This is a genomic window from Streptomyces sp. NPDC025618 (assembly GCF_055558795.1).
The window spans coordinates 20738-78408 of record NZ_JBVHLW010000014.1 but is presented as its reverse complement, the minus strand read 5'-3'; the positions used below and the strand labels follow the sequence as shown (position 1 = coordinate 78408).

Annotated in this window: 42 protein-coding genes and 1 pseudogene (1 of these 43 cut by a window edge); 12 read left to right on the top strand and 31 right to left on the bottom strand. The window is 71.6% G+C overall.

The features are described 5' to 3' along the window. From ACZ4A5_RS15195 to ACZ4A5_RS15175, 5 genes are all read right to left on the bottom strand, one after another. Window positions 1–771, bottom strand: partial view of an ATP-binding cassette domain-containing protein gene (locus ACZ4A5_RS15195; protein ID WP_467582959.1) — the 5' portion only. It extends 42 nt beyond the left edge of the window; the window shows 771 of its 813 coding nt (coding positions 1–771); its start codon is at window positions 769–771; its stop codon lies beyond the left edge, outside the window. 34 nt (window positions 772–805) lie between these two features. Beyond that, entirely contained in the window at window positions 806–1909 is a 1104-nt protein-coding gene (locus ACZ4A5_RS15190) for a substrate-binding domain-containing protein (protein WP_467582847.1), read from the bottom strand. Between the two features lie 176 nt (window positions 1910–2085). Further along, a complete protein-coding gene (locus tag ACZ4A5_RS15185; RefSeq protein ID WP_467582844.1) occupies window positions 2086–3285 on the bottom strand; it encodes an ROK family transcriptional regulator in 1200 nt (399 codons plus the stop codon). A 139-nt stretch (window positions 3286–3424) separates the two neighbouring features. Continuing rightward, window positions 3425–3682 (bottom strand): DUF397 domain-containing protein, encoded by a 258-nt coding sequence (locus ACZ4A5_RS15180; protein WP_467582841.1) that lies wholly within the window; start codon window positions 3680–3682, stop codon window positions 3425–3427. Next, complete coding sequence (locus ACZ4A5_RS15175; RefSeq protein ID WP_467582839.1) at window positions 3679–4527, bottom strand: helix-turn-helix domain-containing protein; 849 nt, start codon at window positions 4525–4527, stop codon at window positions 3679–3681. The genes ACZ4A5_RS15180 and ACZ4A5_RS15175 overlap by 4 nt, the downstream gene beginning before the upstream one ends. Window positions 4528–4682: 155 nt before the next feature. Between ACZ4A5_RS15175 and ACZ4A5_RS15170 the strand changes: the two genes are divergently transcribed. After that, window positions 4683–5084 (top strand): ATP-binding protein, encoded by a 402-nt coding sequence (locus ACZ4A5_RS15170; RefSeq protein WP_467582837.1) that lies wholly within the window; start codon window positions 4683–4685, stop codon window positions 5082–5084. Window positions 5085–5117: 33 nt separating this feature from the next. On the opposite strand, the gene ACZ4A5_RS15165 is transcribed toward ACZ4A5_RS15170, so the two are convergent. From ACZ4A5_RS15165 to ngcE, 3 genes are read right to left on the bottom strand one after another with little or no spacing between them, the layout of a single operon-like run. Beyond that, on the bottom strand, window positions 5118–6038 hold the full coding sequence (locus ACZ4A5_RS15165) for a carbohydrate ABC transporter permease (RefSeq protein WP_467582834.1): 921 nt from the start codon (window positions 6036–6038) through the stop codon (window positions 5118–5120). A gap of 11 nt (window positions 6039–6049) precedes the next feature. Next, a complete protein-coding gene (locus tag ACZ4A5_RS15160) occupies window positions 6050–6973 on the bottom strand; it encodes a carbohydrate ABC transporter permease (protein WP_398870784.1) in 924 nt (307 codons plus the stop codon). Between the two features lie 38 nt (window positions 6974–7011). Beyond that, window positions 7012–8454: an N-acetylglucosamine/diacetylchitobiose ABC transporter substrate-binding protein gene (ngcE, locus tag ACZ4A5_RS15155; RefSeq protein ID WP_467582831.1), complete on the bottom strand. Its 1443-nt coding sequence runs from the start codon at window positions 8452–8454 to the stop codon at window positions 7012–7014. Window positions 8455–8872: 418 nt separating this feature from the next. Here ngcE and ACZ4A5_RS15150 point away from each other — a divergent pair, with 418 nt between their 5' ends. Both ACZ4A5_RS15150 and ACZ4A5_RS15145 read left to right on the top strand, forming a co-directional pair. Next, window positions 8873–12820: a GH92 family glycosyl hydrolase gene (locus tag ACZ4A5_RS15150; protein ID WP_467582829.1), complete on the top strand. Its 3948-nt coding sequence runs from the start codon at window positions 8873–8875 to the stop codon at window positions 12818–12820. A gap of 91 nt (window positions 12821–12911) precedes the next feature. After that, window positions 12912–13946 carry an FG-GAP repeat domain-containing protein gene (locus ACZ4A5_RS15145; protein ID WP_467582826.1) on the top strand — a complete coding sequence of 345 codons (1035 nt, stop codon included), beginning with the start codon at window positions 12912–12914 and terminating at the stop codon, window positions 13944–13946. 65 nt (window positions 13947–14011) lie between these two features. Here ACZ4A5_RS15145 and ACZ4A5_RS15140 read toward each other — a convergent pair whose 3' ends face one another. The 5 genes from ACZ4A5_RS15140 to ACZ4A5_RS15120 all read right to left on the bottom strand — a co-directional run bounded on the left by ACZ4A5_RS15140 (window position 14012) and on the right by ACZ4A5_RS15120 (window position 19319). Next, window positions 14012–15259 (bottom strand): hypothetical protein, encoded by a 1248-nt coding sequence (locus tag ACZ4A5_RS15140; protein WP_467582823.1) that lies wholly within the window; start codon window positions 15257–15259, stop codon window positions 14012–14014. A 108-nt stretch (window positions 15260–15367) separates the two neighbouring features. Beyond that, window positions 15368–15706 carry a hypothetical protein gene (locus tag ACZ4A5_RS15135; protein WP_467582820.1) on the bottom strand — a complete coding sequence of 113 codons (339 nt, stop codon included), beginning with the start codon at window positions 15704–15706 and terminating at the stop codon, window positions 15368–15370. Window positions 15707–15738: 32 nt separating this feature from the next. Continuing rightward, entirely contained in the window at window positions 15739–16008 is a 270-nt protein-coding gene (locus ACZ4A5_RS15130) for a hypothetical protein (RefSeq protein ID WP_467582817.1), read from the bottom strand. A 212-nt stretch (window positions 16009–16220) separates the two neighbouring features. Continuing rightward, on the bottom strand, window positions 16221–18935 hold the full coding sequence (gene acnA / locus ACZ4A5_RS15125) for an aconitate hydratase AcnA (RefSeq protein WP_467582814.1): 2715 nt from the start codon (window positions 18933–18935) through the stop codon (window positions 16221–16223). 210 nt (window positions 18936–19145) lie between these two features. After that, window positions 19146–19319, bottom strand: a complete 174-nt coding sequence (locus tag ACZ4A5_RS15120; protein ID WP_467582811.1) for a hypothetical protein — start codon at window positions 19317–19319, stop codon at window positions 19146–19148. A 319-nt stretch (window positions 19320–19638) separates the two neighbouring features. On the opposite strand from ACZ4A5_RS15120, the gene ACZ4A5_RS15115 reads away from it, so the two are divergent. Together ACZ4A5_RS15115 and ACZ4A5_RS15110 are read left to right on the top strand one after the other, a co-directional pair. Next, entirely contained in the window at window positions 19639–21168 is a 1530-nt protein-coding gene (locus ACZ4A5_RS15115) for a helix-turn-helix domain-containing protein (protein ID WP_366005277.1), read from the top strand. Between the two features lie 40 nt (window positions 21169–21208). Next, entirely contained in the window at window positions 21209–21382 is a 174-nt protein-coding gene (locus ACZ4A5_RS15110; RefSeq protein ID WP_467582807.1) for an Rmf/CrpP fold protein, read from the top strand. 8 nt (window positions 21383–21390) lie between these two features. Here the strand turns inward: ACZ4A5_RS15110 and ACZ4A5_RS15105 are convergent, their stop codons facing one another. Then, window positions 21391–21819: a RidA family protein gene (locus ACZ4A5_RS15105; RefSeq protein WP_467582804.1), complete on the bottom strand. Its 429-nt coding sequence runs from the start codon at window positions 21817–21819 to the stop codon at window positions 21391–21393. After that, on the bottom strand, window positions 21816–22940 hold the full coding sequence (locus tag ACZ4A5_RS15100) for an acyl-CoA dehydrogenase family protein (RefSeq protein ID WP_467582800.1): 1125 nt from the start codon (window positions 22938–22940) through the stop codon (window positions 21816–21818). The genes ACZ4A5_RS15105 and ACZ4A5_RS15100 overlap by 4 nt, the downstream gene beginning before the upstream one ends. 141 nt (window positions 22941–23081) lie before the next feature. Here ACZ4A5_RS15100 and ACZ4A5_RS15095 point away from each other — a divergent pair, with 141 nt between their 5' ends. Next, complete coding sequence (locus ACZ4A5_RS15095) at window positions 23082–24722, top strand: AMP-binding protein (RefSeq protein WP_467582797.1); 1641 nt, start codon at window positions 23082–23084, stop codon at window positions 24720–24722. After that, complete coding sequence (locus ACZ4A5_RS15090; protein ID WP_467582794.1) at window positions 24715–25554, top strand: PaaX family transcriptional regulator; 840 nt, start codon at window positions 24715–24717, stop codon at window positions 25552–25554. Before ACZ4A5_RS15095 ends, ACZ4A5_RS15090 begins: the two co-directional genes overlap by 8 nt. Window positions 25555–25570: 16 nt before the next feature. On the opposite strand, the gene ACZ4A5_RS15085 is transcribed toward ACZ4A5_RS15090, so the two are convergent. From ACZ4A5_RS15085 to ACZ4A5_RS15040, 10 genes and pseudogenes are all read right to left on the bottom strand, one after another. After that, the gene (locus ACZ4A5_RS15085; protein WP_467582956.1) at window positions 25571–27829 is read right to left on the bottom strand and encodes a bifunctional salicylyl-CoA 5-hydroxylase/oxidoreductase; all 2259 of its coding nucleotides are present in this window, start codon (window positions 27827–27829) and stop codon (window positions 25571–25573) included. 2 nt (window positions 27830–27831) lie between these two features. Beyond that, window positions 27832–28659 (bottom strand): enoyl-CoA hydratase family protein, encoded by an 828-nt coding sequence (locus ACZ4A5_RS15080; RefSeq protein ID WP_467582791.1) that lies wholly within the window; start codon window positions 28657–28659, stop codon window positions 27832–27834. Window positions 28660–28903: 244 nt separating this feature from the next. Then, on the bottom strand, window positions 28904–29905 hold the full coding sequence (gene argF, locus ACZ4A5_RS15075; RefSeq protein ID WP_398870766.1) for an ornithine carbamoyltransferase: 1002 nt from the start codon (window positions 29903–29905) through the stop codon (window positions 28904–28906). A gap of 75 nt (window positions 29906–29980) precedes the next feature. Next, window positions 29981–31237 (bottom strand): arginine deiminase, encoded by a 1257-nt coding sequence (locus tag ACZ4A5_RS15070; protein ID WP_467582788.1) that lies wholly within the window; start codon window positions 31235–31237, stop codon window positions 29981–29983. Window positions 31238–31500: 263 nt separating this feature from the next. Next, a pseudogene (locus tag ACZ4A5_RS15065) lies at window positions 31501–32834 on the bottom strand (AAA family ATPase); the annotation flags it as partial. Then, window positions 32831–33019 (bottom strand): hypothetical protein, encoded by a 189-nt coding sequence (locus ACZ4A5_RS15060; protein ID WP_467582785.1) that lies wholly within the window; start codon window positions 33017–33019, stop codon window positions 32831–32833. The gene ACZ4A5_RS15060 and the pseudogene ACZ4A5_RS15065, both read right to left, overlap by 4 nt. Before the next feature lie 66 nt (window positions 33020–33085). Then, window positions 33086–33766, bottom strand: a complete 681-nt coding sequence (locus ACZ4A5_RS15055) for an NUDIX hydrolase (RefSeq protein WP_467582782.1) — start codon at window positions 33764–33766, stop codon at window positions 33086–33088. 5 nt (window positions 33767–33771) lie between these two features. Then, window positions 33772–35286, bottom strand: coding sequence for a hypothetical protein (locus ACZ4A5_RS15050; protein ID WP_467582779.1), 1515 nt, complete (start codon window positions 35284–35286; stop codon window positions 33772–33774). 220 nt (window positions 35287–35506) lie between these two features. Beyond that, entirely contained in the window at window positions 35507–36424 is a 918-nt protein-coding gene (gene mmuM, locus ACZ4A5_RS15045; protein WP_467582776.1) for a homocysteine S-methyltransferase, read from the bottom strand. A gap of 37 nt (window positions 36425–36461) precedes the next feature. Beyond that, a complete protein-coding gene (locus ACZ4A5_RS15040) occupies window positions 36462–37385 on the bottom strand; it encodes an LLM class F420-dependent oxidoreductase (RefSeq protein ID WP_467582773.1) in 924 nt (307 codons plus the stop codon). Between the two features lie 236 nt (window positions 37386–37621). Here ACZ4A5_RS15040 and ACZ4A5_RS15035 point away from each other — a divergent pair, with 236 nt between their 5' ends. Next, a complete protein-coding gene (locus ACZ4A5_RS15035) occupies window positions 37622–37825 on the top strand; it encodes a hypothetical protein (protein WP_467582771.1) in 204 nt (67 codons plus the stop codon). Window positions 37826–37836: 11 nt separating this feature from the next. Here ACZ4A5_RS15035 and ACZ4A5_RS15030 read toward each other — a convergent pair whose 3' ends face one another. From ACZ4A5_RS15030 to ACZ4A5_RS15005, 6 genes are all read right to left on the bottom strand, one after another. Next, a complete protein-coding gene (locus tag ACZ4A5_RS15030) occupies window positions 37837–38295 on the bottom strand; it encodes a DUF6099 family protein (RefSeq protein WP_467582768.1) in 459 nt (152 codons plus the stop codon). Between the two features lie 141 nt (window positions 38296–38436). Then, window positions 38437–38883: a nucleotide pyrophosphohydrolase gene (locus ACZ4A5_RS15025; protein ID WP_467582766.1), complete on the bottom strand. Its 447-nt coding sequence runs from the start codon at window positions 38881–38883 to the stop codon at window positions 38437–38439. Further along, on the bottom strand, window positions 38880–40049 hold the full coding sequence (locus ACZ4A5_RS15020; RefSeq protein ID WP_467582763.1) for an AAA family ATPase: 1170 nt from the start codon (window positions 40047–40049) through the stop codon (window positions 38880–38882). The genes ACZ4A5_RS15025 and ACZ4A5_RS15020 overlap by 4 nt, the downstream gene beginning before the upstream one ends. Before the next feature lie 37 nt (window positions 40050–40086). Then, entirely contained in the window at window positions 40087–40494 is a 408-nt protein-coding gene (locus ACZ4A5_RS15015) for a cell division protein SepF (protein ID WP_116214386.1), read from the bottom strand. 272 nt (window positions 40495–40766) lie between these two features. Next, the gene (locus tag ACZ4A5_RS15010; RefSeq protein ID WP_467582759.1) at window positions 40767–41294 is read right to left on the bottom strand and encodes an RNA polymerase sigma factor; all 528 of its coding nucleotides are present in this window, start codon (window positions 41292–41294) and stop codon (window positions 40767–40769) included. A gap of 61 nt (window positions 41295–41355) precedes the next feature. Continuing rightward, window positions 41356–42636: a phthiocerol/phthiodiolone dimycocerosyl transferase family protein gene (locus ACZ4A5_RS15005; RefSeq protein WP_467582756.1), complete on the bottom strand. Its 1281-nt coding sequence runs from the start codon at window positions 42634–42636 to the stop codon at window positions 41356–41358. 795 nt (window positions 42637–43431) lie between these two features. Here ACZ4A5_RS15005 and ACZ4A5_RS15000 point away from each other — a divergent pair. Genes ACZ4A5_RS15000 through ccrA form a run of 4 tightly spaced genes read left to right on the top strand, consistent with a single transcriptional unit; the run spans window position 43432 to window position 57494 of the window. Then, window positions 43432–52188 carry an amino acid adenylation domain-containing protein gene (locus tag ACZ4A5_RS15000; protein WP_467582753.1) on the top strand — a complete coding sequence of 2919 codons (8757 nt, stop codon included), beginning with the start codon at window positions 43432–43434 and terminating at the stop codon, window positions 52186–52188. Further along, entirely contained in the window at window positions 52181–55969 is a 3789-nt protein-coding gene (locus ACZ4A5_RS14995) for a type I polyketide synthase (RefSeq protein ID WP_467582750.1), read from the top strand. The genes ACZ4A5_RS15000 and ACZ4A5_RS14995 overlap by 8 nt, the downstream gene beginning before the upstream one ends. 56 nt (window positions 55970–56025) lie before the next feature. After that, the gene (locus ACZ4A5_RS14990) at window positions 56026–56274 is read left to right on the top strand and encodes an MbtH family protein (protein WP_467582747.1); all 249 of its coding nucleotides are present in this window, start codon (window positions 56026–56028) and stop codon (window positions 56272–56274) included. A gap of 56 nt (window positions 56275–56330) precedes the next feature. Further along, window positions 56331–57494: a crotonyl-CoA carboxylase/reductase gene (ccrA, locus tag ACZ4A5_RS14985; RefSeq protein ID WP_467582953.1), complete on the top strand. Its 1164-nt coding sequence runs from the start codon at window positions 56331–56333 to the stop codon at window positions 57492–57494. Window positions 57495–57671 lie beyond the last annotated feature (177 nt).

The window sequence follows — 57671 nt, the reverse complement described above, 5'->3', positions numbered from 1 at the left end:
CCGACGGGCCACACGGCGGGTGACAGCGTTGTCGGTGGCCCCGGTGATGGCGGAGATGATCTCTTCCTGGGAGGTGGCGCGCACCTCGAAGGTGCCGTTGTTGCGGCCGAGCCTGAGCACGGCGACGCGGTCGGCCACGGCCTTCACGTCCGCCATGTTGTGGCTGACGAGGATCACCCCGAGGCCGCGCTCCCGCAGCCGCTCGACCAGGTCGAGGACCTGTGCGGTCTGCTCGACGCCCAGCGCCGCGGTGGGCTCGTCGAGGATGACGACCTTGGGCTCGCCGAGCAGCGAGCGGGCGATGGCGACGGTCTGCCGCTGCCCGCCCGAGAGCGCGGCGACGGGGATGCGGACACTGGGGATCCGGATGGACAGGGTGGCGAGCAGCTCGCGGGAGCGGCGCTCCATCTCGACCTCGTCGAGCACCCCGGCGCGGACGATCTCCCGGCCGAGGAAGAGGTTGCCGACCACATCGAGGTTGTCGCACAGCGCGAGGTCCTGGTAGACGGTCGCGATGCCCAGCTCCTGGGCGATGTGCGGCCGGTCGACGGTGACCTTCCGGCCCTCCCACTCGATCACCCCGTCGTCGGCGGGGCCGACTCCGGCGATGGTCTTGACCAGGGTGGACTTACCGGCGCCGTTGTCGCCGACCAGGGCGACCACCTCGCCGGGTGAGATCTCCAACTCCACGTCGGTGAGCGCCTGGACGGCACCGAACCGCTTGGAGATCCCGCGCAACGCCAGCACGGGCGCAGCGGACACGTTCATCAACTCCTCCACCGCCTGAAGGCGGCACGCTGGGGGCTCACTTCAGACCGGCCTTGTCGCACTGCGCCTTGTATTTGGCGGTGCAGATCTCGTCCAGGGTGAAGAAGCCCTCCTTGCCGACGTACTGGGCGATGTCGGGCTTGGTGAGGGCGAAGGGGGTGACGATGACGGAGGGGATCTTCTTCTCGGAGCCGCTGTCCACGGCGGACTTGGCGATGCCGTCGGTCTTCTCGCCCTGCGCGAGGGCGACGGCCAGCTCGGCCGCGGCGTCGGCCTCGGGCTTGTAGGGCTTGTAGACGCTCATGAACTGCTCGTCGGAGAGGATGCGCTGGACCGCGGAGAGCTCGGCGTCCTGGCCGGTGACCGGCGGCAGCTTGGTGAAGCCGGCGCTCTTGAGGGCCGTGATGATGCCGCCCGCCATGCCGTCGTTGGCGGAGTAGACGCCCACGATCCTGTCCTTGCCGAGCGAGGAGATGGCGCCCTTCATGTTCTCGTTGGCGTTCTCCGGCTTCCACTCCTTGGTGTCGTACTCCTTGCCGACGGTGACCTTCCCGTCGAGCACGGAGTGCGCGCCGTCCTTGTACATCTTGGCGTTGGGGTCGGTGACGGAACCGTTCATCATGACGATGTCGCCCTTTGCGGCATTGTCGCCCAGTTCCTTCAGCAGGGATTCGCCCTGGATCTTTCCCACGCGTTCGTTGTCGACGGAGGTGTACGCCTTGATAGGCCCTTCCGCCAGCCGGTCGTAGGCGACGACGGGAATTCCGTTGGCGTTGGCCTTCTTCACCGAGCTCGCTATCGACTTCGCGTCCACCGCGTCCACGATCAGCGCGTCGACCTTTTTGGTGATCATTGTGTCGACCTGCTGCTGCTGAACCGACGCGTCCTGTTTGGCGTTCTCGTAGAGGACCGTCGTCCGCGTCCCCGCGAGTTCCTTGATCTTCTTCTCGATCAGCGGTTTGTCGAATCGCTCATAACGGGCGGTCTGGTTTTCCGGCAGAAGGAGGCCGATGGTCAGCGAGCCCTTCTTTTCCTTCTTGTCCCCGCCACCGGCTTGTTTGGCACTGCCGCAGGCCGCCAGGCCCGCCGCCATCGAGACGGCCGCCACGAGCACCGCGGCACGCCGTATACGCGTGTTCACTTGCAGATACCTCCCTGACGAGGCCGCGTCGTCGCGACCGAGGTGGCTGGAAGTCAACTCGGCCCCCCAGGGGGCGTCAAGAAGTAAATCCTTAACGAGATGGCAACGATGCCATTCGTTATCTGCGTGAACTCAAGATACGGCCGTGGCGGTCAGCCGGAAAACGCTGGCGGCCGTCAGGAGGGCGCGGGAGCGCCCGCGGGACGGGATTCGTCAAGCAGCGTGGAATCGCCCATTTCACTCAGGACGAGCGCCAGCGCGCCCAGCACCTCCGCCCGGCCGCCCAGCGCGCCGGGGACGACCTCCAACTGGCGCGCGGCACTGGGAATGGCGTAGCGCGAGACGGATTCCCGGATCGGGCCGAGCACCAGCTCGCCGGAGTCCGCGAGATCGCCGCCGAGCACCACCCGGCTGGGGTTGAGGAGGTTGCAGAGATTGGCCACACCGCTGCCGATGTGCCGGCCGACGTCACCGATCACCCGGCGGCAGCCGGGGTCGCCCTCGCGCGCGAGCTCCACCATGCGGGCGACGGTCAGATCGGTGCCATGGGCCGAATGGAGGAGGGGCAGGACGTAGCGGGCCGCGGTGAAGGTCTCCAGGCAGCCGCGGTTGCCGCACCGGCAGACCGGCCCGGCCTCGTCGAGCGTGATGTGCCCGATCTCCCCCGCGGTGCCGCCCGGGCCCCGGTAGATCTGTCCGTTGATCACCAGGCCGGCGCCCACACCGCTGGCGACCTTGATGTACGCGAGGTCGCCCGCGCCCCGGCCCGCGCCCCAGACCAGCTCGCCCAGCGCGCCGAGGTTGGCATCGTTGTCGACGTGGACGGGGACGCCGATGCGGGCGGCGAGGTCGTCGCGGGGGTTGGTGCCCGCCCAGCCCGGCAGGATCGCGGTCGAGCCCAGCGTCCCGGAGGCGACGTCGATCGGGCCGGGCACGCCCAGGCCCACTCCGACGATCTTGGCGGGGTTGATGCCCGCCTCCTCGATCAGCCGCTTGACCAGGTGCTCGGCCCGGTCCAGGCCCTGCGCCGCGGAGGCGTCCACATCCAGCGGCTCGGCGTCCTCGGCCAGCACGCGGTGCGCGAGGTTGCCGATGGCCACCCGCAGGTGCGTGTGCCCGAAGTCGACGCCCACGACGATCCCGGCGTCACCGGAGAGGGAGACGCTGCGGGCGCGGCGGCCGCCGGAGGAGGTGGGAGTGACCTCGACGGTGCCGCCGTCCTTGAGCTCCCGGACGATGTTGGAGACCGTGGCAGCCGAGAGTCCCGTGGCGCGGGCGATCTCCGCCTGGGTGAGCGAGCCCGCCATGCGTACGGCCCGCACGACCCGCTCCAGGTTGGCCCGGTGCAGTGACGACTGCGACCCCGGAGTCTCCACGATTGTTCACTCCCGCCTCGCCGGGTACGGCACGACCGCCGCCCCGCGGCCGGGCCACAGCACTGGAGCCCAGCCATCCGTACAACATATGAACTCTAAGCTGAGCCGTCCGGGGTAACTCCCGTCAAGGCCCTGAACCCTATCGAGCTCGCGCGCTCGGTGGGCGGGCGGGCCGGGGGCCGTCCAGGACGCCGGATCTCACCGCCCGCAGCAGGGCCGCCCAGGCGTCCGGCGCGGGCGTCAGCACCGTGCGCGGGCGGTCGCTCTCGCGGAACCGCAGCCGCCCGCCGGAGCCCGGCGCGGCCTCCAGGCACTCCTGGCCGCCGCCGCTGCCGGAGAAGCGGGACCGCTGCCATCCGCCCGGAGCGCCGGGGTCCGCCGGGCGCGGGGCCCTCACGCCCGTACCGCCAGCTTCTTGATCATGACGAGCGAGGCGTCGGGCGTGAGCGCGAGGGACCGCAGGGAGCCGAAGAGCTCGCGGTAGCGCCGGACGTCCTCCTCCCGGTCCAGATAGGCGGCCGCGGCGAGGCTGTCCGTCATGACGACGTCCATGCCGGACGCGAGCAGTCCATAGACGACGAACGGTCCGTCCAGGCCGCCGTGCACCCCCGCGTCGAACGGCAGCACCTGGATCCGCGCCCGCCCGCTCTCCACGAGGCCGACGAGGTGCCCCAGCTGGCCGCGCATCACCTCCGGCCCGCCCACCCCGCAGCGCAGTGCCGCCTCGTAGACCACCGCGGTGAGCTCGGGGGCGTCCGGCTTGGCGAGCACGGCCTGCCGGGTGGTCCGGGCCGCCACGCAGCGCTCGGCCGCGGCGTCGTCGTAACCGTGCCGGCCGCCCTTGAACAGCGCGCGCATATAGCCGGGGGTCTGGAGCAGACCCGGCACGAGCACGGTCTGCCAGACCTGGACGGACACCGCCTTGGACTCCAGGTGCGCGAGATCGGCGATGCCGGGAAAAGCGCTCACGTAGCTGTTCCACCAGCCCTGGCGGCGGCCCTCGCGGGCGAGGTCGACGAGCGAATCGACCAGCGCCTGATCGGTCACCCCATATGCCTTCAGCAGGCCGCGTAGCTCGAATGGGCGAATCCCATTGGTGCCGGTCTCGATGCGGCTGATCTTGGCCTGTCCGCACTCCAGCGCCTCTGCGGCATCTTCACCTGACATACCCGCGGCCTCACGGAGCTTACGGAGCTCCGCACCGAGGCGCTTCTGTCGGATAGTTGGGGGCTTCTGCGGCATGACAATCCTCCCTTCCTTTGGGCAGAGAGTCTGCCTGCACACACCCGGTGAGCACAGTCACTCACAGGGACGAAAGCGCACCGAATTTATGCACTCGCGGTCGATCCCATCCCACTCTTGATGCCCCTCCTGTTTCCCCCCGAACGGAGCCCACAATGTGCGAGGACCCCCAACTGGCCACCGCGGACTGGTGGTACACACTCCGGATCCCTGCCCAGCCGTGGATGATCAGCGTCGTGCGCAGCTCCCTGCGGCTCGCGCTGCAGCGCCACGGCCGCCTCGATCTCGCCGATACCGCCTGCCTGTTGGTCACGGAGCTGGTCACCAATGGCGTGGTGCACACCAAATCCCCGGTGACCGTGGACCTCAGCTGCCGCGCCGGCGTCCTGCGGGTCGATGTGCACGACACCAGCCCCGAGATCCCGGTCCGCGTCACCGCGGGCCGGTACGACGAGTCCGGCCGCGGGCTCACCCTCATCGACAGCTGCGCGAGATCCTGGGGCGTCCGCCCGGCCGCGCAGGGCCCCGGCAAGGCGGTCTGGTTCACCCTCCACTGACGGCCGGCCGGGCGGCGGCACAGCCCCCGGCGGCTACTTCAGCGCACCCGCCGTCAGGCCCGCCTGGACCTGCCGCTGGAAGAGGAAATAGACGACGAGGACCGGCAGCATGGCGATCACCATGCCGGCCATCAGACCGCCCCAGTCCCCGTCGTAGCCCTGCTGGAGGGCGATCTGGGCGAGGCCCTGCGTCAGGACGTAGTGGTGCTCGTTCTGATTGAGGACCATGGGCAGGAGGTACTGGTTCCACTGGCCCAGGAAATTGAAGATGCCGATGCTGATCAGGCCCGGCTTGGCCATCGGGAGCATGACCTGGAAGAACGTCCGGGTGTGCGAGGCCCCGTCGATCATGGCGGCCTCGGCGACCGAGGTCGGCAGCGTACGGAAGAAGGCCGTCATGAAGAAGACGGTGAACGGCAGCGAGAAGGCGATGTAGACCAGGATCAGCCCGGGATACGTCGCCAGCAGGGACACGCCGGGGAAGTCCCGCAGCACGAAGAAGAGCGGGATGACCAGCATGAAGACCGGGAAGGACATCCCGGCCACGAAGAGGTAGTAGATGAAGCGGTTTCCGGGGAAGGTGAAGCGGGCCAGCACATAGCCCGCCATCGACCCGAGCACCATCGTGCCGACGACCGAACACCCCACGACGATGATGGTGTTGGCGAAATACCGGCCGATGCTCGCCCGCTCCCAGGCGTGCGCCCAGTTCTCGAAGTGGAACGAGCGCGGCAGCGACCACGGCGAGCTGAGGATGTCACCGCTGCTCTTGAAGGAACTCCACAGCACCCAGATCAGCGGCAGGCCGACCATGACCGCCCAGAGGACGAGAATGCCGTGCGAGAAGACATTCAGCACCGCGCCCTCGGGGCGGCGGCGCTCGGCGCCCCGCCCGCCCCGCCGCCCGGCCTCGGCCGTTTCCTTCGCGGGCACCGCGCCTGCTTCCGTCGTCATTCGGCGTACCCCTAGAACTCGATCCGCTCACGACGCGCGAAGCGCATGGTGAGCACGGCGAACAGCAGAGTCACGATGAGCATCGCGATGCCCATGGCCGACGCGTAGCCGAATTGGCTGTCGCGGAAAGCGGTTTGATAGAGCCGCAGCGGGACGACGTCCGTCGCGCCGTCCGGGCCGCCCATGTTCACCGACATGATCTGCACCAGCGCGAAGGCGTCCATCGCGATGATGCCCATGTAGACCCAGCCGGTCTGCACGGTGTCCCACAGCAGCGGCAGGGTGATCCGGAAGAAGGTGTGGGCGCGGCCGGCGCCGTCCAGCAGCGCCGCTTCGTAGATGTCCCGCGGGATGGAGGCCATGGCGGCCGAGAAGAGGACCACATAGAAGCCGACGTTCGCCCAGACCATCACGAGCATGATGCAGGCCAGCGCGATGCTCTTCTCCCCCAGCCAGGCGCTCTGCAAGGAGTCCAGGCCCACGGCCCCCAGCAGGGAGTTGAGCATGCCGTCCGAGGGATCTGGGTTGTAGATGTTGAACCAGATCACCGAAATGATGGTGATGGAGATGACCTGCGGGAAGAAGAAGACGAATTTGTAGAACTTCGAGCCCCGCACCCCGGTGACCACCGCGCCCCGCCGGGCCTTGCCGCCGACATTGAGCATGAAGGCGAAGAACAGGCCGAGCGCCAGCGTCACGATGGGCACGAGCACCAGCATGATGACGTTGTGCTTGAGCGCGTTCCAGAATTCGTCGCTGTGCACGAGCTTGTCGTAGTTGTCGAACCCGATATATTTCGCCGCGCCCTTGAGCCCGCTCCAGTCGGTCATCGCGATCTGGAACGCCTGGACGAACGGCGAGATCACAAAGATCGCGTAGACCGCCAGCGGCAGGGCCAGGAACCCCGCGATGAACCGGTACTTGCCGTGCTGCATGCTGCCTCCCGGCCCTTTCTCATCGGCCGCCGGACCCGTCAGGCCGACCGGTGGAACTTGGTGACGGAGCTGTCCTTGGCGAACTCGTCCGCGTACTGCTGCGTCTTCTTGATCCACTCGGCGGCCTTGAGGTCACCGGTGAGCAACTGGCTGGTCAGGCCGCCCATCTTCTCGTCCGTCAGCTTGGGGTACCACTCCTGCAGCTGGATCATCAGCAGGTTCTGGTTGCCGCCCGCGGCCTTGACGGCCTGCGCCGCCGAGGCCAGGCCCGGGGAGAGCGAGGCCCCCTCGGCACCCTGCATGTTGCTCGTCAGGGAATGGACCTTCTGCGCGAAGTTCTGCGCGTGCTTCTTGGAGAGCATGATGCGCAGCAATTCCATGCCGCCCGTGGGGTTCTTGCCTCCCTTGGCGACGATGAAGGGCTCGCTGGGCTCGGCGCGCACCGCGCCGTGCGGCATCTTGTCGCCGGAGCCGCCGTCGAAGAGCGGGCCGACGGCCATGCCGAAGTCCTTGGGGGTGGTCGGGGTCGCCTCGTTCTCCACCCAGGAGCCGTTGGGGATGAAGACGGCCTTGCCCTTGGTCCAGGCGGTCTGGGCCTGGATATGGGTCAGGCCCTGGCTGCCCCCCAGGAAATACCCCTTGGCGGCGAGTTCCTCGTAGTGCCCGATGACCTGCTTGACCGCGTCGTTGGAGGTCCAGGCGTTGGGCTCCAGATTGTCGATCGCGATCCACTTGTCCAGACCGCCGATCTTGGCGATCTGCGGGAAGATGTTGAAGTGGACGTAGTAGGGGTATTTCCCGGGGTAGGTCCAGGGCGCGATGCCCGCCTTCTTGATCTCCTCGCAGAGCTTGATCATGTCGTCGAGGGACTTCGGGTACGTCCATCCCTTGTCCGACAGCAGCTTCTGGGAATACCAGGTGCCATAGACGGTGAAGGCGTAATAGAGGACGTCGAAGGCGTCCTTGTGCTTGCCCTTCTCGATGGCGCTCGGATAGAGGATGTCCCGGACCTTCTTCGCGGGATCGTCCGGCGAGGCCGCGTCGAGCAGCGGGGTGAGGTCGAGCAACTGCCCCTGCGAGGAGAGCTTGTTCATGTCCAGGTGGTCGGCGCCGGAGTTGTCGATGACGTCCGGCGGATTGCCACCGGCGAAGCGGGGCTGGAGCTTGGGGCCGATCTGCTGGGTGCCGGTGTGCTTGACCTCGGCTCCGTACGTGGCCTTGTAATCCGCCTCGGCGTCCTTGGCGTACTGATCGCCCAGGCCGCCCTTGAAGATGAACGCGTCGAGCGGCGCACCGTTCTTGACGCCGAGCGGATTCTTCTCCGACTTCTTGCCCTGCTCGCCCTTGTCCTTGCTCTTGTCGTCGCTGCCGCCGCCGGTGGCACACGCGGTGAGCACACTCATCGACGGCACCGCGATCAGACCCAGTGCCGCGGTCCGCTTGACCAGATCTCTCCGGCTGAATTCCGATGTGGATCCCATGCTCAAGTCCTCGCCTTCTCCAGGACTCAGGCGGTGTGGCGGTCTTTCCCTCGCGCACGTGCGAACCGGCCAAGGACGAAGGTCCCGACACCGCAGGTCAGTTGAAGCTTGGTGTGCTGGGTGTGCGCCGGGATCGGTGCCGCCCCCACGGCAGCCCCCGTCCGCCGCTCTCCCCCGGATCCGCCGCGGCGGCCTGCGGCCGCCCCGGACGCCGACAGGTATAGTCCACTTCACATCAACTGGGCAAGATCGAAAGCGGCTTTGACCGTCAGTCTTTCCCGAGTTGAGACCTCCTCAACCTACGCCGCCCCCGCGACGACACCAACATCCGGACCCTTGACACCACTGGCGTCTCACGCCCTACTTATTTCTGCGCGACTCGGTTGACAACGTTGTCGGATTCGTGGAGAGGCAAGGGATGCGGCAGAGTCAGCGACAGGGGTTCCGCCACCGATGGCGTACACTCACCCGGCCCCTGGCCCTCCTCGCCGCCACTCTCGTGGTGACGGCCACTCAGACTCCGTACGGGGCCGCCGCGCCGGCCCCGGCGGCCGCCGCGCAGCGCTTCAGCTCCTCCTTCGAGCCGGGCGAGCCGCAGCCCGATTGGCGCAATGCCGTGGAGACCGGGCCCGACGGGCGGCGGCGGGCCGCCGGGATAGACGGCAGCGACGCGGCGGGCATCCCCGGCAACATCACCGACAAGGTCACCGCCGTCCGGGCGAGCGGGGAGAACGCCGGGGCCGGAGAGGTCAAGGAGAACCTGATCGACGGCGAGCCCACGACCAAGTGGCTCACCTTCGAGCGGACGCCCTGGCTCGGATTCGAGCTGTCCGAGCCCGTCACGGCCGTGCGCTACGCGCTGACCTCCGCCAACGACGCCCCAGGCCGGGACCCCAGGGACTGGACGCTCAAGGGCTCCGACGACGGACACAGCTGGACGGTGCTGGACGACCGCAGGGACGTCCTCTTCGAAAAGCGCCTCCAGACCAAGGAGTTCTCCTTCACCAACAGCACCTCCTACCGGCAGTACCGGCTGGACATCACCCGCAACAACGGGGACGGCATCACCCAGCTGGCCGAGCTCCAGCTGGCGACCGCGGACACCGGCGGCCCGCCGCCCCCGGACATGCGCAGCTACGTCGACAGCGGGCCCACCGGCTCGCCGACGGCCAAGCCGCGCGCCGGCTTCACCGGCACCCACGCCCTGCGCTACGGCGGCAGGCACCAGGCCACCGGCCACGCGTACGCCTACAACAAGATCTTCGCCGTGCGGGTCGCGGTCACCCCCGAGACCCGGCTCTCCTACAAGATCTTCCCCTCGATGCCGGAGGCCGACCCGCGCTATCCGGCCACCCACGCCGCGCTCGACCTCGCCTTCACCGACGGCACCTATCTCAGCGAGCTGGGCGCCGTCGACCAGGACGGCGCGCGCCTCACACCGCAGGGCCAGGCCGAGTCCAAGACCCTCTACGTCAACCAGTGGAACGCCAAGGAGTCGCGGATCGGCGCGGTCGCCGCGGGCAAGACCGTGGCCCGGGTGCTCATCGCCTACGACTCGCCGGCCGGCCCGGCGAAATTCCGCGGCTGGGTGGACGACATCTCGCTCGCCCCCGCGCCCGCGGAGAAGCCCGCGGCGCACCTGGCCGACTACGCCCTCACCACGCGTGGCACGCATTCCAGCTCGACCTTCTCCCGCGGCAACACCTTCCCCGCCACCGCCCTCCCCCATGGCTTCAACTTCTGGACCCCCGTCACCAACGCCGGCTCGACGGACTGGCTCTATCAGTACGCCGCCGCGAACAACGCCGACAACCTCCCCGCCATCCAGGCGTTCAGCGCCAGTCACGAGCCGAGCCCCTGGATGGGCGACCGGCAGACCTTCCAGGTGATGCCGTCGGCCGCCACCGGCACCCCGGACGCCGGGCGGACGGCCCGCGCGCTCCCCTTCCACCACTCCCATGAGATCGCGAAGCCGCACTACTACGGCGTCACCTTCGACAACGGGCTGAAGGCCGAGATCGTCCCCAGCGACCACGCGGCCCTGATGCGTTTCACCTTTCCGGGTGAGAACGCCAGCGTCATCCTTGACAACGTCCGGGACCAGGGAGGGCTGACGCTCGATCCCGGCCACGGCGTGATCACCGGCTACTCCGATGTGCGCAGCGGGCTCTCCACCGGCGCCGGACGGCTCTTCGTCTACGGCGTCTTCGACGCGCCCGTCACCGCGAGCGGCAAGCTCGGCGGCCCGCCCGACCTCCCGTCGAGCGCGATCAGCTCGGCCGACCCGGACGGCACGCGCCGCGCGGACGACGAGGGCACCCGGGGTGACGGCGTCACCGGCTATCTGCGCTTCAAGCCGGGCCAGGACCACACGGTGACGCTGCGCATCGCGACCTCCCTCATCGGCGTCGACCAGGCGAAGGCCAACCTCGGCCAGGAGATCCCCGCCGGCACCTCCTTCGACGAGGTCCACGACCGCGCCCGCGCCGCGTGGGACGACGTCCTGGGCCGGATCGAGGTCAAGGGCGCGAGCCGGGACCAGCTCACCACGCTCTATTCGAACCTCTACCGCCTCTACCTCTATCCCAACTCGGGCTTCGAGAACACCGGCTCCGCCGCGCACCCCCACAGCCGCTACGCCAGCCCCTTCAGCCCGCCCGCCGGCGAGCCCACCCCGACCCGTACCGGCGCGAAGATCGTCGACGGCGAGGTCTACGTCAACAACGGCTTCTGGGACACCTACCGCACCACTTGGCCCGCGTACGCCCTGCTGACCCCGAAACGGGCGGGGAAGCTCGTCGACGGCTTCGTCCAGCAGTACAAGGACGGCGGCTGGATCTCCCGCTGGTCCTCCCCCGGCTACGCCGACCTGATGACCGGCACCAGTTCGGACGTCGCCTTCGCCGACGCCTACGCCAAGGGCGTCCGCTTCGACGCGGAGGCGGCGTACGCGGCGGCGCTGAAGAACGCCACGGTGGCGCCGCCCAACCCCGGCGTGGGCCGCAAGGGCATGGAGACCTCCGTCTTTCTCGGCTACACCAGCACCACGACGCGGGAGGGCATGTCCTGGGCGCTGGAGGGCTATCTCAACGACTACGGGATCGCGCGGATGGGCCAGGCGCTCTACGCGAAGACCCACAAGGAGCACTACCGCGACGAGTCCGCCTATTTCATGAACCGCGCCCGGAACTACGTCAAGCTCTTCGACCCCGGCGTCGGCTTCTTCCAGGGCAAGGGCCCGGACGGCACCTGGCGGCTGCCGCCCCGGAGTTACGACCCGCGCGTCTGGGGCAACGACTACACCGAGACCAATGGCTGGAACTTCGCCTTCCACGCCCCGCAGGACACCCGGGGCCTGGCCAACCTCTACGGCGGCCGGGCGGGCCTCGCGAAGAAGCTCGACACCTTCTTCGCCACGCCCGAGACCGGCTCGCCGGAGTTCGCCGGTTCCTACGGCGGGGTCATCCACGAGATGACCGAGGCCCGGGACGTGCGCATGGGGATGTACGGCCACAGCAACCAGGTCTCGCACCACATCGCCTACATGTACGACGCGACCGGCCGGCCCTGGCGGACGCAGCAGAAGGTCCGCGAGGTGCTGTCCCGCCTCTACCTCGGCAGCGAGATCGGCCAGGGTTACCCGGGCGACGAGGACAACGGCGAGATGTCGGCGTGGTACGTCTTCAGCGCCCTCGGCTTCTATCCGCTGGTGATGGGCAGCGGGGAGTACGCGATCGGCTCGCCGCTGTTCACGCAGGCCACCGTCCATCTGGAGAACGGGCGCGACCTGGTCGTGAAGGCGCCGGGCAACAGCGCCAGGAACTTCTATGTGCAGGGCCTGCGGGTGAACGGCGAGAAGTGGGACTCCACGGCGCTCCCGCACTCCGTGGTCGCGAACGGCGGGACGCTGGAGTTCACCATGGGCCCCCGGCCGTCGTCGTGGGGCAGCGGCCGCGACGCGGGGCCCACCTCCCTCACCCAGGGCGACGCGGTGCCGGAGCCGGAGGGCGACCTGACGGCCCCGGGCACGTCGGCGCTCACGGACAACACCTCGGCCACGGAGGCGACGTTCACCGTGACCCCACTGGAGGTGCCCTCCGGCTCGCGCGTGACCTCGTACACCCTCACGTCGGCCGACCGCACCAAGGCTCCGGGCGGCTGGGTGCTCAAGGGGTCGACGGACGGCGAGACCTGGACGGAGGTCGACCGGCGCGTCGGCGAGTCCTTCGCCTGGGACCGGCAGACCCGGGTGTTCTCGGTGCGCACACCGGGCTTCTTCCGGCACTACCGCCTGGAGACGGTGGCCGGTGAGAGCACACTCGCTGAGATCGAGCTGATCGGCCCGAGATCCCCACATAGTGATTGACAGGTAAAGAAAATGTGAAAGATCATGGAGTCTCTGCGGCGGGCCCGGACCGGGCCCGCCGTTCTTCACCTGAGACCTCCTGGAGACCCACGTGGCTCAACTCCCCGGCCGTTCGCGCGCCGTGCGTCGCGTCGCGACCGCGGCCATAGCCGCCGCCGTGCTCGGCACCACCGCCGGCACGGCCCTGGCCGACGGCCCCTCGGCCGCCCCCGCCTCGGGCGCGGCCAAGTCGGCGGCGAAGCTCTCCGCCGACACCTCCGCCAAGCACCGCTTCGAGGCGCTGCGCGGCGAGGCGAAGTCCGGCGACTACCCCAAGTCGGGCGCTCAGGCCCCCAAGCCGGCCGCCCCGCACCTGGCCGCCCCGCGCAGCAAGGTCAAGGCCGACGGCCCCTCCGCCGACGCGCCGTTCTTCCCGCTGAGCGCCGTCAACAACGACGACCTCTACTTCTACTGGCCCGACGGCAAGGGCGGTATCACGCCCAAGGAGTTCGTCACCGGCAACTGGGGCAGGATCAACGCCGCGGCGCGGGTCGACAACGACCGCGACGGCCTGAGCGAGGCCCTCTACGTCCGGGACAACGACCAGAACATCATCTACGCCACCGCGAACAGCTCGAAGGTCGTCGCGGACGACTGGGGCCAGTACGACCAGTTCATCTCCCCGGGCAACCTCGGCGGCGCGGCCGAGTCCGACATCCTGGTCCGTGACCGCGAGGGTGTCCTGTGGCTGTATCTCGCCTACCCCGACGGCACCCTGACGGGCCGTAAGAAGGTCGGTCCGGGCTGGAACCAGTACACCGAGATCCAGGGCCGCGGCGACCTCACCGGTGACGGCAAGACCGACATCGTCGCCCGCGACAAGGACGGCGTGCTGTGGCTCTACAAGGGCACCGGCGACTACACCAAGCCTTTCGAGACCAAGCAGCGTATCGGCGGCGGCTGGAACCAGTTCAACAAGCTGGCGGCCACCGGTGACGTGGACCAGGACGGCAAGTCCGACCTGATCGCGCGCGACAACGACGGCGCCCTGTGGCTCTACCGCGGCACGGGCAAGGCGTCCCAGCCGTTCGAGTACAAGGTGAAGATCGGCAACTCGGGCTGGAACCAGTACCGGATGCTGTTCTGACGGCTCATCACCTCAGCTGAACCCCGCGCGGCCCGCGGCCCATGGCTGCGGGCCGCGCCCCGTCCTCACGCGGCGCGGCGGCGGCGCAGGGCCAGGCGCACCAGCGACCGCGCGGGCCGTCCCAGCGCGAGCGCCAGGCCGGCGACGGGCAGGGTGAGCAGCACGATCTGGAGGCACGCCGAGACCGTGCCGAGGACCGGGAAGCCCGCCGTGCCGGCACGCGTCAGCAGGAGACCGGCGGTCCGCCAGTCGGACCTGATCAGCTGGGGCAGGTTGACGAGCACCATGCCCAGCTGGAGGGTGAGGGCCGGCACCAGGAACATGACCCACACCGCGACGACGATCTGCGGCCACCGCTTGAGCGCCCGGAGCCGTTCGTCCTGCGGGCGGCGGAGCACGAAGCGCTTCAGGATGGGCGCGATGTATTTGAAGAGGTCGGGGATGCCGACCAGGTCCGCGACGATGTAATAGCCGTCGAAGCGCAGCGTGGGAAGAAGCTGCTGGATCATCTCCAGGTGGACGGAGAGGATCGCCACCAGGAGCAGCGGGCTGCCCGTCGGCACGTAGAGCGCGAGCAGGCCGAGGACGAACAGCGCGTTGAAATACACGCCGCCCAGGTCGGCCCGGATCCGCCCGGCGCGCCCCAGCCGGTACGAATCGGTGATGTCGGTGTAGAAGGCGGGCCACACCAGATAGATGCCGCATCCCATCGGGCCCGGCCGGGCGCCTCCGTAGCGGCAGGCCGCGCCGTGGCCCATCTCGTGGAACACGCAGGAGGCGATGGCCAGGAGGACGACGAGCAGCACGTCGGCCGGGGAGGAGAGGACCGCCCGCAGCGCGGCTCCGGTGTCCTGGGTCGTCCACAGCCACGTCTCGCCGCCGGCGAACGTGCCGAGAGCGGCGAGCACCGGCACCGGGTGGAACAGCCAGGCGAAGAGGCCGGAGAGGAACCACGTGACGCGCCGCGGCAGCACCGCCAGCCGGAAGCGGAAGGCCAGGAAGGGGTCGCTCTTCAGCGTGGGCGGGGGCGGTGAGCCGTCGCTGTAGGTCGTCAGGCCGAGCGGGACGAGCTTCTTGTCGATGAGGAAGACGATGTGCTCCGCGGTGAAGCCCCGCCCCGTCTCCCTGCTGAGCTGCTCGGCCACGTGCTCCAGGGGCTGCCCGTCGAGCAGGCGGGCGAGCTGGTAGAGCAGCGGCGGCAGGCGCACGACCTGCCCGTCCGGGCGGCAGACAAGGTGGGGCGGCTCACGGTATCCGGAATCCTCGAACTCGCCGACCAGTTCCGTGCCGGGCACCAGCGCGGGCAGTGACATGGGCGCTCTCCGTAGGGGGACAGAGTGCGGGGGAGGACCGGACGCGCCCGGTCCTCCCCCGTGCGTACGGCGCGCGGGTGGCGCGCCGCACGACGGACCGCTATGCGATCAGTGGCTGGAGATGGCCGCCGGGGTGCAGGTCACGTTGGCGGCGGGGTTCTCGGAGCCGAGGCCGAGCGAGCCGAGGAGGCCCGGGGTGCCCTGCCTGTCGATGGACTGGCAGTTGGAGAGGATCGTGGTGCCGTGGTCGCTCGGGGGCACGGCGACGACGCCGCCGCCCGCGGCCGTCGCGGAGCTGCTGCTGGAGCTGCCCGCGCCCGCTCCGGCGCCGCCGCCGTCCGGGTCGCCGAAGCCGAGCGGGGTGGCCATGATGCCCATGACCGTGCGCTCGGGCAGCACCTCCCCCGCCACGTCGTGGAGTTCCTCGAAGCTGATGGTGTTGTCCATTCCATTTCCCTTCCGTTAAGTGCCTGAACGACTCAATGACTGGAGATGGCCGCGGGAATGCACGTCGTCGTATAGCCGGGGTCCCGGGACGCGAGTCCCAGGAAGACGAGGAGCGGAGGACTTCCCGCGTTCTGCCGGTACTGGCAGGCGTAGGCGACCGTCGTGCCGTGGTCGGACTTCACCATGGCCGGATACACCGGCTGGTCGGATCCCGCCGACAGCACACTCGACAGCACGAGCCGCTGGGGAAGCTCCTCGCCCGAAAGGCGCGCGAGCTCCCCGAAAGTGATGGCGGTTCCCATAGAAATTCCCTCCCTGGGGAGCGACATCGTCCCGGCATCGACCCCTTCCGGAGACTAACCAGGAAAGAAATGGCCAACACTTCCCCAACCCCCCTATCACCCTTACGAGTTGGCGTGGCTCGCGAGGTTGCCGAAAACGCGGCGAGGGCCGCACCCCGTACGAAACGGGGTGCGGCCCTCAACCGGCCGTGCGGAAACGCTTACTTGAACGTTTACTTGCGGATCAGCGAGCGCAGCACGTACTGCATGATGCCGCCGTTGCGGTAGTAGTCGGCCTCACCGGGGGTGTCGATGCGGACGACCGCGTCGAACTCCACGCCCGTGTCGGTGGTGACCTTGACCGTGCGCGGGGTGGTGCCGTTGTTCAGCTCCTCCACACCGGTGAAGGAGAAGGTCTCCTCGCCGGTCAGGCCGAGCGACTCGGCCGAGGCGCCCTCGGGGAACTGCAGGGGCAGGACGCCCATGCCGATGAGGTTCGAGCGGTGGATGCGCTCGTAGGACTCGGCGATGACGGCCTTGACGCCGAGCAGCGCGGTGCCCTTGGCGGCCCAGTCGCGGGAGGAGCCGGAGCCGTACTCCTTGCCGGCCAGGACGACCAGCGGGATGCCCTGCTCGATGTAGTTGCGCGAGGCGTCGTAGATGAAGGAGACGGGGGCGCCGTCCTTCGTGAAGTCACGGGTGTAGCCGCCCTCGGTGCCCGGCGCGATCTGGTTGCGCAGGCGGATGTTGGCGAACGTGCCGCGGATCATGACCTCGTGGTTGCCGCGGCGCGAGCCGTAGCTGTTGAAGTCACGGCGCTCGACACCGTGCTCGGTGAGGTACTTGCCGGCCGGGGTGTCGGCCTTGATGGCACCGGCCGGGGAGATGTGGTCGGTGGTGACCGAGTCGCCGAGCTTCGCCAGGACGCGGGCGCCGGCGATGTCGGAGACCGGGGTGGTCTCCATCGTCATGCCCTCGAAGTACGGGGGCTTGCGGACGTAGGTGGACTCGGCGTCCCACTCGAAGGTGTTGCCGGTCGGGATCGGCAGCGCCTGCCACTGGGCGTCGCCCGCGAAGACGTCCTGGTAGGACTTGTTGAACATGTCCTCGCCGATGGCGTTGGCCACGACGTCGTTGACCTCGGCCTCGGAGGGCCAGATGTCCTTGAGGTAGACCGGGTTGCCGTCGGTGTCGGTGCCGAGGGCGTCCTTGGTGATGTCCACCTTCATGGAACCCGCGAGGGCGTACGCGACGACCAGCGGCGGGGACGCGAGGTAGTTCATCTTGACGTCGGGGTTGATCCGGCCCTCGAAGTTGCGGTTGCCGGAGAGCACCGAGGTGACGGCCAGGTCGTGCTCGTTGACCGCCTTGGAGACCTCCTCCGGCAGCGGGCCGGAGTTGCCGATGCAGGTGGTGCAGCCGTAGCCGACGAGGTTGAAGCCGACCTTGTCGAGGTAGGGGGTCAGGCCCGCCTTGTCGAAGTAGTCGGTGACGACCTTGGAGCCCGGGGCCAGGGTGGTCTTGACCCACGGCTTGCGGGTCAGGCCCTTCTCGACCGCCTTCTTGGCCACGAGCGCGGCGGCGACCATGACGTAGGGGTTCGAGGTGTTGGTGCAGGAGGTGATCGCGGCGACGGTGACGGCGCCGTGGTCGATCTCGTAGGTGCTGCCGTCAGGGGCCGTGACCGTGGTCGGGCGGCTCGGCACGCCGTTGGCGGCGGCGGGGGCGTCGGAGGCCGGGAAGGACTCCTCGCCCGCCTCGTCGGCGGTGGAGACGTAGTTGAGGACGTCACGCTCGAACTGGGCCTTGGCGTCGGCCAGGACGATGCGGTCCTGCGGGCGCTTCGGGCCGGCGATGGAGGGGACGACGGTGGAGAGGTCCAGCTCCAGCTTCTCGGAGAAGTCCGGCTCGGCGGCCGGGTCCAGCCACAGGCCCTGCTCCTTGGCGTACGCCTCGACGAGCGCGACCTGCTGCTCGGAGCGGCCGGTGAGCTTGAGGTAGTTCAGCGTCTCGCCGTCGATCGGGAAGATCGCGGCGGTGGAGCCGAACTCCGGCGACATGTTGCCGATGGTGGCGCGGTTGGCCAGCGAGGTGGCGGCGACGCCCTCGCCGTAGAACTCGACGAACTTGCCGACGACGCCGTGCTTGCGCAGCATCTCGGTGATGGTGAGCACCAGGTCGGTGGCGGTGGTGCCGGCCGGCAGCTCGCCGGTCAGCTTGAAGCCGACGACGCGCGGGATGAGCATGGAGACCGGCTGGCCGAGCATCGCGGCCTCGGCCTCGATGCCGCCGACGCCCCAGCCCAGCACGCCCAGGCCGTTGACCATGGTGGTGTGCGAGTCGGTGCCGACGAGGGTGTCGGGGTACGCCTGGCCGCCCCGGACCATGACGGTGCGCGCCAGGTGCTCGATGTTCACCTGGTGGACGATGCCGGTGCCCGGGGGGACGACCTTGAACTCGTCGAAGGCGGTCTGGCCCCAGCGCAGGAACTGGTAGCGCTCCTTGTTGCGGCCGTACTCCAGCTCGACGTTCTGGCCGAAGGCGTCCTTCGTGCCGAACTTGTCGGCGATGACGGAGTGGTCGATGACCAGCTCGGCCGGGGCCAGCGGGTTGATCTTCGCCGGGTCGCCGCCGAGCTCCTTGACGGCCTCACGCATGGTGGCGAGGTCCACGACGCAGGGCACGCCGGTGAAGTCCTGCATGATCACGCGGGCCGGCGTGAACTGGATCTCCTGGCTGGGCTGGGCCTGCGAGTCCCAGTTGCCCAGCGCGCGGATGTGGTCGGCGGTGATGTTCGCGCCGTCCTCCGTGCGGAGCAGGTTCTCCAGCAGCACCTTCAGGCTGTAGGGAAGGCGCGCGGCGCCCTCGACCTTGTCCAGCCGGAAGATCTCGTACGACTCGTCGCCCACGCGCAGCGTGCTGCGGGCGTCGAAGCTGTTCGCCGACACGACAGTCTCCTTCATGCATGAATTCGCGTACTGCGGCAATCCTGCCGTCACGGGTTCGCGCCAATCCGCTAAGGTGTGCCTTAGTTAGGCAAGCCTTACTGGCGCGACAGCGGTACGCCTCTCGGCAGATATCTCGATGTCGAGATAACTCTAGTACATCGCCGCGTCACGGTCATGTCCCGGCTGGCCCCGATACGCCCCGGCAGGCCGTCACCGGTCGTCGTCGGAGCCATCCCGGCCGGCGCGCGAGCCCGCGTCGCCTTCCCGCCTGCCGCGCTGCCGCTCCTGCTGACGCTGGCGCTCCTGGCGCTCCTGCTCCTTCGCGCCGAGCGTCTCCTCCGTCATGTCGTCCACGTACCGCGGGTCGCGTTCCCTGTCGGTCATGCCGGCCCTCCTCGACGAGGTGGATCGGGCGGGCCGGTGAGCCGGTCCCGCCCCGATCAGCGTGGCACGGGGGCGCCGGGGGGCGCATGTCGGGCGGTCGCGGCCGCGCCGGGACGGCCGCCCCGGCGCACGGAGGCGGACCCCCGCTCGCGACGGCGGGCGATGCGCCCGGCGGGTGGGAAAGGAGCGACGGCGGTGTCTGGTCCTCCGTCACATGGGGAAAGCAATGACCGTCAGGAATACGACACAACACAGCAGCTCAGCGGCGGGCGACGACCCCCACAGGAAGAAATCTCATATCTGAGATACCGTCTGACTCATGACAGACGCCTACCTCGCCCGCATCGGCAAGCTCATCCGTGACGCGCGGCAGCACCGCGGCTGGACGCAGTCCCAGCTCGCCGACGCGCTCGGCACCAGCCAGAGCGCCGTCAATCGCATCGAGCGGGGAAATCAGAACATCAGCCTTGATATGATCGCCAGGATCGGTGAAGCGCTGGACAGCGAGATCGTCTCCCTCGGTTACGCGGGACCGATGCATCTGAGGGTCGTCGGCGGCCGCCGTCTCTCCGGCGCCATCGACGTCAAGACCAGTAAGAACGCCTGTGTGGCGCTGCTGTGCGCGACCCTCCTCAACGCGGGCCGCACGACGCTGCGCCGGGTCGCCCGGATCGAGGAGGTCTACCGGATCCTGGAGGTCCTCGGCAGCATCGGCGTCCGGGCCCGCTGGATCAACGACGGCAACGACCTGGAGATCGTCCCGCCCACCGAGCTCGACCTCGCGGCGATGGACACCGAGGCCGCCCGCCGCACCCGCAGCGTGATCATGTTCCTCGGTCCGCTGCTGCACCGCATGGACCACTTCAAGATCCCGTACGCGGGCGGCTGCGACCTCGGCACCCGGACCGTGCAGCCGCACATGACGGCCCTGCGCCACTTCGGCCTCGAGGTCACCGCCACCGACGGCACCTACCACGCGCAGGTCGACCGTTCGGTCGCACCCACCCGGGCGATCGTGCTGACCGAGCGCGGCGACACCGTCACCGAGAACGCGCTGCTGGCCGCGGCCCGCCACGACGGCGTCACCGTCATCCGCAACGCCAGCTCCAACTACATGGTCCAGGACCTCTGCTTCTTCCTGGAGGAGCTCGGCGTCAAGGTCGAGGGCATCGGCACCACCACCCTCACCGTGCACGGCGTGGCCACCATCGACCGGGACGTCGACTACGCGCCCTCCGAGGACCCGGTGGAGGCCATGAGCCTGCTCGCCGCCGCCGTCGTCACCGAGTCCGAGCTGACGATCCGCCGCGTCCCCGTGGAGTTCATGGAGATCGAGCTCGCCGTCCTGGAGGAGATGGGCCTCGACCACGAGCGCAGCCCGGAATACCCGGCGGACAACGGCCGTACGCGCCTGCTCGACCTGACCGTGCGCCCCTCCAAGCTGCGGGCGCCGATCGACAAGATCCACCCGATGCCGTTCCCCGGCCTCAACATCGACAACGTGCCGTTCTTCGCGGCCATCGCCGCCGCGGCGCAGGGGCAGACCCTCATCCACGACTGGGTCTACGACAACCGTGCCATCTATCTCACCGACCTCAACCGCCTCGGCGCCGACGTCAAGCTCCTCGACCCCCACCGCGTGCTCGTCGAGGGACCGACCCGCTGGCGCTCCGCCGAGATGATGTGCCCGCCCGCGCTGCGCCCCGCCGTGGTCGTCCTGCTGGCGATGATGGCGGCCGAGGGCACATCGGTGCTGCGCAACGTCTATGTGATCAACCGCGGCTACGAGGACCTCGCGGAGCGGCTCAACTCGATCGGCGCGCAGATCGAGATCTTCCGCGACATCTAGGACGGCCCGGGCCCGGTGGACAGGAGGGGGAGTGGACCGCGTGGCGACACGTGCCGAGTTGGTGGTGGCGCTCAAGGAGGGCCGGCTGGCCTTCGAGCTCGGGGAGGGGACCGGCGACTGCCCGTACGGGCCCGGGGACCCGCTGCGGGCCGCCTGGCTGCGCGGCTTCGCCGCGGCCCGCGAGGAGCGCGCGGCGGCGGAGGGCGGGAGCTGACGGCCCGGCTACGGCAGGACGGCGATGCCGTCGATCTCGACCAGCGCCGTCTCGTCCCAGAGCCGGGTCACGCCGACGACCGCCATGGCCGGATAGTCCCGGCCCGCGGACCGGCGCCAGACGCGGCCGAGTTCGGCGGCGTGGGCTCGGTAGGCCGCGACATCGGTGGTGTGGACGGTGACGCGGGCGAGGTGGTGCGGCGCGCCGCCGGCCGCGCGCAGGGCGGTGAGGAGATTGGCCAGCGCCCGCGCGAACTGCTCCGGCAGCCCGCCCGCCACCACCCGGCCGTCACCGTCGAGCGCCGTCTGCCCGGCGAGGAACACCAGCCGCCCGCCGGTCGCCGTCACCGCGTGGGTGAAGCCGGAGGGGGGCGACAGCTCGCCGGGGTTGATCCGGCACAGGGCCGCGTCCGGGTCCGGCGGGGGCGGTGGGTTCATCGGTAGAGCTCCTTCGCGATGACGGTGCGCTGGACCTCCGTGGCGCCCTCGTAGACGCGCGGCGCGCGGACCTCGCGGTAGAGGTGTTCGAGGAGGTGGCCGCGCCGCAGCGCGCGGGCGCCGTGGATCTGGACGGCGGCGTCCACCACGTACTGCGCGGTCTCCGTGGCGAACAGCTTGGCCATCGCCGAGCGGGCCGCCACACCGGGCTCGCCCGTGTCGATGGCCGCGGCCGCCGCGTACACCAGGAGGGCCGCGGCCTCGGTCCTGGTGGCCATCTCGGCGAGCTGGTGGGAGACAGCCTGGAGGTCCTTCAACAGGCCGCCGAACGCCTGCCGTCCGCCCGCGTGGTCCACGGCCGCGGCCAGCGCGGCGCGGGCCATACCGACGGCGAACGCCCCCACGCTCGGCCGGAACACCTCCAGCGTGCCCATCGCCACGCGGAAGCCGCCGCCCACCTCCCCGACGACGTCCTCCGGCTCCGCCCGCACCCCGTCGAAGGTGAGCGTGCCGACCGGATGCGGGCTCAGCATCTCCAGCGGGCACCCGCCCAGGCCCGGCCGGCCGCCGGGCACGAGGAAGGCCGTGATGCCCCGGGAGCGGGCGCCGGGGCCGGTGCGGGCGAAGACGGTGTGGAGATCGGCCCCGGGGGCGTTGGAGATCCAGCACTTCTCCCCCGTCAGCCGCCAGCCGCGCCCGTCGGGTTCGGCCCGCAGCTCCAGGGCGGCGGCGTCCGAACCCGCGCCCGGCTCGCTCAGCGCGAACGCGGCGACGGCCCGGCCCGCCACCACCTCGGGCAGCCACCGCGAGCGCTGCGCCCCGCTGCCGTACCGGGCGAGCGGCGCCGCCCCCAGGCCCTGGAGGGCGAGGGCCGTCTCCGCCTCCGTGCACTCCATGGCCAGCGATTCGCGCAGCAGGCACAGGTCCATGGCGCGCACGGGCCGGTCCGCCGGGAAGAGGCGTGCCAGGAGCCCGAGTTCACCGAGGGCGGCGACGAGCGGGCGGTTGACGCGGCCGGGCTCGCCCGCGGCGGCGAGGGGGCGCAGCCGTCGCGCGGCGAGAGCCCGCAGCTCCGCGCACCAGGCGCGCTGTTCCGGGTCGAGGGCGAACGAAGGGGCCACCGGCCGCCTCCTTCCCGGTCCGCTCGGTCACTTATCGCGCTGTGTTGACTGCCGTCACCGACTCGCTACGCTGACAGCGGATCCGTACGGCTGGCAAGACCCCGTCCATCCCATTCCTCGGCACGAGGGGGCGTTCCGGCGATGGAGTTCGAGCCGTCGGCCCACGCCGACACTTTCCCCCGCGACCACCTCCCGCCCGCCGGCCAGTGGCCCGTGCTCCGCTTCGACCTGGCGGACTCTCCCCCGCTGCGCTACCCCGCCCGGCTCAACTGCGGCGCGGAGCTGCTGGACGCGACGGCGGACCGGCTGGGCGCGGACCGTCCCGCCGTGCGCGACGGGGCGGGCGGCGTCTGGTCGTACGGCGAACTGCGGGAAAACGTCGACCGGATCGCCCACACGCTCACCGGCGACCTCGGTGTGGTGCCCGGCAACCGCGTGCTGCTGCGCGGCCCCACCACGCCCTGGCTGGCGGCCTGCTGGCTGGCCGTGATGAAGGCGGGGGCCGTGGCGGTGACCGTGCTCGCCGCGCACCGCCCGCGGGAGCTGGCGACCGTCTGCGAACTGGCCCGGATACGGCACGCGTTGTGCGACAGCGGATCGCTGGCGGACCTGGAACGGGCGTCCGTGTCCTCCTTACGGGTCACGCCGTACGGCGGAAGCACACCCGGCGACCTTCTGCGGCTGGCCGCGGACAAACCCTCATCGTACGCGGCTGTCGAGACCTCCGCCGACGACGTCGCCCTGATCGCCTTCACCTCCGGCACCACCGGACGGCCCAAAGGCTGCGCGCACTTCCACCGGGACGTGCTCGCGATCGCCGACACCTTCTCCGCGCGGGTGCTGCGGCCCCGCCCCTCCGACATCTTCGCGGGCAGTCCGCCGCTCGGCTTCACCTTCGGCCTCGGCGGCCTGGTGGTCTTCCCGCTGCGGGCGGGCGCCTCGACGCTGCTCGCCGACTGGCACGGCCCCGAGCGGCTGCTGGAGGACATCGAACGGCACGGCGTCTCCGTGCTGTTCACCGCGCCGACCGCCTACCGCGCCATGCTCGCCCAGCTGGGCGCCTACGACATCTCGTCCCTGCGCCGGTGCGTCTCCGCGGGCGAGCACCTGCCGGCCGCGCTCTGGCACGCCTGGCGGCGGGCCACCGGCCTGCGGCTCATCAACGGCATCGGCGCCACCGAGATGCTGCACATCTTCATCTCCGCCGCCGACGAGGACGCCCGCCCCGGCACCACCGGAGTGCCGGTGCCCGGTTACGAGGCGCGCGTCGTCGGCGCGGACGGACGGCCCGTGCCGGACGGCGAACCGGGGCTGCTGGCCGTGCGCGGTCCCACCGGCTGCCGCTACCTCGCCGACGACCGGCAGCGCGCGTACGTACGGGACGGCTGGAACCTCACCGGTGACACCTATGTCCGCGAGCCCGACGGCTACTTCCGCTATGTCGCCCGCGCCGACGACATGATCATCTCGGCGGGCCGCAACATCGCGGGCCCCGAGGTCGAGGAGGCGCTGCTGCGCCATCCGCAGGTGCTGGAGGCGGCCGTCGTCGGACGGCCGGACGAGCGGCGGGGCGAGGCCGTCGTCGCCCACGTGGTGCTGCGGCCGGGCGCGCCCCGCACCGCGGAAACCGCGGAGGAGCTCAGGGAGTTCACCAAAAAGGAGATCGCCCCGTACAAGTGCCCTCGCGAGATCGAGTTCCACGATGCCCTTCCCCGCACGCCCACCGGCAAGCTCCAGCGCTTCCGACTGCGTACCGGAGCTTTACAGTTTCCCCGTGACTGACCAGCAACCACCCCACACTCCTCGGTCCCTCATCGTCACTTTCTACGGCGCGTACGGTCGCACCCGCGCCGAACAGCCGGCCGGCCGCACCGTGCCGATCGCGGCACTGATCCGGTTGCTGGCCACCGTGGGCGTGGACGCGCCCTCGGTGCGGTCCGCCGTCTCACGGCTCAAACGCCGCGGGCTGCTCGTCGCGGGGCGCACCCCGCAGGGCACGGCGGGATACGGGCTGTCCGACGCGGCCCGGCAACTGCTCGACGACGGCGACCGGCGCATCTACGGCCGCGCGACCACGCGCCCGGCCTCCGGCTGGCTGCTGGCCGTCTTCTCGGTGCCCGAGCAGGAGCGGCACAAGCGGCACCTGCTGCGCTCCCGGCTGGCCCGGCTGGGCTTCGGCGCGGCCGCGCCCGGGGTGTGGATCGCGCCCGCGCACGTCCACGAGGAGACCCGGCACACCCTGGAACGCCTCGAACTGGACTCCTACGTCGACCTGTTCCGCGGCTGCCACCTCGGCTTCGAGCCGACGGCGGAGGCGGTGGCCCGGTGGTGGGACCTGGAGTCGCTGGCCGGGCGGCACCGCGCCTTCCTGACCGCGCACGAGCCCGTGCTCCACCGGTGGGCACGGCGCCGGACCGTACCGCCGCAGGAGGCGTACCGCGACCACCTGCTCGCCCTGGACTCCTGGCGCCGGCTCCCCTACGCGGACCCGGGGCTGCCGCCGTCGCTGCTCCCGGCGGACTGGCCGGGGGTGCGGTCCGCGCGCGTCTTCGCGGGGCTGCACGCGCGGCTGCGCGCGGCGGGGGCGCGGTTCGTGGACGCGGCTCTGGCATAGGGGAGGTGGACGCGGCCTACGTCCCCCGCCCCGTCGGCGGCCTCCGGCTGCCCGCGCGGTAGGGGGCGGGCCACGGCGCGGAGGCGCCCTCGTAGCCCTGCTCCGCGGCCGCGTGCAGGGTCCAGTGCGGGTCGTAGAGGTGGGGGCGGGCGAGGGCGCAGAGGTCGGCGCGGCCGGCGAGGATCAGGGAGTTGACGTCGTCCCAGGAGGAGATGGCGCCCACCGCGATCACCGGGACGCCCGCCTCGTGGCGGATCCGCTCGGCGAAGGGCGTCTGGTAGGAGCGGCCGTACGCGGGCTGTTCGCCGGGGACCACCTGGCCGGTGGAGACGTCGACGGCGTCGGCGCCGTGAGCGGCGAAGGCGCGGGCGATCCCGACGGCGTCCTCGCCGGTCGTCCCGCCGTCCGCCCAGTCGGTGGCGGAGATCCGTACGGTCATGGGCCGGCCGGCGGGCCAGACGGAGCGGACCGCGTCGAAGACCTCCAGGGGGTAGCGCAGCCGGGCGGTGAGGGTGCCGCCGTAGGCGTCGGTGCGCGAGTTGGTGAGCGGGGAGAGGAAGCTGGAGAGCAGATAGCCGTGCGCGCAGTGGAGTTCGAGGAGGTCGAAGTCCGCGCGGGCGGCCGCTTGGGCACCGCGGACGAACTGTTCGCGGATGACGGCCATTTCCGTGGCGGTCAGGGCGTGCGGCACCTGGTTGACGCCGGGCCGGTAGGGCAGGGCGGAGGGGGCGACGACGGGCCAGTTGCCGTGCGGCAGCGGCTGGTCGATGCCTTCCCACTGGATCCGGGTGGAGCCCTTGCGCCCGGAGTGGCCGAGCTGGACGCCGATGGCCGTGCCGGGCGCCTGGGTGTGCACGAAGCCGGTGATCCGGCGCCAGGCGCTCTCGTGCTCCGGCGCGTACAGGCCCGTGCAGCCGGGGGTGATGCGCCCGCGGGGGCTGACGCAGACCATCTCGGTCATCACCAGCCCGGCGCCGCCGAGGGCGCGGGCGCCGAGGTGGACGAGGTGGAAGTCGCCTGGGGTGCCGTCGACGGCGGAGTACATGTCCATGGGCGAGACGACGACGCGGTTGCGCAGAGTCAGCCCGCGCAGCCGGAAGGGGGTGAACATCGGCGGCGTGCCGGGAGGTATGCCCGCCTCCTCCTCCACCGAGGCGACGAAATCCGCGTCGCGCAGGCGGAGGTTGTCGTGGGTGACGCGGCGGCTGCGGGTGAGGAGGTCGAAGGCGAACCGGCGGGGCGGGCGGCCCACGTGGACGGCGAGGTCCTCGAACCATTCGAGGCTGGCGCGGGCGGCCCGCTGGGTGGACTCCACGACAGGTCGGCGCTCGGCCTCGTACGCCGCGAGGGCCTCGGTGACCGGGGTGTCGCCCTGGAGGTGGGCGGCGAGGGCGACGGCGTCCTCGACGGCGAGCTTGGTGCCGGAGCCGATGGAGAAGTGGGCGGTGTGGGCGGCGTCGCCGAGGAGCACGGTGTTGCCGTGGGACCAGCGGGCGTTGGTGACCGTGCGGAAGGCGGTCCAGGAGGAGCGGTTGGCGCGCAGGGGGCGGCCCTGGAGGAGGCCGGCGAAATAGGCGCCGCAGCGTTCGACGGAGGTGGCCTCGTCGCAGCGGTCGAGCCCGGCGCGCCGCCAGACCTCCTCGCGCATCTCGACGATGACGGTGCTCGCGCCGGGCCTGTCGCCGGTGGGGCGGGCGTAGGGGTAGGCGTGGAGCTGCATCAGCCCGTGCTCGGTCTCGGCGATCTCGAAGCGGAAGGCGTCGAGCGCGAAATCGGCGGAGAGCCAGATGTAGCGGCAGCGGTGTGTGGTGAGAGCGGGGTGGAAGTATTCGCGGTGGGAATCGCGTGTGGTGCTGTGCACCCCGTCGGCGGCGATGACGAGGTCGTGGGAGCGGGCCAGTTCCGCGGCGGGCGGCGCCTCGGTACGGAAGCGGAGGTCGACGCCGAGCTCGCGGCAGCGGGCGTGGAGGATCTCCAGCAGCCGGTGGCGGCCGAGGGCGGCGAAGCCGTGGCCGCCGGAGGTGAGGGTGCGGCCGCGGTGCACGATGTCGATGGCGTCCCAGCGGACGAACTCCTCGCACAGGGCGGCGTGGACGGCCGGGTCGGCGGTCTCGATGCCGCCGAGCGTCTCGTCGGAAAGGACGACCCCGAAGCCGAACGTGTCGTCGGGGGCGTTGCGCTCCCAGAGGGTGATCCGGCGGTCGGGGGCGAGACGTTTCAGCAGGGCGGCGGCGCCGAGGCCGCCGGGGCCGCCGCCGATGACCGCGACCCGCATGCTCACCGCCCGCGCCAGACCGGTGGCCGCTTCTCGGTGAACGCGGCGTGGAACTCGGCGTAGTCGGCGCTGTTCATCAGCAGCGCCTGGGTGGCGGCGTCGAGCTCGACGGCCGCGGCGAGGGGCATGTCGAGCTCGGCGGTGAGCAGGGCCTTGGTCTGGGCGTGGGCGAGGGCGGGTCCGGCGGCGAGGCGGTGGGCGAGCGACCGGGCCGCCGCGGCGGCGCCGCCCTCCTCGGTCAATTGGCTGATGAGGCCGATCCGTTCGGCCTCCTCGGCGCGTACGGGCTCGCCGAGCATCAGCAGCCGGGTCGCGTGGCCGAGGCCGACGACGCGGGGCAGGAGATAGGCGGCGCCCATGTCGCCGCCGGAGAGGCCGACCCTGGTGAAGAGGAAGGCGAAGCGGGCGGTGGGGTCGGCGACGCGGAAGTCCGCGGCGAGCGCGAGGACGGCGCCGGCGCCCGCCGCGACGCCGTGCACGGCGGCTATCACGGGGAACGGGCACTCGCGCAAGGCGCGCACGACCTGTCCGGTCATCCGGTTGAAGTCGAGGAGGCTGCCGGTGTCCATGGCCAGGGTGGCGCCGATGATCTCCTCGACGTCTCCGCCGGAGCAGAAGCCGCGGCCCTCGCCGCCGAGGACGAGGGCCCGTACGCCGCCGTCGCGCGCGAGCTCGGGCAGCAGGTCGCGCAGGTCCGCGTAGGCGCCGAAGGTGAGGGCGTTGAGCTTGCCGGGGCGGCAGAGGGTGACGGTGGCGACGCCGGCGTCGACCTCCAGGCGCAGGTGCTGCCATTTCGCGGTGCGGGGGGCGGAGCCGGTGAACGGGGCCATGGGGCGGACTCCTTCAGCCAGAGGGCTGGTGCCTGCTCCGTGAAGTTATCACCGTGCTGTGACTGTCGTCACGGGTACGCGATAGGGCAGGCCGCTGCCCCTGCTTCTGGGTGCGGGTCTCTTTCCGGCCCCGCACCGGGGGTCCGCCCCGGGCCCCGCGACACGACTTGCCGCGTTGTCCTCAAACGCCGGACGGGCTGGATTCACCGACCGTGACTTCAGCCCCGCGGCCCGGTGCGTGAATTCAGTCCGCCAGCGTCGCCACCAGGACCGCCTTGATCGTGTGCATGCGGTTCTCCGCCTGGTCGAAGACGACCGAGTGGCTCGACTCGAAGACCTCGTCGGTCACTTCCAGCGACGTCAGGCCGTGGCGCTCGTGGATCTCGCGGGCGACCGTCGTGCCGAGGTCGTGGAAAGCGGGCAGGCAGTGCAGGAACTTCACCGCCGGGTTGCCCGTGGCGCGCAGCACGTCCATGGTGACGGCGTACGGCGCCAGCAGCGCGATCCGCGCGTCCCAGACCTCCTTGGGCTCACCCATGGACACCCACACGTCGGTGGCGACGAAGTCCGCGTCGCGCACGCCCTCGGCGACATCCGCGGTGAGCGTGAGGCGCGCGCCGCTCTTCGCGGCCAGCCGACGGGCCTCGGCGATGACCTCCGGGGCGGGCCAGAGGTCCTCCGGCGCCACGATGCGGACGTCCATGCCGAGGATCGCACCGGTGATGAGGTAGGAGTTGCCCATGTTGTAACGGGCGTCGCCGAGATAGGCGTAGGCGACGTGCTCCAGCGGCTTGGCCGTCTGCTCGGACATGGTCAGCACGTCGGCGAGCATCTGGGTCGGGTGCCACTCGTCGGTGAGCCCGTTGAAGACCGGCACCCCCGCGTACGCCGCGAGCTCCTCCACCACTTCCTGGCCGTGGCCGCGGTACTCGATGGCGTCGAACATCCGGCCGAGGACCCGGGCGGTGTCCCGGACGGACTCCTTGTGGCCGATCTGCGAACCCACCGGGTCGAGGTAGGTCGTGCGGGCGCCCTGATCGGCGGCGGCGACCTCGAAGGCGCAGCGGGTGCGGGTGGAGGTCTTCTCGAAGACGAGCGCGATGTGCCGGCCCTGGAGGCGCTGCTCCTCGACGGCCGTCCGCTTCGCGGCCTTGAGCTCGGCGGCGAGCTCGACGAGACTGCGGAACTCCTCGGCGGTGAAGTCCGTTTCCTTGAGGAAGTGACGTCCCTTGAGGTCTGTCGCCATGGGATGGGCTCCTAGCTCACGACTGCGGGAAATCGGAAGTATATACGACTGATCGCATGCGTATGCGGTGGCGTCTCAGCTCCGGCCGACCGCGTCCCGTTCGATGGGGCAGCTCATGCAGCGCGGCCCGCCCCGGCCGCGGCCGAGCTCGCTGCCGGGGATGGTGATGACCTCGATGCCGTGCTTGCGCAGATAGGTGTTGGTCGTCGCGTTGCGCTCGTAGGCGACCACCACGCCCGGCTCGATCGCCAGCACGTTGCAGCCGTCGTCCCACTGCTCCCGTTCCGCCGCGTGCACGTCCTGCGTCGCGGTCAGCACCCGGATCGAGTCGAGGCCGAGCGCGGCGGCGATCGCGCGGTGCATGTGCTCCGGCGGGTGGTCGGTGACCTTGAGCTCGCGCTCGCCCACCCCCGGCTCGATGGTGTACGAGCGGAGCATGCCCAGCCCCGCGTACTGAGTGAAGGTGCCGCCGTCCACCATCGTCATCACGGTGTCCAGGTGCATGAACGCGCGCCGCTTCGGCATGTCCAGGGCCACGATCGTGCGGGCGGAGCCGGTGGCGAAGAGCCGGTGGGCGAGCATCTCCACGGCCTGCGGGGTGGTCCGCTCGCTCATCCCGATCAGCACCGCGCCCGCGCCGATGACGAGCACGTCACCGCCCTCGATCGTGGACGGGTAGGCGGCCTGCCCCTCGGACCAGACGTGGAAGCCGCTCTCCTCCGCTCCCCGGTCGAAGCCCGCCGCGAACAGCGGGTGATGGCGGTAGATGGCCTCGTAGTGCACGGTCTCGTGCCAACGGGCGGGCCAGCGCATCGCGTTGACGCACACCCCGTCGTAGATCCAGGCGGAGGTGTCCCGGGTGAAGAGGTGGTTGGGCAGCGGGTTCAGCAGGAAGTCGTCCAGGTCCATCGCGTGGAAGCGCACCGAGACCGGCTCCGGGTAGCGCTCCAGGAACTCCCGCTTGGTCATCCCGCCGACCAGCCAGGAGCCCAGCTCGGGGGCCCGCATCCCCTCGAACGCGGCCCGCAGCCGGCCGGTGGCGAGCGGCCCGTACTCCTTCTCGTCGAAGACCCGGTCCAGCACGTGGGAGCGCGCGCCCGGCACCGCCAGGCTCTCCTCCAGCAGGTCCTGGAAGAAGTGCACCGCCACCCCGCGCTCGCGCAGCACGTCGGCGAACCCGTCGTGCTCCGCGCGCGCCCGCCGCACCCAGAGCACGTCGTCGAAGAGGAGCGCGTCCTTGTTGGACGGGGTCAGCCGCTTGAGCTCCAGACCCGGGCGGTGCAGTATGACGCGGCGCAGCCGTCCGGCCTCGGAGTCGACATGGAATCCCATCCCTCCATCCTGACCTGGATCACCCGAGATCACGCGGTGCACCACGACGGAACATCACCGCGGCGACCAGGGCACCCGCGGCCACGACCGCGGCGACCACCCAGCCGGCCCGCAGGGGGGCGGGGCCGGCGGGCCCTTCAGCGGCCACCGCAGCGGGGCTGTGAAGCACGCGGCACGGGAGGGCGGTGCCGCCGCGCTCCCCCAGCAGCCGCACGATCCTCCCGGAGAGGCCGAGACTACGAGGACGGCGCAGGGCCGGTGCGACGGCGGTCCGCCCCGCCCGGCGCTCCGGCGGCGAGCGGCCGCGTCGGCTCGCACCAGACGCGCTCGGCGGGTACGTCCACGAGCTCGCGCTCGGGCCAGCGCAGGGCCGTCATCCTGCCGCCGAACACGGCTCCCGTGTCGAGGCAGATGGTGTTGTTCAGCCAGTCGGCCGAGGAAGTCGGGGTGTGGCCGTAGACCACGGTGGCGCGGCCTCGGTAGTCCTCGGCCCACGGACGCCGCACCGGAAGGCCGTACTCGTCGGTCTCCCCGTCGTGTCGCCCCACAGCGCGTGTGCGCGGACCCTGCCGGACGCGCGGCCGTGATACTTCTCCGGCAGCCCGGCATGGCAGACGACGAGGGCGCCGCCGTCGAGGACGTAGTGGCTGATCAGGGATGCGACGAACTCCCCGGCCCGCTCGCGGAACCCCTCGTCCTCCCGGTCGAGCTGCTCGACCGTCGCGGCCAGACCGTGAGCGATCTTGACCTTGCGGCCCTCCAGGTAACGGCCGAGCTTGTGCTCGTGGTTCCCGGACACGCACAGCGCGTGTCCGGCGGCGACCATGCCCATGACCAGGCGCAGCACGCCGGGGCTGTCCGGCCCCCGGTCGACGAGGTCGCCGACGAAGACGGCCGTACGCCCCTCCGGGTGCGAGGCGTCCACCGGGCGGCCCGCCTCGTCGCGGGTGAGGGCGTAACCGAGCCGGGTCAGCAAGGTCTCCAGTTCCGAGCGGCAGCCGTGGATGTCACCGAAGATGTCGAACGGGCCGGTGAGGTGACGCAGGTCGGTACGGCGGCGCTCGCGGACGACCTCGGCGGACTCCGCCTCGGCCACGCTCCGCAGAACGTGCACCGCGCGGAACCCTTCCCGCTCCAAATGTGCCAACGAGCCGCGCAGTTCGCTCCGGTGGCGCTGGATGACGGGGCGCGGGAGGGCGGCACGCTCCGGGCGGGAGACGTTGCGGGCGACGCAGACGTCCTCGGGCATGTCCAGGACGATCGCGACGGGCAGTACGTCGTGCTCACGTGCCAGCCGTACGAACTGCCGACGGCTCTCCGGCCGGACGTTGGTCGCGTCGACGACGGTGAGCCGCCCGGCCGCGAGGCGCTTGGCCGCGATGTACTCCAGCACGTCGAACGCGTCGCCACTGGCGCTCTGATCGGTCTCGTCATCAGCGACCAGGGCGCGGCAGAAGTCCGAGGAGAGCACCTCGGTGGGCGCGAAGTGCCGCGCGGCAAAAGTGGACTTTCCCGACCCGGTGGCGCCGACGAGCACCACGAGGCAGAGGTCGGGCACAGCGAGGCGGACACTGTCGTCCGTGGCGTTCGCGGTCATGCGGATCTCGCCTCCGGAGGCCGTCCGGCCGTGCGGCGCTCGGCGGTGGCCTCTGGGTGGAGGACATGAGCGACACCGCGCGGGGCCGGGTACCGCTGCGTCTTGCCGGGGTGGTTGTGCGGCAGGAGCACCCGGGCGGTGGCCGGGACCTCCGTGGCACCTGTGGTGCTGATCGTCGGGAACACACCATTGAGTATCACCGCATTCGCACGGACACCCCTCATCCTTTTCCGCTCAGCGAACCCGCCGCCTCACGGCAAGCCGCCGCCCAGCAGCCCCCGCAGCCGTGCGCGGGTCAGTGTCGCGATCGTGAAGGCGCAGGTGATGGTCCCGTCCGCGATCATCGTGGCCACCTCCGGCCATGGCAGGGTGACCGTCCGCCGGATGCCCTCGGCGGCGTCGAGGGCGCCGATGCGCTCGACGCGGGCCGCGTACAACTCGACGTGGTCGCCGAGCAGTCCGCTGTCCGGATGGACCCGGCCCAGCGGGATCAGCTCCGTGGGCGAGGTGCCCAGCTCCTCGGCGAGCTCGCGCGCGGCGGTCTCGGCGCCCGGGGCGCCGGGCAGGCCCATGCCGCGCGGCAGCTCCCAGTGCCAGGCGCGGGTGGCGTGCCGGTAGTGCTCCACGAGAACGATGCCGTCGGCGCCCACGAGGGGAAGGATCACGGCCCCGGGGCCGGTGGCGGTGGACAGCATCCGTACGTACAGCCCCAGCGCGCCGCCGGGGAAGCGGACCGCGTCGCGTACGAGCGTGACGAACCGGTCGGCGTACACCACGCCGACCCGCTCGTCCTCACCGCAGCCGGCGCTCCGCCGCGCCTCCTCGACGGCGTCCGGGTCGAGGAGGATGTCGATGCCGTCCGGGTCGTTGCCGAACAGCTCGGGGCGGGCGGCACGCAGACGGTCGTACGCGGACGCGGCTTCTTCTCGCACGGGTGTCAGTACTCCGGGATGTCGTCCTGGACGGTGGCGGAGCTGGTGGCCATCCTGGAACCGCGCTCCTCCCGGTATCCCGGCAACTGGCGCACCATGCCGTGGAACTGTTCCCACTCACGCGCGCTGTCGAACCGGACGGACGCTATCTCCCGGGCGAACTTCTGCTCGCGGCGCCCCTCCCGCCTGTTGCGCAGGACCAGTTGGACGGAGCCGCCGGCCTTGGCGGACACCGCTCCGACATCCCCCACGACACCCCAGGTGCCGTCCCCGGTGATCGCGCTGAACACGGCGCCGCCCACGACGACGACCACTTCGATGACGGGCGCCCACTTGCGGGCCATCGCGCGGCCGGCGCGGCGGCCGGCGGCGATGCGGACGATCTCGGAGTTGAGCTTGACGTAGCGGTCGAAGACGCGGCCCACCCGGTCGTGGAAGGCGGCCGGGTCGGCGGTCAGCGCGTCGAAGGCGCCGATGTACTCGTGCCAGGCGTCGCTCTGCCGCAGGCTCCAGATGTCCTCCAGGGTCAGGGTGTCGACGGCCGCCGGCGTCAGCCGGTCCTGGACGGTGGAGAACGCCTGCCGCCGCAGGAACAGCAACAGTTGTTCGGGGTCGGTGACCACCCCGCTGGGGGCCGTCCGCACGTCCCGCCACTCCTGGAGGGCGATGCGCCGGAGGCTGCCGGACGGAGTGAGCGGGTACATGCCCAGCGCATCGGCGAGGTTGACGTTGTAGATGAGGTCCAGGAGCTGCTTGATCTCCCCGGCGAACGGTTTGCTCCGGTCGTAACGGACGTCCGACACCGGCAGGCCGGGCACGGACACGAACTCGTCGTAGAGCACCCTGCGGGAGACGAGCTGGTCACGCGTGCGCCGGTCGCTGCTGAAGCCGACCAGCCGGTGGAGCCGCGCACCGAACTGCGGGGCCTGCTCCGGTGGGACGCCGACCTGGGCGGCGAGCAGCGGGATGTCCGTCGCGGTGAGCCGCTGCACCTGACCGGCGAAGGGGTTGAAGAGGCCGTTCCTGGTGGCGGCCCGGTTCTCCTCGTCCTCCCAGGACAGCCGTACGCAGGTGATGCGCGAGCTCGCGGGCATACCGTCGACGGTCTCCTGCCAGGCGGTGAACGCCTCCTCGTCGATGCTCACGTTCGGCGGGCGGGCGGCCGGTTCGCGCTCGTTGACGAGGTAGGGCACCAGCGAGCCGTCGCCCAGCAGCTTCTGATGGGCGCGCCGGGCGGCGCCGCCCTCCACGAGGTCGCAGCTCACGGCCCGGTTGTTGTAGAAGAACACCCGGTTGACCACCACCTGCCGGGTGTTGATGAGGCTGCGGAAATACTCGGCGCGTGCCTCCTTGCTCCGGATGTCCTCGACGTCCCGGAGCGACTTCCCTTTCTCGATCATGTCCTTGGTCAATCGCGCGCTGACCCACTCGTTGTCCAGCGACTGCGCGATCACCGCCCCCGGCGCCAGCTCCGCCGGCCGTTTCCTGGATATGGCGCCATCGGTGCCCTGAGTAGTCATGCCCACCACCCGATCGTCCGGACTCCTGGGCCGAAGAGGCCCCAGGCTCCCCGTTCCGCACTCTGCTTCCGGCACCTCCCACGCTATCGGTGAACCCGTGGCCCGGGGCGCGCGTCGGCGTAAGTGGGGTGCGAGTGACGGGAGTTGACCGTTCCACGGCGAGCGGGCCGGCCGGAGGCGAACGCGCCGACTCGTGGAGCCCTTGCCCAGGGCCGCGCGGCTACGGCTCCAGGACGCGGGCCAGCCTCGCGATGTCCTCGGGGCCGACGCGGCAGCAGCCGCCGATGAGACGGGCCCCCGCCTCCCGCCACGCCACCACCGCGTCCGGACCGAAGGTGGGACTGCCCCGCCAGGCCCGCTCGCGCGCGTCCCACCGCTCACCGCTGTTGGGGTAGACCACGACAGGCTTGCCGGTGACCTCCGCCGCCAACCGCACCGCCCGGTGGGCGTCACCGGGATCACAGCAGTTGACGCCGACCGCGATGACCTGGTCATTACCGGCCGCCAGCGCGAACGCCTCACGCAGGGGCTGCCCCGCACGGGTGCGCTCACCGGCCACGCTGTACGACAGCCACACCGGCACCCCGCACCCCTCGACAGCCCGCAACAGCGCCTCGGCCTCGTCCACATCCGGCACCGTCTCCAGAGCGAGGGCATCGGGGGCGGCCTCCGCGAGTGCCTCGATCCGCGGCCGGTGGAAACGCTCCAACTCAGCGACGCTGACGCCGTACCGGCCGCGGTACTCACTGCCGTCGGCGAGCATGGCGCCGTAGGGGCCGACGGAGGCGGCGACCCAGGGGGGTGGGGGCCCTCCCCCCTCCCCTCCCTCCCCCGCCCCTCTCGCCAGCCCCACACTGCCGCGCAGCAGCTCCGCCGCCTTCGCCCGGCCGATGCCCCGGGCGGCGAAGCCCTCGAACGTGGCCTGGTAGCTCGCAGTGATGAGCACCCTTGCGCCTGCCCGCACATAGGCCGCGTGCGCCCGCTCGATCTGTTCCGGCCCGTCGGCGAGCAGCCGGGCCGACCACAGGGCGTCGGACAGGTCACAGCCCTGCGCCGCCAGTTGGTTGGACAGACCGCCGTCGAGGACGAGCGGGCCGCTCGCGAGCGCGTCGGCAAGGGGGACAGTGGGGGCAGGCATCACGGGTGCTCCTCGGACCACGGCGGCTGTCGGTGCGTCAGGCCAGCTGGGACTGGACCTTCGAGGAGATCAGTTCCAGGTGGTCGAGGTCGTCGAGGTCCAGGATCTGGAAGTAGATCCGGGACGAGCCGATCTCCGCATACCGCCCGATCTTGTCGACGACCTCGTCCGGCGAACCCGCCAGACCATTGGCCTTCAGCTCGGCCACATCACGGCCGATGACCGCCGCCCTCCGCGCCACCTCGGCGTCGTCCTTGCCCACGCAGGCGACCAGGGCGTTGGAGTACACCAGGTCGCCGCCCTTGCGGCCGATCTCCTCGGCGGCCGCGCGGACCCGGCCGAACTGCCGCTCGCTGTCCTCGATGGAGGCGAAGGGGATGTTGAACTCGTCCGCGAACTTCGCGGCGAGCCTCGGGGTCCGCTTGGCGCCGTGCCCGCCGATGAGCACCGGCAGCTTGTCCTGCGCGGGCTTGGGCAGTGCCGGGGAGTCGATGAGCTGATAGTGCGTGCCGTGGAAGGTGAACGTCTTGCCGGCCTCCGTCTCCCACAGTCCCGTGACGATCTCCAGCTGCTCCTCCAGGCGCCCGAACTTCTCCTTGGGGAAGGGGATGCCGTAGGCCCGGTGCTCCTCCTCGAACCAGCCCGCTCCCAGCCCCAGCTCGATCCGTCCGCCCGACATCTGGTCGACCTGCGCCACCTGGATGGCGAGGACGCCGGGCAGCCGGAACGTGCCGGCGGTCATCAGGGTGCCGAGGCGGATGCGGCGGGTCTCCCGGGCGAGCCCGGCCAGCGTGATCCAGGCGTCGGTGGGGCCCGGCAGCCCGTCGGCGGAGCCCATGGCGAGATAGTGGTCGGACCGGAAGAAGGCGTCAAAGCCCAGTGCCTCGGTGGCCTTGGCGACGGTGAGCAAGGTGTCATAGCTAGCCCCTTGCTGGGGCTCGGTGAAGATACGCAGATCCATGCCTCCATCCTGCACTGCCGCACGTGCGTCAACCGTCCGTACCCTCCTTCGCCCCACCCACCCCGGTCGGGTGAAATTCGGTCGTCGGCGCCGGGTGGGAAGTGTCCGCCGGGCCCGGTGATCGTTGGCTCGGGCGGAGCCGGACCGCCCGGCCCGCGCACCGGTGTCCGCTGCCGGAGGCGATGACCGCGACGCCGCCCGCCCGCACCGGGAGGGCCAGGGCCGAGGAGGCCGCGATGACCCAGGAAGCCGTGCCCGACGGATCGGTGCCCGCACAGTCCGCTCCCCCGCAGCAGGGCGCGCCCAAGGGACTGCTTCAGCAGATGGAGGAGCTGATGGCCGCGCTGAACGCCGACCTGTCGCAGCTCGACGCCGATCTGCAGACGCCCGCGCAGTCGCCCGGCGAGGGGTCCTCGTCCGGCGGAGGCGGTGCGGGCTGATCGTCGGCGCTTCACGCGGCGCCTCCTTCGCGCTCGCGGAGTGCGAGCCGTCTCTGTAACCAGCGCACGCGGTCGCTCGTCTCGTCCGCGGCGTCGATGGCCTCGATGCACTGCCAGTAGAGAGCGTCCTCGTCGGAGGAGCAGGCGACACCGACCAGGGCTATGCCGACCTCGCCGAGAAGGGCGCAAAGCCCGGTCAACACCCCCCAGTGATCCCGCACTTCGGTGAGCTGGGCGGCCCTTATCGGGCCGGTGCGCACGGCCTGACACAGCGCGCCGGAGGCGCGGGTGCCCGCTTCGCTGAGGCCGCCCGCGGCGGCCCGGGCCTCGAAGGGTCCGTGGACGGCGAGGTGACTGCCGATCGCTCCGGCCAGGGCCTGTGTCTGCCATGCCTCGATGACGATGTCCTGGACGGCCCTGGCCTGCGCCAGGGCCGCTCGTGTGGCCCCGATGAGCCGCATTGCCTCCATGTCTGGTCCCCCACATTCCGACTGCCGGCTTCCGGGCTGCGCGCCCGTCACTTAGTCACTACCCAGAGTGATGAGTAACCGTCGGAAAAGCCAGGGGAATTCAGAAATCTGTGGATACCAGATGCGGTGTGGATAACTCAATCACTCCGGAGAGTGACGATCGGGCAAATCCGGAGTGGACTCTTCCGGTACGGGGAAGCGGTGCTCGTTGCGCTCGATCTTCGCGGCGAGCGCCGCGGCGGGATCGATCCCCAGGACCTGGCAGAACTGGAGCAGATAGGCCAGGACGTCCGCGACCTCGTCCTCCACCCGCCCCGCCGTGCCGGGGCTGTCCATCACCCGCGCCGATTCCTCCGGCGTCAGCCACTGGAAGATCTCGACCAGTTCGGACGCCTCGACGCTCAGGGCCGCGGCCAGGTTCTTGGGTGTGTGGAAGGGCTGCCAGCGGCGGGCCGCCGCGAAGTCCGCGAGCCGGCGCTGGAGCGCGCCGAGCTCGCTGTCCGGCCGCGCCGCCCGCGAAGACCTGTCGTCCTGCCCTCGCGACGACTCGTCGGTCGGCCCTGATTCCTGATGATGTTCTCCGGTCACACGCCCAGGTCTACCATCGACGCCACCACGGTCTCCTCCCCCGCCCCCTGGGACTCCTGGGCCACATCTCCCCTGACGGTTCCCACCAGGCGCACATGTCCCCGCTCGCACATCCGCGCCGCGAGGGCCAGCAGGGAGCGGGCCTGCCGGGGGTCCAGGCAGCGGTCGAAGCCGTCGGCGAGCACGGTCAGGGCCTGTCGGGCGGGCAGCACCTCGGCGACCGGGTCCATGTCCAGCACGCCGGGGCCGGTCATCAGCACCAGGCTCAGGGCGAGATAGCGCAGTTCGCCGTCGCCCAGCCGTTCCAGCGGGGTGTCCGGGCCGGCGTCCCGGGCCAGCACGCCCCGTACGAATCCGCCGTCCAGGCCCTGCACGGACAGGCCCTCCACCGGGCCCCGGCAGCCCGCGCCGACCGCGGTGACCAGGGCCGCGTGGCGGGTGGCGCATTCGTGGCGGGTGCGGCCCAGCACCGCGGCCAGGTTGTCGCAGGCGCTCCGCAGCAGGCCGTCGCGCGCGGCGACCGGGGTGCGCATCAACTCGGGCCGGGGGTCGCAGGCGAAGACCGAGCGCAGGGCCACCACGACCTGCTCGGCCGCGTCGAGGACCAGGCGCTGGCCCGCGGTCTTGCCCGCGACGCGGAGCGGCAGCAGGGAGGTGCCCAGCCGGTCGTCGGGCAGGGGCGCCCGGGTGACGGGCACGCTGCCCGCGGTGTGCCAGGCGGCCTCGACCGTACGCAGCCCGGGGTCGCGCAGGGCGGTGGACAGGAGGGTGCGGCCGGAGCCGGTCAGACGTTCGCCGACAACGCGGAGTTCGGGTTCCGCCTGCACGGCGACGTCGAGCAGGACCGTGCCCGCGGGGCCGTCGACGGTGCAGCCGATGCGGAAGCCGCGGCGCCCTTGGGCGTCGGGTCTCGCCTGGTGGGGAACGCAGGCGGGGGCGCCGCCCGCGACGGGGGCGAGGGCCTCGTCGAGGCTGTCGCCACCGGCGAGGCGGGCTAACGCCTCGTATGCCTGCAGGGCGCTGGACTTGCCGCTGCCGCTCGCGCCCCGGAAGAGGGTCAGCGGCCCGAGGGGGAAGACGGCGTTGCGGTGTGACTTGAAGGCGGAGAGCCGGAGTTCGGTCACCGCGGGGCGCTGGGGAGTGGGGGGCGGCGGCCGGTCGGGCACGGTGAGTGTCCATGCCCGGACCGTATGGGGCGGCCGCTCAGCCAAACCGTTTCAGCTGATCACTCTTCCTACGATCGGGGTACCCGGAGGCCACCTCGGTGCCCTCGGGTGCGAGGAGGAAGACATTGGTGTCGACCCGGTGCATGCCGCTGCCCAAGCCGAAGACGACGCCGCTGGAGAAGTCGAGGATCCGCTTCGCGACGTCGGTGTCGGCGCTGGTGAGGTCCAGCAGCACCGGGATGCGGGCCATCAGGTGCTCGGCGACCTCGCGGGCGTCGGCGAAGATCTGGACGCGCAGGACGACGAGCTGACGGCGGTTCGGCTCCGGCTCCTCCTCGGGCAGCGCCCGGTGGTTGGGCCAGGACGGCCATGAATGGTGTCCGCGCAAGGGGACGACCTCCGCAAGGCCCTCCCATTGCTCATCGGTGGCCTCGGACCTGTTCACCGGATCACCCCTCCGGGGAACGTGCTGGCTATGTACATCCCGCAATCCTAGGGACTGGGAGGCGGCGTTACTCCGAATGACACGCGTGGGGGCCTCGGTCATGCCGGCACGGGCCCGTGGGTCGCCGCGCGTGCGCGCGGTGCGTGGCCGAGCGGGCCGCGAAGGGGTCGGATGTACATCCCTTCAGAATACCAGCAGGTCAGATACGGTGACGGTGGATCGGGAACAACCGGCACAGCGGCCGCCAGGCCCGAAAGGTCCCCGGCGGACCGTCAGGCGGCGCGCTGGTGCCAGGCGTCCTGGAAGTTCCGGCGGGCGCGGTGCAGCCGTGAGCGCACGGTGCCGACCGGCAGGGAGAGGGTCGCCGCCATCTCCTGTTCGTTCATGCCGTAGACGGCGCGGAGCGTGAGGATCTGGCGGTGCTGATCGGGCAGCCGGTCCATGACGTCGGAGATGTGGACGGTGTCCAGCGGGTTCGCGTCCTGGGCGAGGTCGGGCAGGCCGTCGGCCGAGCCCTGGCTGAGCCGCTTGGAGGTGCGGATCGCCTCCCGGACCGTCACGGCCCGGACCCAGCCGTAGAAGGCCGCCGGCTCGCGCAGGCCGTGGATGCCGCGGTAGATCGCGAGCATCGCCTCCTGCGCGGCGTCGGAGCTGTGCCCGTGGGCGATCGGCAGGCAGAGCCGTCCCACATAGGGGGCTATGTGCAGGAGGAGGTCGTTCATGGCCTGCCGGTCGCCGGCCTGAGCGCGGCGCAGCAGGGGCGTGACGGTAAAGGCACACGGGTCGTTCAGTGTTCTCACTTCAGGCGCGCTCCTGACTCAGCCTGATGACGGGGATGCTGTGCGTGCGGCCGGTGGGCCGTCAGCTGGCGACGGCGCTTTCGCCGTGTGCGGCGAATTCGAGCAGGGCCGTGTGCACGCTGTCGCGGATCCCGCGGATCTGCTCGTGGGCGAAGCATTCGGTGCTGTAGGGCAGTTCGATGGCGAGGCGGCCGTCGAAGGAGACGACGCAGCCCATGACGGGGCCCCGGCCGGCCTGGGGGTAGTAGTTGTCGCGGACGGGGATGAGGCGTACGTCGGTGAGCTCCAGGCCGCGGGGTGCGGGCGGGGCGGGGACGCGGCCCATGTTGGTGACGATGACGCTGGTGGCCAGCAGGGCGGGGTTGCGGACGACCTGCGCGAGGATGCGGGTCTCGTGGATGAACTCGCGGCGTTCGATGGCCCCGTGCAGGTTGTCGGTGATCCGGCGGCCGAGCTCCAGGGGGTCGGTGCCGGGGGCGACGTCCACGACGTCCAGGCAGGAGGTGACGGCGGGCACCATGATCTCGCGGTGCAGGGGCGGGGTGACGCGGGAGCGGAGGTCGACGGGTGACATGCAGCCCAGTGCCATGGCGCCGTCGCCGTCGAGCCGTGCGCGGACGGCCTTGAGCAGGGCGGCGCTGACCAGTCCGTGGACGGAGACGCCGGTGGCCTTCGAGTGGCGCAGGAGCGCGGTGGTCTCCTCGGGCCGGAGGAGCACGCGCTGGACGGCGACCTTGTGCTCCTCCGCGGGGTGTTGGGTGCCTGCGGCCTCGTAGGGCAGGGCGGTGATGGGGAAGCGCTGGGTGCGCTCGACGCGGCGGGCGAGGTACCGGTCGGTCTCCTCGGGTGCGCTGGGGGGCAGCAGGTCGGTCGCGGGCGCGGGCCAGTCGTAGGCCGTGGCCTGTGGGGCGGTGGTGGCGCCGTCGGCCAGCGCCGCGTAGGTGCGCCACATCGCGTCGTAGAGGGCTATGGCGCTGTGGCCGTCGGTGATGGTGTGGTCGACGCTCAGCACGACGGTGTGCTCGTCCTCGCCGCGGAGCAGGACGGCCCGGACGAGGGGACCGCCGTCCGGCAGCGGGGTGTTGTGCTCGTCCATGAGGGCGGTCGGGCCGCCGGGGCGGACGATGAGGCGGGGCAGGTCGGCGTCGTCCAGTGGCCGCAGGGCGTAGGTGTCGCCTTCCTGGCCGACGCGGGAGCGCAGGGAGGGGTGTTCGGCGACCTTGGCGTCGAAGGCGGCGGCGAGGAGTTTCTCGTCGAGGTCGCCGTGGACGGTGCAGGAGAGCACTGCACGGCTCCGCTGGGCGACGTAGAGCGTCTCCGCCGGGCACAACTTGCGGTGCATACCACTTGCCTTTCATGTTTCAGACTTCAGCGGGGCGGAAATCGCCGGTCCGGCGAGGGGGGTTCGGCCAGTCGCTGGCCGAAAATCGATGGTGTGCGGTAGGGCTTGCCCTCGGGTCGCCTCGCCCGCCGAAGCGGAATCGCGGTTTCAGTGAAGCGGGATTTCCGCCGTCTTTCAAGAGGCGTCGTGCGGGACCCGAGCGTGGCTTACCTCTCACAGCGACCCGGCAGGGTCTCGCTATTCTTTTCCTTACGGAAGCGCTAGGTTGAGACGCCGGTCTGACGTGAAGTCAGGCCCGTCCGCCGTTTGCGCGCGGGCGCGGTACTAGGGGTTGCCTCGGGCATCTTTCCGATGGTCCGGACCACTCGCGGAAGCGGAACGGACATCGCCCCGAAACAGTTCCCTGACGCCTTCCGTACGCGTTCCGAACACCCGAAGTTCGCTCTTTATGCAAGCATGGACAGCAGACCGGAACCGCTGGTTCAAGATGAAATCAAAGCGAGTTGACTCCTCGCCGGAAAGTCAAACGGAACTTGGAACGATCTTCCCTTGACTGCCCGAGTTCCCCTCGTGCAGGGTTAATGCCGGTGGAAGGGCCGCCTCGCCGTGGCGCTCTCAAGGCCGACCCAATGCGCCGCATCCTGCCGTGTTTTGCGATCCCTTGAGCGTCCTCGCACATACCGTTTCCCGGTCGTGGAGCCGATCGCAAGCGCCCGCCCAACGTCGCCCTGCGCGGTAGTCCCGCAGGGCTTTTCTCCGGCAGAAAATTCCATACACCTACTGAGGGTTGGTGCCATGTCTGTTCACGAGGACGCCGGTCGCCCGCTGTCGGGCGCCCAAGAGGGCATCTGGTTCGCCCAGCGACTCGACCCCGCGAACGCGGCCTACAACACCGGTGAGTACGTGGAGATCCACGGCCCGGTCGACACGAAGCTGTTCGAGGCCGCGCTGCGCCGCACGGTCGCCGAGGCGGACGTCTTCGGGCTGCGGATCTCCGAGTCCGCCGACGGTCCCCGTGGCACCCTGGCACCCACCACCGACTGGCCCCTGCGCCTGCTGGACGTCAGCACCGAGCCCGACCCGCGCGCCGCGGCCGAGGCGTGGATAGCCGCCGACCTCGCGACGGCCGTCGAGCTCACCGAGGGGCCGCTGTTCACCCAGGCCCTCGTCAAGGCGGCACCCGACCGCTGGTTCTGGTATCTGCGGGCGCACCACGTCCTTCTGGACGGCTACGGCTTCAAGCTCGTCGCCCGCCGGCTGGCCGAGACGTACACCGCGCTGGCGGCCGGTGACGAGCCCTCCGGCACCCCCTTCGCCTCCGCCGAGGCGCTCCTGGACGACGACGTCGCCTACCGCGCCTCGGAGCGCTTCGCGCGCGACCGCGCCCACTGGACCGGGCGCTTCGCCGACTCCCCCGTGGCCGTCGGCCTCACCGAGGGCAGCGCGGCGCCGTCCGCGCCCTTCCTGCGGCGCACCACGCTCCTGTCCGCCGCCGAGGCCGACCGGCTCTCCCGGGCCGCGGCGCGGCTCGGCGGCGCGCGCGGTGACCTGCTCCTCGCGGCCACCGCGGCCTACCTCCACCGGGTCACCGGCAGCCGCGACGTGATCCTCGGGCTCACCACCTGGAGCCGGCTCGGCTCCACCGCCATGCGGGTGCCCGGCACGGTCTCCAACATCCTGCCGCTGCGGCTGGACGTCCGGCCCACCACCACCGTCTCCGAGCTCGTCCGCGCGGTGGCCGAGGAGCAGCGCGCCGTCCGCAGGCACCAGCAGTACCGCGGCGAGGACCTGCGCCGCGACCTGAAGCTGCTGGGCGGCGGGCGGCGGCTGTACGGGCCGGTCGTCAACCTCATCCCGTTCACCAACGAGCTGACGTTCGCCGGTCACCCGACGACCTCGCACCACCTGACGGGCGGTCCCGTCGAGGACCTCCAGATCAATGTGCGGCCGGGTGCCGACGACACCGGTCTGTGGCTCTCCTTCGACGCCAACCCGGCGCTCTACACCGAGGCCGAACTGGCCGGCCATCAGGAGCGGTTCCTGCTGCTGCTGGACCGGCTCGCCGACGCGGACGCCGATCTGCCGCTCGCGCGCACGACACTGCTGCGCGACGGCGAGCACCCGGCGTACGTCTCGGCCGGTGACACGCAAGCCCCCGCCGACGCGACCCTCCCGGCGCGCTTCGAGGCCCAGGCGGCCCGTACGCCCGACGCGACGGCCGTCACGTACGAGGGCACCGCGCTGAGCTACGCGGAGCTGAACGCGCGAGCCAACCGGCTGGCCCGCTTCCTCGTCGGGCGGGGTGCCGGTCCGGGCCGGATCGTGGCCCTGGCGCTGCCCCGTTCCCTGGAGCTGACGGTCGGTCTGCTCGCCGTGCTGAAGTCCGGTGCCGCCTATCTGCCGCTGGACCCCGGCTATCCCGCCGAGCGCATCCGTTCCGTGGCCGAGGACGCCTCCCCCGCGCTGCTGGTGACGGATGCTCAGGTGGCGGCCGGGCTGCCGGAGACCGGTGCCACCACCGTGGTCCTCGGTGACGAGGCCACCGACCGTGAGCTGGCCGCGCTCGCGTCCGCGGACCTCACGGACGCCGACCGGTCCGCTCCGCTCACCCCGTCCGACACCGCGTACATCATCCACACCTCCGGTTCCACCGGCCGCCCCAAGGGTGTGGTGATCCCGCACTCCAACGTCATCCGGCTGTTCGAGACGTCCGCCGCGCACTTCACCTTCGGCCCGGACGACGTGTGGACGCTGTTCCACTCCTACGCCTTCGACTTCTCCGTCTGGGAGATCTGGGGTCCGCTGCTGCACGGCGGCCGGCTCGTCGTCGTGCCGCACACGACGACCCGCGCGCCCGGGGAGTTCCTCGAACTGCTGCGCCGCGAGGGCGTCACCGTCCTCAACCAGACGCCGTCCGCGTTCCAGCAGCTGATCCAGGCGGACCGGGCGGCCGGTGCCGACAGCGGACCGCTCGCGCTGCGCTACGTGGTCTTCGGCGGCGAGGCCCTGGAGCCCGCGCACCTGCGCCCGTGGCTGGAGCGGCACGGCGACGAGGCGCCCGAGCTGATCAACATGTACGGCATCACCGAGACGACCGTGCATGTGACGTACCAGCGGATCACGCGCGGGATCATCGAGGACGGCCGGGCGCGGAGCGTCATCGGCACCGCGCTGCCGGACCTGCGGGTGTACGTCCTGGACCACTGCCTGCAGCCGGTGCCGCCGGGCTGGGTGGGCGAGATGTACGTCGCCGGCCCCGGTCTGGCGCACGGGTATCTCGGTCGTCCGGCGCTGACCGCGGAGCGGTTCGTCGCCGATCCCTTCGGGCGGTCGGGCGAGCGGATGTACCGCACCGGTGACCTGGCCCGCCGGTCGGCGGACGGCACCCTGGAGTACGCCGGGCGCTCCGACCAGCAGGTGAAGATCCGCGGCTTCCGCATCGAGCCCGGCGAGATCGAGGCAGCGCTCGCGGCGCACCCCTCGGTCGCGCTGGCCGCGGTCGTCGCCCGGCAGACGGACGGGGCCGCCGACCGGATGCTCGTCGGCTACGCCGTTCCCGCGCCCGGACACACCCCTGACCCGGCGCGGCTGCGCGCCCACCTGGCGGAGCTGCTGCCCGAGCACATGGTGCCCAGCGCGTGCGTCGTCCTGGCCGAGCTGCCGCTGACCGCCAACGGCAAGCTGGACGCCAAGGCGCTGCCCGCGCCGGACTTCGCGGCGGCGGCCGGCGGCCGCGCCCCGGCGAGCGCGGCGCAGGCACTGGTGTGCCGGCTGTACGAGGAGCTGCTGCGCCTGCCGGAGGGCACCGTCGGCGCGGACGACAACTTCTTCGACCTGGGCGGCCAGTCGCTGCTGGCGACCCGGCTGCTGACGCGGCTGCGCGCCGCGACGGGTGCCGAGGTGCCGATGGCCGCGGTGTTCACCACGCCCACCCCGGCGGGCATCGCCGCGCACCTTCCCGAGGGCGCGGCGGTGGCACCGGCCCGGCCGGGTCTGGTGCCCGCCGAGCGGCCCGCGGTGATCCCGCTGTCCTCGGCGCAGCAGAGCATGTGGTTCCTCAACCAGCTGGACACGTCCGCGGCGACGTACAACATCCCGCTGGTCGTACGGCTGGAGGAGGAGGTCGACCCGGAGGCGCTGCGGGCGGCCCTGGCGGACGTCACCGACCGGCACGAGAGCCTGCGCACGCTGCTGCCGCAGACCGACGGCGCGCCGCGGCAGGAGGTGTGCCCGCCCGGCAGTGTGCGTCCGGTGCTCCAGGTCGTCGACTGCCCCGCCGAGGAGGTCGAGGCCCATGTGGCGGGTGCGCTGCGGCATGCGTTCGACCTGACGACGGACACGCCGCTGTGGGCGGGCCTGTACGGCACGGGTGCGTCCCGGACGCTGGTGCTCGTGCTGCATCACAGCGCGGCGGACGGCTGGTCGCTGCGGCCGCTGGCGGAGGATCTGTCGGCCGCGTACGCGGCCCGTGCCCAGGGCGCGGCCCCGCGGTGGGAGGCGTTGCCGGTCCAGTACGTGGACTACGCGCTGTGGCAGCGGGATCTGCTCGCGGCGGCGACGGACCCGGCGAGTGTGCTGGGGCGCCAGGCGGCGTTCTGGAAGGAGGCCCTCGCGGGGCTGCCGGAGGAGCTGGCGCTGCCGGCCGACCGGAAGCGGCCGCAGGTGCCCAGCCGGCGTGGTGGCGGTCTGGCCGTCGAGGTGGACGCCGGTGTGCACCGGGATCTGCTGCGGCTCGCCGACGAGAGCGGCGCGAGCCTGTTCATGGTGCTCCAGAGCGCCCTGGCGGCGCTTCTGACGGGCTGCGGCGCCGGTACGGACATTCCCGTCGGCACGCCGGTGGCCGGGCGCGTGGACGAAGCTCTCAACGACGTGGTGGGGCTGCTCGCCAACACGCTGGTGCTGCGCGCGGACACCTCCGGTGACCCGGAGTTCCGTGAGCTGCTCGCCCGGGTGCGGGAGTTCGACCTGGCCGCGTACGACCATCAGGACCTGCCGTTCGACCGGCTGGTCGACGAGCTGAACCCGGCCCGTACGCCGGCCCGGCACCCGCTGTTCCAGGTGATGCTGGCGCTGCAGAACAACACCGAGGCCGTGCTGACGCTGGGTGGCAACCGGGCGCCGCTGGAGCCGCGTTCGACGGGGACGGCCAAGTTCGACCTGTTCGTCGACGTGCTGGAGCGGCGTGGGGCCGACGGCGCGCCGGAGGGTCTGGCGTGCCATGTCGAGTACAGCGAGGACCTGTTCGACCGGGAGACGGCGGAGCGGCTGGGCGGTGCGCTGCGCGCGCTGCTGGCGGCCGTGGCCGAGGACCCGGGGCTGCGGATCGGCGCGCTGCCGTCCGTCGAGGCGCGGGGCGCGCTCGGCACGGTGGTGGTGGAGGAGCCGTTCGACGCGGCGTCGCTGCTGACGGGCGGCGGGATCCGGGACGCGGTGACGCTGCCGTCGGAGGGCGGCCGTCCGGTGGTCCTGGCCGTGCCGTCCCGGGCCGGAGCGGTCGAGCAGGCGGCGAAGGAACTGCTGCGTACGGCCGGTGACCCGGCGCGGGCTCCGCGGGTGGCCGCCGTGTCGGATCTGCCGAGGAACGCGGACGGCACACTGGACGCCGCCGCTCTGGGCGGGCTGCCGGTGATCGACGCGGAGGCGGCCGGTGCCTGGGAGAGCGCTCTGGCCGCGCTGCCCGGTGTCCGTTCGGCGTCGGCCGGGCTGGAGGACGTGCCGGAGGAGACCGGCCGGCTGTACGTCGGTACGGGTTCCGCGCGGCAGGCCGCCGCGTCGGGCTCCCCGGCTACGGGCGCGGCCGTGGGTGCCGTGCCCGCGCTCAGCGAGGGTCCGCCGCTGCCGGAGCTGACCGCGCACACCTGGGCGGAGGCGCTGCGGCGGGCCGCCGGGGGCGGGGAGCACGCGGAGGTCGTCCATGTGCGCGCCGACGGCAGTGAGACGCGGCGCAGTTACGCCTCTCTGATCGAGGAGGCGTCCCGGGTGCTCGGTGGCCTGCGTGCGCTGGGGCTGCGCCCGGGCGACCAGGTGATCCTCCAGTGCGAGGACACCGAGGACTTCCTGGCCGCCCTGTGGGGCTGCATCCTCGGCGGTTTCGTGACGGTCCCGCTGACCGTGCCGTCGTCGTACGCGGCGGAGTCCGCGCCGCTGGCGAAGCTGGAGGGTGTGTGGCAGATGCTGCACCGCCCGTGGATCGTCACGACCTCCTCCGGTGAGGTGGGGCTGCGCGATCTGGCGGAGCGGCGGGACTGGCCGGGGCTGCGGCTGACGACGGTGGACGCGCTGCGCGAGGGCCCCTCGGACGCCGACTGGCATCCGGCCCGCCCGGAGGACGTGATCCTCATGCTGCTGACGTCCGGCAGCACGGGTCTGCCGAAGGCGGTGCGGCTCACGCACCGCAACGTGCTGACGCGGGCGGCGGCCACGGCCGCGATGAACTCGCTGTCGGAGCACGACGTCTCCTTCAACTGGATCCCGCTGGACCACGTCACCGGTGTGGTGATGTTCCACCTGCGGGACGTCTATCTCGGGTGCCGTCAGGTCCACGCGCTCACCTCCTGGATCCTGGAGGACCCGCTGCGCTGGATGGACGTCGCCGACCGGCACCGTGCCAGCATCATCTGGGCGCCCAACTTCGCGTTCGGCCTCGTGACGGAGCAGGCGCACCGGATGGGCGACCGCCGGTGGGACCTGTCCCCGGTGCGGCTGGTGATGAACGCGGGCGAGGTGGTCGTCGCGGCCACGGCGCGGGGTTTCCTGAAGACCCTCGAGCCGTTCGGGATGCCGCAGGACGTGATGCACCCCTGCTGGGGCATGTCGGAGACCTCGTCGGTGGTGACGGACACCGTGCTGCCCGCCGAGGCGCCGGACGGGGAGGAGCTGTTCGTCAGCTGCGGCCTGCCCTACCCGGGCTTCGCGATGCGGATCGTCGACGACCAGGACCAGGTCGTGGCGGAGGGCACCGTGGGCCGGCTCCAGGTGCGCGGCACGACGGTGACCGGCGGCTACCACGACAACGACAAGGCGAACGCGGAGTCCTTCACACCGGAGGGCTGGTTCGAGACCGGGGACCTGGCGTTCCTGCGCGCCGGGGAGATGTACATCACCGGCCGCGCCAAGGACGTCATCATCGTCAACGGCGTCAACCACTACAGCCACGAGATAGAGACCTGCGTCGAGGAACTGCCCTTCGTCGTGCGGAGCTTCACCGCCGCCGTGGCGGTGCGCGGTGACGCGTCGGCGAGCACGGACGAGCTCGCGCTGTTCTTCCACCTGGAGCCGGGGCAGGACGTGGCGCGGGCGCTGCGGGCGATCCGCGGCAAGGTGACCCGCGAGATCGGGGTCAGCCCGGCCTATCTGGTGCCGGTGGAGGCCGCGACGATCCCCAAGACGGAGATCGGCAAGATCCAGCGGACGCAGCTGCGGAAGCGTTTCGAGGCGGGCGAGTTCGACGAGCCGGTGCAGGCGTCGGAGATCCTGCTGGCCACCTCCGCGACCGTGCCGGACTGGTTCCTGCGCCCGGTGTGGCAGCGGGCCGCGCGTCAGCACCGGCCGTCCGGTGCGCCGGGGCACGCGCTGGTGCTCGCCGGGCGGCACTCCGCGGCCGCGGAGGTCGCGGAGGCGGTGGCCGTGCGGCTGCGCGCGGCGGGCTCCCTGTGCACGGTCGTCACGGCGGGCGAGGAGTTCGCCCGGGTGGACGCCGCGCGGTACCGGATCCGGATCGACGCCGTCGAGGACCACGGGCTGCTGCTCGACGCCCTGGCGGCCGACGGGCGGCCGGTGGACACGGTCGTGCACCTGGGTGCCTTCGCCGCCTTCGAAGGCGAGCCCGGCAGCGTCGAAGAGCTCCTGGACGCGCAGCGGGACAGCGCCGACAGCCTGCTGTGCCTGGCGCAGGCGCTGACGGCCCGGCACGCCGCCGACCGGCAGGTCGCGCTGTACCTCGTCGGTACGGGCGGCCAGGCGGTCGTGGAGGGCGAGCGTGCCTCGTACGCGCACGCCGCGGCCGGTGGTCTGCTCAAGAGCCTGCGGGAGGAGCTGCCCTGGCTGCGGACGGCCCACCTGGACCTGCCCGCCGGTGACGCGCGGGAGACGGCCGGGCTGCTGCTCGACGAGATCGCGGTGCCGTCGGCCGACGCCGAGGTGGCCTACCGCGACGGCGGCCGCTGGGTGCGCCGCCTGGCTCCCCTGCCCACTCCGCTGCCGCGCGCCACGCCGGCCGCAGCCGAGGGCTTCCAGCTGATCAGCGGTGGCCTCGGCGGAGTGGCGGTGCGCCTCGCGGAGCACCTGCTGCGGACGCCGGGCACACGGCTGCTGCTCGTCGGGCGCACGGCGCTGCCCGACGAGCACACCTGGGACGCGCACGTCGCCGAGGGCGGCGCGCTCGGCCGCCGTATCGCGGCGTTCCGGAGCCTGCGGGAGCTGGGTGCCGTGCGGTACGAGGCGGCCGACATCACCGATCCGGGCCAGGTCCGCGCTGCGGTCGACAAGGCGGCCGGTGAGTGGTCGGCGCCGCTGGCCGGGGTGCTGCACCTCGCGGGCGACTTCGACCAGCGGGCCGTGACCGACTACGGCACCGGACAGTGGCGTGCCGCGCTGGCCGCGAAGGTCACCGGCGGCTGGGTCCTGCACCGGCTCGCGCTGGAGCTGGGGGCGGCGGCGTTCACGTCGTTCTCCTCGGTCAACGGGTTCTTCGGCGGGTCGATGAGCGGTGCCTACTCCGCGGCGAACGCCTTCCTGGACGCCCTGGCCGTCCACCAGCGGGGCGCCGGGCTGGACGCGCACAGCCTGGCCTGGAGCATGTGGGACGAGCTCGGCATGAGCGAGGGCTACGGCCTCAAGGCCCTGACGGAGGCGCGTGGTTACCGCGTGCTGGAACCGGCCGCGGGGCTGCGCTCCTTCGACCTGGCGCGCAGGCTGGACGAGCCGCACGTGCTGATCGGCGCCGACCGGAGCGCGCCGTGGGTGCGTTCCCATGTGCGGGCCACGGCGCGGCCGGTGCACCGGCTGGCGGGCCGGGTGGCGCTGGAGGACGGTGCCGATCTCGGTGCCCTGTACGAGGCGGCCGGGGCCGCCGCCCGCGCCTGCGGTGCGGACGGCGCCTGGGTGCTGCGGGCGGCCGGCGCTTCGGCGGACTCCGCCGGGGGGCCGGCGGACGGCGGCCCGGACGCGGCGCGCCGCTTGGAGGAGTCGCTGACGGCGATCTGGTGCCGGGTCCTGGGCCGCGACCACGTGGGGGTGGAGGAGAACTTCTTCGACCTCGGCGGCCATTCGCTGCTGCTGGTGCGCGCCCAGACGACGGTCAACCAGGAACTGGGCTGTGACCTGACGGTCGTGGACCTCTTCAGCCACCCCACCGTCAGGGCGCTGGCCAAGCACCTCGCCCGGACGGGCGTCGGCGCCGCGGCCGCACCCGCCGCCGCTCCGGCTCCGGCCGGTGCCGCGCCCGCGTCCGGTCTGGACCGGGCCCGGCAGCAGGCGGAGCGCCAGCGAGCCGCGCGGGCCCGCCGTACCACCAAGAACACCAAGAACAAGGGGCCCCGCAACGATGGATGAGACAGCAGAGACCGGGTACGAGGCCGATCCGGCCATCGCGGTCATCGGCATGGCGGGGCGCTTCCCCGGCGCCGACACCGTCGAGGAGTTCTGGGAGAACCTGGCCGCCGGGCGGGAGTCGATCCGGCCCGTCAGCGACGAGGAGTTCCTGGCGGCGGGCGGCGACCCGGCGCACCTGGACGACCCGGACCTGGTGCGGATGGCGTCCGTCATCGAGGGCATCGACCGCTTCGACTCGGCGTTCTTCGGCTACAGCCCGGCCGAGGCCGAACTCGTCGACCCGCAGCAGCGGCTGCTGCTGGAGAGCGCCTACCACGCGATGGAGGACGCCGGTTACGCCAGTGGCCACGGCGAGCAGCAGGTCGGGGTGTACGCGGGCGCCGGGGACAGCCGGTACTACCCGGCGAACGTCCACCCGCGGTTCGCGGGGCAGAGCGCGTCGGTGGCCCTGGTGCACGCGGCGACGAGCAACTCGCTGGGCGCGCTCGCCACCCGGATCTCCTACGAGCTGGGGCTGACGGGACCGAGCCTGTCCCTGCAGACGGCCTGTTCCACGGCCCTGGTGGCCATCCACACGGCCTGCCAGGACCTCATCGACTACAAGTGCGATGTGGCGCTCGCGGGGGCCGTGTCGCTCAATCCGTCGGCGATGCTCGGCTACCGGCACGTGCCGGACGGGCCGTTCTCGCCGGACGGGCGCTGCCGGGCCTTCGCGGCGGACGCCGCAGGCACGTCGTCGGGTGACGGCGTGGGCGCGGTGGTGCTCAAGCGGCTGGAGGACGCGCTGGCCGACGGCGACCGGATCCGGGCCGTCATCAAGGGCTCGGCGATCAACAACGACGGCCGCCGCAAGGTGGGTTTCACCGCGCCGAGCCCGGAGGGGCAGGCCGAGGCGATCCTCGCCGCCCAGGCGGCCGCCGGGGTCGGTGCCGGCACGATCGGCTTCGTGGAGGCGCACGGCACGGCCACCAGGATCGGTGACCCGATCGAGGTGGCCGCCCTGACCCAGGCGTTCCGGGAGAGCACGGACGAGCGGCAGTTCTGCGCCCTGGGGTCGGTGAAGACGAACATCGGCCACCTCGGCGCGGCCGCCGGGATCGCCGGGTTCATCAAGTCCGTACTGGCCCTGGAACACCGGCAGATCCCGCCGAGCCTGCACTTCGACGCGCCGAACCCGCTGATCGACTTCGCGGCGGGCCCCTTCCGGGTGCCCACGGCCCTGGAGGAGTGGGAGGCGGGCGCCGAGCCGCGCCGGGCCGCCGTCAGCGCCTTCGGGGTGGGCGGCACCAACGCCCACGTCATCCTGGAGGAGGCCCCGCCGGCCGCCCAGGAGGCCCCCCGCGAGGAGACGGAACCGCGGTGGCGCGTGCTGCCGTTGTCGGCCCGTACGCCGGGCGCCCTGCGCGGTCAGGCCGACAGCCTCGGGCGGCACCTGGCGGACCGCCCGGACCTCGATCTCGCCGACGTCTCCCACTCGCTGGCCACGTTCCGGCCCGCCATGCCCCACCGGGCCGCGGTCGTCGCGCGAACCACCCAGGACGCGGTACGGGCCCTGGGCCACCCGCTGCCCGCGCATCCGGAGGTGCGGGACGGCAGCGCGCCGGCGGTCGCCTTCCTGCTGCCCGGCGGCGGCACGCAGTACGTCGGGATGGGCGCCGAGCTCTACCGCGACCACCCGGTCTACCGGGACACCGTAGACCGCTGCGCCGCGATCCTCCGGCCCGTCCTGGGCCGCGATCTGCGGACGGCCCTCTTCGAGCACGCCGACCCTGGCAGTGTGGACGCGTTCCTGGCGCTGGTCGTCACCGAATACGCCCTCGCCGTGACGCTCATGGAGCAGGGGGTGCGCCCGGACGCGCTGATCGGGCACTCGCTGGGCGAGTACACGGCGGCCGCTCTGGCCGGGGTGATGACCCTGGAGGAGATGCTGCCGCTGGTCGCCGAGCGGATCCGGCTGATCGCCTCCGCGGGCGGTGCCACCGTCGGGGTGGCGCTGGGCGAGGAGGAGCTGCGGCCCTATCTCACCGACGACCTGTCGCTGGCCGCCGTGAACGGCCCGGCGGCGTGCACGGTCGCCGGGCGGGAGGAGGCGGTGGACGCGCTCGAACGGCGGCTGCTGGCCGACGAGGTGACGTTCCGCCGGCTGCGGATGCCGGCCGCCGCGCACTCGCATGTGCTCGACCCCGTGCTGGGCGCGTTCGAGGACGCGCTGGGCACGGTCACGCTGCGGCCGCCGCGGATCCCGTTCGTCACCAATGTGACGGGCACGTGGATCACCGACGAGCAGGCGACCAGCCGCAAGCACTGGATCGACCACACCCGGCGGACCGTGCGGTTCGCCGACGGCATCGCCTCCGTCTGGGAGCGCGGCAACCCGCTGCTCGTGGAGATCGGTCCGGGCGATGTGCTGGCCAAGCTGGCGACGGCCCGGCTCGGTGACGAGCCGCTGGTGACCGTGGCGACGATGCGGCACGCCAAGGCGGAGCGCCCGGACGGCCAGGTGCTGGCCGAGGCGATCGGCCGGCTGTGGGCGGCCGGTGCGGAAGTCGGCCTGGGCGCGCCGGGCGACACGGCGGAGCCGCGGCGGGTGCCGCTGCCGGGCTATGCCTTCGACCGGCGGCGCCACTGGATCGACGCGCCCGCCGCCCGGCCCCGCACGGGCACGGACGACGACACGGCGGCGGCCCCGGAGCGGGTCTCCGGGCGCGCGCCGCGGCCGCCGCACCTGGCGACCGAGTACGTCGCGCCCCGCACCCCGGTGGAGCGGGTCGTGGCCGGGCACTGGGAAGAGGCGCTGGGCATCGAGGGCATCGGGGTCCACGACAACTTCTTCGATCTGGGCGGCGATTCCATGCGGGCCGTCATGCTGGCCGGCCGCATGCGCACCGCCTCGCGGCTCGACATCCCCGCCGCCGCCCTGCTGTCGTCCCCCACGATCGCCGGGGTCCTCGACGGGATGGGCCGCACAGGGGCCGGCAACGACGCCTTCGCTCCGGTGCTGCCGCTGCGGGCCGACGGCGACCAGCGCCCGCTGTTCTGCGTGCACCCCGGCGGCGGGATCGGCTGGCGCTACTCGGGCCTGCTGACCCACCTCGGCGGACGGCAGCCGGTGTACGGCATCCAGGCGCACGGCCTGGACGGCGTCAGCGCCCCCGCGGCCGACGCGAAGGAGATGGTCGAGTCCTATCTGGGGCATCTGCGCGAGGTGCAGCCCGAGGGTCCGTACCGGCTGCTGGGCTGGTCCTACGGCGGCACCGTGGCGCATGTGATGGCCACCGCGCTGCAGCGCGCGGGCGAACAGGTCGAACTGCTGGCCATGATGGACGCCCCGCTGACCCACGGCCGGCCGCTCACCGAGGAGGAGACGGAGCTCCAGGTGGCGTCCCTGCTGCTCCGGGTCGCCGGTCTGGAGCTGCCGGAGGACGGGGCCCTGGACGTCTCCCGGGCGCTCGCACTGCTCGGTGACGCCGGGACGGCCGCCGTCTCGCTGGAGGAGGCGACGGCGCTCGCCCGGGTCATGCGGAACAACCTGCGCATCGCGCCCGGCTTCGAGCCGGAGGTGTTCACCGGCGACGTGCTGTTCTTCAGCGCCGCGGGCGACCCGGCGGCCGCGGCCGGGTCGTCGGACGCCATGGCCAAGGTCGAGGAGTGGCGGGCGTACGTCGACGGCACCGTCGAGGACCACCCCGTGCCGTGCGGCCACTACGAGATGACCGAGCCGGAGCCGCTCGCCAGGATCGGCGCGGTCCTCGCGGAGGCACTCCGGCCGGCCGCGGACTGACCCCCCGCACGCACCAACGCACCACAGCACCAACGCACAGCAAGGAAGGTAGAACCGTGCGCAGTCCGTTCGAGGACCCCGGCCAGGGTGAAAAGTCGCACCTGGTGCTCACGAACGCGGCCGGGGAGCACTCCCTGTGGCCCGCTTTCGCCGACGTACCGGAAGGCTGGACGGTCACCTTGCCGGCGACCGGTCACCGTGCCTGTCTCGACCACCTGGAGCGGGCCGCCGCCCGCTCCGCTTCCACCAGCACGACCGAGCACACCGCCGGTCTCCGTCCCGAACCGTCAGGAGCCACCCAGTGACCCAGGACCTCTACGAGCTCGGCGACGCGCCCCCGTTGGGGCAGGCGCCCAAGCGCATGTACGCCTCGCTCATCCGGCCCGAGCGCTACGGCATGCCCATCGACGCCTTCCGCACGGAGGTCGTGGACGTGCCGGAGGTCGGGCGCGGCCAGGTGCTCATCAAGGTGATGGCCGCCGGTGTGAACTACAACAACGTCTGGGCCGCGCTCGGTGACCCGGTCGACGTCGTCGCCACCCGGCAGCGGCGCGGCGCGACGGAGGACTTCCACATCGGCGGCTCGGACGCGTCGGGCGTCGTGTGGGCCGTCGGCGAGGACGTGCGCCACGTCGCCCTCGGCGACGAGGTCGTCATCCTGGCCAACCAGTGGGACGAGACCGCCGAGGACATCCGGCTGGGCGCCGACCCCTCCACCTCCTCCACGCAGAGCGTGTACGGCTACGAGGAGAACTTCGGTTCCTTCGCGCAGTTCACGGTCGTGGACGAGTACATGTGCCACCCGAAGCCGAAGCGGCTGTCCTGGGCGGAGGCCGCGTGCTACATGGCGACCGCCGCGACCGCGTACCGCCAGCTGTTCGGCTGGGAGCCGCACACCGTGCGGCCGGGCGACCCGGTGCTGATCTGGGGCGGTGCGGGCGGGCTGGGCTGCATGGCCATCCAGCTGGTGCGGCGGGCCGGCGGCATACCCATCGCGGTCGTCTCCAGCGACGAGCGCGGCGAGTACTGCGTCGAGCTGGGCGCCAAGGGCTACATCAACCGGCGCGACTTCGACCACTGGGGCCGGCTGCCGGACACGTCCGACGAGGACGCCATGGCGGAATGGCTCAAGGGGGCGCGCGCGTTCGGCCGCCGCTTCTGGGAGGTGCTCGGCGAGCGGCGCGCGCCGCGGATCGTCCTGGAGCACTCCGGCGCGGACACCATCCCCACGTCCATGTACCTGTGCGACAACGCGGGCATGGTCGTCATCTGCGGCGGCACGACGGGCTACAACGGCGATGTGGACCTGCGGTTCCTGTGGATGCGGCAGAAGCGGCTGCAGGGGTCGCACGTCTCGAACGCGCGGGAGGCGCGGGAGGTCACCGAGCTGATCGGGCAGGGGCTGGTCGATCCTTGCCTGTCGCTGACGCTCGGGTTCGACGAGATCGGCAAGGCGCATCAGCTGATCCACGACAATGAGCATCCTGCGGGCAATATGGCGGTCTTGGTGAACGCGACGGCCTGATCCGTCCGGGGGGAAAGGCCCGTCGCGCCTGCGGCGGGCCTTTCCCCTGCCCGCCCCTTCCCGAAACTGGGGGCGATCCCCCAGACCCCCCGCAACACGGCTTCGCCGCGTTGTCCTCAATCGCCGGACGGGCTGATTTGGCGGAGCTCAGCCAAATCAGCCCGTCCGGCGATTGAG

Excerpts from the sequence above, each read along its gene's own strand:
- ACZ4A5_RS15120 (WP_467582811.1), bottom strand. The coding sequence starts at position 19,319 with ATGACCGACAGGGAACGCGACCCGCGGTACGTGGACGACATGACGGAG.
- ACZ4A5_RS15130 (WP_467582817.1), bottom strand. The coding sequence starts at position 16,008 with ATGGGAACCGCCATCACTTTCGGGGAGCTCGCGCGCCTTTCGGGCGAG.
- ACZ4A5_RS15085 (WP_467582956.1), bottom strand. The coding sequence starts at position 27,829 with ATGCGGGTCGCGGTCATCGGCGGCGGCCCCGGCGGCCTCGGCGCCGCC.
- ACZ4A5_RS15165 (WP_467582834.1), bottom strand. The coding sequence starts at position 6,038 with ATGACGACGGAAGCAGGCGCGGTGCCCGCGAAGGAAACGGCCGAGGCC.
- ACZ4A5_RS15030 (WP_467582768.1), bottom strand. The coding sequence starts at position 38,295 with ATGGAGGCAATGCGGCTCATCGGGGCCACACGAGCGGCCCTGGCGCAG.
- ACZ4A5_RS15095 (WP_467582797.1), top strand. The coding sequence starts at position 23,082 with ATGGAGTTCGAGCCGTCGGCCCACGCCGACACTTTCCCCCGCGACCAC.
- ACZ4A5_RS15050 (WP_467582779.1), bottom strand. The coding sequence starts at position 35,286 with ATGACTACTCAGGGCACCGATGGCGCCATATCCAGGAAACGGCCGGCG.
- mmuM (WP_467582776.1), bottom strand. The coding sequence starts at position 36,424 with ATGCCTGCCCCCACTGTCCCCCTTGCCGACGCGCTCGCGAGCGGCCCG.
- argF (WP_398870766.1), bottom strand. The coding sequence starts at position 29,905 with ATGGCGACAGACCTCAAGGGACGTCACTTCCTCAAGGAAACGGACTTC.
- ccrA (WP_467582953.1), top strand. The coding sequence starts at position 56,331 with ATGTACGCCTCGCTCATCCGGCCCGAGCGCTACGGCATGCCCATCGAC.
- ACZ4A5_RS14995 (WP_467582750.1), top strand. The coding sequence starts at position 52,181 with ATGGATGAGACAGCAGAGACCGGGTACGAGGCCGATCCGGCCATCGCG.
- ACZ4A5_RS15175 (WP_467582839.1), bottom strand. The coding sequence starts at position 4,527 with ATGCCGCAGAAGCCCCCAACTATCCGACAGAAGCGCCTCGGTGCGGAG.
- ACZ4A5_RS15115 (WP_366005277.1), top strand. The coding sequence starts at position 19,639 with ATGACAGACGCCTACCTCGCCCGCATCGGCAAGCTCATCCGTGACGCG.
- ACZ4A5_RS15105 (WP_467582804.1), bottom strand. The coding sequence starts at position 21,819 with ATGAACCCACCGCCCCCGCCGGACCCGGACGCGGCCCTGTGCCGGATC.
- ACZ4A5_RS15080 (WP_467582791.1), bottom strand. The coding sequence starts at position 28,659 with ATGGCCCCGTTCACCGGCTCCGCCCCCCGCACCGCGAAATGGCAGCAC.
- ACZ4A5_RS15160 (WP_398870784.1), bottom strand. The coding sequence starts at position 6,973 with ATGCAGCACGGCAAGTACCGGTTCATCGCGGGGTTCCTGGCCCTGCCG.
- ngcE (WP_467582831.1), bottom strand. The coding sequence starts at position 8,454 with ATGGGATCCACATCGGAATTCAGCCGGAGAGATCTGGTCAAGCGGACC.
- ACZ4A5_RS15000 (WP_467582753.1), top strand. The coding sequence starts at position 43,432 with ATGTCTGTTCACGAGGACGCCGGTCGCCCGCTGTCGGGCGCCCAAGAG.
- ACZ4A5_RS15150 (WP_467582829.1), top strand. The coding sequence starts at position 8,873 with ATGCGGCAGAGTCAGCGACAGGGGTTCCGCCACCGATGGCGTACACTC.
- ACZ4A5_RS15040 (WP_467582773.1), bottom strand. The coding sequence starts at position 37,385 with ATGGATCTGCGTATCTTCACCGAGCCCCAGCAAGGGGCTAGCTATGAC.
- ACZ4A5_RS15170 (WP_467582837.1), top strand. The coding sequence starts at position 4,683 with ATGTGCGAGGACCCCCAACTGGCCACCGCGGACTGGTGGTACACACTC.
- ACZ4A5_RS15005 (WP_467582756.1), bottom strand. The coding sequence starts at position 42,636 with ATGCACCGCAAGTTGTGCCCGGCGGAGACGCTCTACGTCGCCCAGCGG.
- ACZ4A5_RS15070 (WP_467582788.1), bottom strand. The coding sequence starts at position 31,237 with ATGGGATTCCATGTCGACTCCGAGGCCGGACGGCTGCGCCGCGTCATA.
- ACZ4A5_RS15140 (WP_467582823.1), bottom strand. The coding sequence starts at position 15,259 with ATGTCACTGCCCGCGCTGGTGCCCGGCACGGAACTGGTCGGCGAGTTC.
- ACZ4A5_RS15135 (WP_467582820.1), bottom strand. The coding sequence starts at position 15,706 with ATGGACAACACCATCAGCTTCGAGGAACTCCACGACGTGGCGGGGGAG.
- ACZ4A5_RS15035 (WP_467582771.1), top strand. The coding sequence starts at position 37,622 with ATGACCCAGGAAGCCGTGCCCGACGGATCGGTGCCCGCACAGTCCGCT.